The organism is Neolewinella lacunae, from assembly GCF_014349155.1.
Lineage (GTDB): Bacteria > Bacteroidota > Bacteroidia > Chitinophagales > Saprospiraceae > Neolewinella > Neolewinella lacunae.
Window position 1 is genome coordinate 1 of the sequence record NZ_JACSIT010000096.1, and the last position, 45,710, is coordinate 45,710.

36 protein-coding genes, 1 pseudogene and 1 CRISPR repeat array are annotated in these 45,710 nt (G+C 53.9%); of the genes and pseudogenes, 16 read left to right on the forward strand and 21 right to left on the reverse strand.

All coding sequences use genetic code 11. The features are described from left to right. Positions 1-88 precede the first annotated feature (88 nt). Positions 89-1,729, forward strand: coding sequence for an IS1182 family transposase (locus H9S92_RS08955; RefSeq protein ID WP_187464761.1), 1,641 nt, complete (start codon positions 89-91; stop codon positions 1,727-1,729). Positions 1,730-1,995: 266 nt separating this feature from the next. On the opposite strand, the gene H9S92_RS08960 is transcribed toward H9S92_RS08955, so the two are convergent. The 5 genes from H9S92_RS08960 to H9S92_RS08980 all read right to left on the reverse strand — a co-directional run bounded on the left by H9S92_RS08960 (position 1,996) and on the right by H9S92_RS08980 (position 7,046). After that, complete coding sequence (locus tag H9S92_RS08960; RefSeq protein ID WP_187466373.1) at positions 1,996-2,820, reverse strand: menaquinone biosynthetic enzyme MqnA/MqnD family protein; 825 nt, start codon at positions 2,818-2,820, stop codon at positions 1,996-1,998. After that, positions 2,814-3,446 (reverse strand): histidine phosphatase family protein, encoded by a 633-nt coding sequence (locus H9S92_RS08965; protein WP_187466374.1) that lies wholly within the window; start codon positions 3,444-3,446, stop codon positions 2,814-2,816. Before H9S92_RS08965 ends, H9S92_RS08960 begins: the two co-directional genes overlap by 7 nt. A gap of 50 nt (positions 3,447-3,496) precedes the next feature. Next, a complete protein-coding gene (mqnE, locus tag H9S92_RS08970) occupies positions 3,497-4,684 on the reverse strand; it encodes an aminofutalosine synthase MqnE (protein ID WP_187466375.1) in 1,188 nt (395 codons plus the stop codon). A gap of 81 nt (positions 4,685-4,765) precedes the next feature. Continuing rightward, on the reverse strand, positions 4,766-5,452 hold the full coding sequence (locus H9S92_RS08975) for an L-type lectin-domain containing protein (RefSeq protein WP_187466376.1): 687 nt from the start codon (positions 5,450-5,452) through the stop codon (positions 4,766-4,768). A gap of 388 nt (positions 5,453-5,840) precedes the next feature. Beyond that, positions 5,841-7,046, reverse strand: a complete 1,206-nt coding sequence (locus H9S92_RS08980) for a pyridoxal phosphate-dependent aminotransferase (RefSeq protein ID WP_222936037.1) — start codon at positions 7,044-7,046, stop codon at positions 5,841-5,843. Between the two features lie 207 nt (positions 7,047-7,253). Between H9S92_RS08980 and H9S92_RS08985 the strand changes: the two genes are divergently transcribed. From H9S92_RS08985 to H9S92_RS08995, 3 genes are all read left to right on the forward strand, one after another. Continuing rightward, positions 7,254-7,934 carry an Ig-like domain-containing protein gene (locus tag H9S92_RS08985; RefSeq protein ID WP_187466377.1) on the forward strand — a complete coding sequence of 227 codons (681 nt, stop codon included), beginning with the start codon at positions 7,254-7,256 and terminating at the stop codon, positions 7,932-7,934. A 198-nt stretch (positions 7,935-8,132) separates the two neighbouring features. Then, positions 8,133-8,831: a CoA transferase subunit A gene (locus H9S92_RS08990; RefSeq protein ID WP_187466378.1), complete on the forward strand. Its 699-nt coding sequence runs from the start codon at positions 8,133-8,135 to the stop codon at positions 8,829-8,831. Between the two features lie 14 nt (positions 8,832-8,845). Continuing rightward, positions 8,846-9,499 (forward strand): CoA transferase subunit B, encoded by a 654-nt coding sequence (locus H9S92_RS08995; RefSeq protein WP_187466379.1) that lies wholly within the window; start codon positions 8,846-8,848, stop codon positions 9,497-9,499. A gap of 130 nt (positions 9,500-9,629) precedes the next feature. On the opposite strand, the gene H9S92_RS09000 is transcribed toward H9S92_RS08995, so the two are convergent. Both H9S92_RS09000 and smc read right to left on the reverse strand, forming a co-directional pair. Beyond that, positions 9,630-10,001 carry an RpnC/YadD family protein gene (locus tag H9S92_RS09000; protein ID WP_187466380.1) on the reverse strand — a complete coding sequence of 124 codons (372 nt, stop codon included), beginning with the start codon at positions 9,999-10,001 and terminating at the stop codon, positions 9,630-9,632. A gap of 198 nt (positions 10,002-10,199) precedes the next feature. Further along, positions 10,200-13,751: a chromosome segregation protein SMC gene (smc, locus tag H9S92_RS09005; protein ID WP_187466381.1), complete on the reverse strand. Its 3,552-nt coding sequence runs from the start codon at positions 13,749-13,751 to the stop codon at positions 10,200-10,202. 243 nt (positions 13,752-13,994) lie between these two features. On the opposite strand from smc, the gene H9S92_RS09010 reads away from it, so the two are divergent. Next, a complete protein-coding gene (locus H9S92_RS09010; RefSeq protein ID WP_187466382.1) occupies positions 13,995-14,309 on the forward strand; it encodes a hypothetical protein in 315 nt (104 codons plus the stop codon). A 1-nt stretch (position 14,310) separates the two neighbouring features. Here H9S92_RS09010 and H9S92_RS09015 read toward each other — a convergent pair whose 3' ends face one another. After that, positions 14,311-14,880, reverse strand: a complete 570-nt coding sequence (locus tag H9S92_RS09015) for a hypothetical protein (RefSeq protein WP_187466383.1) — start codon at positions 14,878-14,880, stop codon at positions 14,311-14,313. A 95-nt stretch (positions 14,881-14,975) separates the two neighbouring features. Between H9S92_RS09015 and H9S92_RS09020 the strand changes: the two genes are divergently transcribed. Both H9S92_RS09020 and H9S92_RS09025 read left to right on the forward strand, forming a co-directional pair. Beyond that, positions 14,976-16,382 carry a NupC/NupG family nucleoside CNT transporter gene (locus H9S92_RS09020; protein WP_187466384.1) on the forward strand — a complete coding sequence of 469 codons (1,407 nt, stop codon included), beginning with the start codon at positions 14,976-14,978 and terminating at the stop codon, positions 16,380-16,382. A 212-nt stretch (positions 16,383-16,594) separates the two neighbouring features. Beyond that, a complete protein-coding gene (locus H9S92_RS09025; protein WP_187466385.1) occupies positions 16,595-17,110 on the forward strand; it encodes a hypothetical protein in 516 nt (171 codons plus the stop codon). A gap of 24 nt (positions 17,111-17,134) precedes the next feature. Here H9S92_RS09025 and H9S92_RS09030 read toward each other — a convergent pair whose 3' ends face one another. The 3 genes from H9S92_RS09030 to H9S92_RS09040 form a co-directional block, all read right to left on the reverse strand. Next, a complete protein-coding gene (locus H9S92_RS09030) occupies positions 17,135-17,635 on the reverse strand; it encodes a hypothetical protein (RefSeq protein WP_187466386.1) in 501 nt (166 codons plus the stop codon). Between the two features lie 121 nt (positions 17,636-17,756). Then, a complete protein-coding gene (locus tag H9S92_RS09035) occupies positions 17,757-19,847 on the reverse strand; it encodes a UvrD-helicase domain-containing protein (RefSeq protein WP_187466387.1) in 2,091 nt (696 codons plus the stop codon). A gap of 123 nt (positions 19,848-19,970) precedes the next feature. Then, entirely contained in the window at positions 19,971-21,713 is a 1,743-nt protein-coding gene (locus H9S92_RS09040; RefSeq protein WP_187466388.1) for a reverse transcriptase domain-containing protein, read from the reverse strand. 782 nt (positions 21,714-22,495) lie between these two features. Between H9S92_RS09040 and cas13b the strand changes: the two genes are divergently transcribed. Together cas13b and csx28 are read left to right on the forward strand one after the other, a co-directional pair. After that, complete coding sequence (gene cas13b, locus H9S92_RS09045; RefSeq protein WP_187466389.1) at positions 22,496-25,861, forward strand: type VI-B CRISPR-associated RNA-guided ribonuclease Cas13b; 3,366 nt, start codon at positions 22,496-22,498, stop codon at positions 25,859-25,861. A gap of 12 nt (positions 25,862-25,873) precedes the next feature. Next, a complete protein-coding gene (gene csx28, locus H9S92_RS09050) occupies positions 25,874-26,428 on the forward strand; it encodes a type VI-B CRISPR accessory protein Csx28 (RefSeq protein ID WP_187466390.1) in 555 nt (184 codons plus the stop codon). Between the two features lie 77 nt (positions 26,429-26,505). After that, positions 26,506-27,303: a CRISPR direct-repeat array (repeat unit 36 nt; unit sequence GTCGTAGTCACCTCTCGCAAAGGAGGCCTCTCCGAC). Positions 27,304-27,409: 106 nt separating this feature from the next. On the opposite strand, the gene H9S92_RS22230 is transcribed toward csx28, so the two are convergent. Both H9S92_RS22230 and H9S92_RS22815 read right to left on the reverse strand, forming a co-directional pair. Continuing rightward, positions 27,410-28,693: a hypothetical protein gene (locus H9S92_RS22230; RefSeq protein WP_246463759.1), complete on the reverse strand. Its 1,284-nt coding sequence runs from the start codon at positions 28,691-28,693 to the stop codon at positions 27,410-27,412. A gap of 153 nt (positions 28,694-28,846) precedes the next feature. Further along, positions 28,847-29,884: pseudogene (locus tag H9S92_RS22815) on the reverse strand (site-specific DNA-methyltransferase); the annotation flags it as partial. 21 nt (positions 29,885-29,905) lie between these two features. Here H9S92_RS22815 and H9S92_RS22235 point away from each other — a divergent pair. Continuing rightward, positions 29,906-30,349 (forward strand): hypothetical protein, encoded by a 444-nt coding sequence (locus H9S92_RS22235; protein ID WP_246463761.1) that lies wholly within the window; start codon positions 29,906-29,908, stop codon positions 30,347-30,349. 24 nt (positions 30,350-30,373) lie between these two features. On the opposite strand, the gene H9S92_RS09060 is transcribed toward H9S92_RS22235, so the two are convergent. The 4 genes from H9S92_RS09060 to H9S92_RS09075 are packed head-to-tail and all read right to left on the reverse strand — an operon-like array spanning position 30,374 to position 34,996. Beyond that, positions 30,374-31,132, reverse strand: a complete 759-nt coding sequence (locus tag H9S92_RS09060) for a DUF1828 domain-containing protein (protein ID WP_187466392.1) — start codon at positions 31,130-31,132, stop codon at positions 30,374-30,376. Between the two features lie 2 nt (positions 31,133-31,134). Further along, complete coding sequence (locus H9S92_RS09065; protein WP_187466393.1) at positions 31,135-31,614, reverse strand: DUF6978 family protein; 480 nt, start codon at positions 31,612-31,614, stop codon at positions 31,135-31,137. Between the two features lie 5 nt (positions 31,615-31,619). After that, the gene (locus H9S92_RS09070; protein ID WP_187466394.1) at positions 31,620-31,910 is read right to left on the reverse strand and encodes a hypothetical protein; all 291 of its coding nucleotides are present in this window, start codon (positions 31,908-31,910) and stop codon (positions 31,620-31,622) included. Next, positions 31,907-34,996 (reverse strand): BPTD_3080 family restriction endonuclease, encoded by a 3,090-nt coding sequence (locus tag H9S92_RS09075; protein WP_187466395.1) that lies wholly within the window; start codon positions 34,994-34,996, stop codon positions 31,907-31,909. The genes H9S92_RS09070 and H9S92_RS09075 overlap by 4 nt, the downstream gene beginning before the upstream one ends. A gap of 423 nt (positions 34,997-35,419) precedes the next feature. On the opposite strand from H9S92_RS09075, the gene H9S92_RS22005 reads away from it, so the two are divergent. Then, positions 35,420-35,563, forward strand: a complete 144-nt coding sequence (locus H9S92_RS22005) for a hypothetical protein (RefSeq protein WP_222936039.1) — start codon at positions 35,420-35,422, stop codon at positions 35,561-35,563. Between the two features lie 378 nt (positions 35,564-35,941). On the opposite strand, the gene H9S92_RS09080 is transcribed toward H9S92_RS22005, so the two are convergent. Then, positions 35,942-36,799: a hypothetical protein gene (locus H9S92_RS09080; protein ID WP_187466396.1), complete on the reverse strand. Its 858-nt coding sequence runs from the start codon at positions 36,797-36,799 to the stop codon at positions 35,942-35,944. Further along, complete coding sequence (locus tag H9S92_RS09085; protein WP_187466397.1) at positions 36,756-37,817, reverse strand: type IV toxin-antitoxin system AbiEi family antitoxin; 1,062 nt, start codon at positions 37,815-37,817, stop codon at positions 36,756-36,758. The genes H9S92_RS09080 and H9S92_RS09085 overlap by 44 nt, the downstream gene beginning before the upstream one ends. A 287-nt stretch (positions 37,818-38,104) precedes the next feature. Here H9S92_RS09085 and H9S92_RS09090 point away from each other — a divergent pair, with 287 nt between their 5' ends. Continuing rightward, entirely contained in the window at positions 38,105-39,346 is a 1,242-nt protein-coding gene (locus H9S92_RS09090) for a pyridoxal phosphate-dependent aminotransferase (protein ID WP_187466398.1), read from the forward strand. Here H9S92_RS09090 and H9S92_RS09095 read toward each other — a convergent pair. Continuing rightward, entirely contained in the window at positions 39,343-40,065 is a 723-nt protein-coding gene (locus H9S92_RS09095; RefSeq protein ID WP_187466399.1) for an SGNH/GDSL hydrolase family protein, read from the reverse strand. The two genes, H9S92_RS09090 and H9S92_RS09095, sit on opposite strands and share 4 nt — an antisense overlap. 622 nt (positions 40,066-40,687) lie before the next feature. Beyond that, positions 40,688-41,719 carry a uroporphyrinogen decarboxylase gene (hemE, locus tag H9S92_RS09100; protein WP_290283478.1) on the reverse strand — a complete coding sequence of 344 codons (1,032 nt, stop codon included), beginning with the start codon at positions 41,717-41,719 and terminating at the stop codon, positions 40,688-40,690. Between the two features lie 227 nt (positions 41,720-41,946). On the opposite strand from hemE, the gene H9S92_RS09105 reads away from it, so the two are divergent. The 4 genes from H9S92_RS09105 to H9S92_RS09120 all read left to right on the forward strand — a co-directional run bounded on the left by H9S92_RS09105 (position 41,947) and on the right by H9S92_RS09120 (position 45,571). Then, positions 41,947-42,567, forward strand: a complete 621-nt coding sequence (locus tag H9S92_RS09105; protein ID WP_187466401.1) for an outer membrane beta-barrel protein — start codon at positions 41,947-41,949, stop codon at positions 42,565-42,567. Then, a complete protein-coding gene (locus tag H9S92_RS09110) occupies positions 42,564-43,034 on the forward strand; it encodes a hypothetical protein (protein WP_187466402.1) in 471 nt (156 codons plus the stop codon). The genes H9S92_RS09105 and H9S92_RS09110 overlap by 4 nt, the downstream gene beginning before the upstream one ends. A 149-nt stretch (positions 43,035-43,183) precedes the next feature. Continuing rightward, positions 43,184-44,101, forward strand: coding sequence for a Ppx/GppA phosphatase family protein (locus tag H9S92_RS09115; protein ID WP_187466403.1), 918 nt, complete (start codon positions 43,184-43,186; stop codon positions 44,099-44,101). Positions 44,102-44,317: 216 nt separating this feature from the next. Then, positions 44,318-45,571: an IS256 family transposase gene (locus H9S92_RS09120; protein ID WP_187465088.1), complete on the forward strand. Its 1,254-nt coding sequence runs from the start codon at positions 44,318-44,320 to the stop codon at positions 45,569-45,571. Positions 45,572-45,710: the final 139 nt, after the last annotated feature.

Below are 45,710 nucleotides of genomic sequence, written 5' to 3' on the forward strand. Positions count from 1 at the left end.
GGGGCCGTCTAAAAAGTCTACTAGGGGGGCATTCTGGTACAAAATACGAAAAAGTAGTATTTTGAGGCTGTTCCCATCCCCGTAGCCGATGAGCACAAAAAGAGCAGTTTTCAAGCCTGACCTCCAGAACCAAGGCTTGCTATTCCCTCCACATCTTGCCGACATGGTACCGCCTCATCATAAGGCGCGGCTGATCAGCCAGATTATAGATGGGATGAACATTGATTCGATCCTAAGCACCTATTTAGGAGGTGGCAGTAGCGCGTACTCTCCTCGGATGCTGCTTAAGGTGTTGGTTTATGCCTATTCTGATCGGGTGTACTCATCTCGTTCGATTGAGAAGGCTTGCTATGAGAACGTGTGCTACATGTGGCTAAGTGGGATGTCCACTCCCGATCACAATACGATCAATAACTTTCGCAAGCACCGCATGGGTGGCCGGGTAAAGGAAGTGTTTGCCCACGTTTTGTTGACTTTACATGAACAAGGCTATGTCAAGCTGGATGATTACTTTTTAGATGGCACTATACTGGAGTCAGTAGCTGGCCGGTACACCTTCGTTTGGAAGTCAAACGTTGAGCGTTACAAGAAGTCGGTGCTAGACCAGATAGGGATGATCGTTTCTCAGATTGACGCTTTATGTGAAAAAGCGGATAAAGAGGATGAGCAAGCTGCCGATGGGGATGATCAAGGGGACAAACTCAGCGACAGTGCAGCAGTCCAAGAAACGATTGATCGACTCAACAAAGCCTTAGAAAGTCAGTCCCCCAGCACCAAGGAGGAAGCCAAAGAGGTCAAAAAGGCAAAGACAAAACTGAAAAACCTGGAGAGCAAGTCCTTGCCCAAACTCCAGGAATATGAGCGCCAGCAAGAATTACTGGGAGATCGGTCGTCTTACTCTAAAACGGATCATGGTGCTACGTTCATGAGGCCCAAAGACGACCACTTGGGCAACGGGGAGCTAAAACCCGGCTACAATGCTCAAGTGGGAACGGAAAACCACTTTGTTGTAAACTGGACAATGCACCAGACGCCTTCTGATGCGGCCTGCCTCATTCCTCATCTTGAAGACACCGAATCGATCTTAAGCCAAATCGGATTGAACTTGCCCAAGGCCATTACAGCCGATGCGGGGTATGGCAACGAAGAGGCCTATCGCTATTGTGAGGGCAAGGAGATAGAAGCCTACCTCAAATACCCGGGCTATTACAAGGAAGAGCAAGGAGTACTTAAAGCGCCATTTGCGCCAAGCCAGTTATACTATAACGAAGAGCAAAATGTGCTGATATGCCCCATGGGTCAGCATATGACGTATTGTGGAGAGGGAGAGGAGAAAACAGCAAGTGGGTATATCCGTGAAACAAGTAAGTACAAAGCCGTCAATTGCATAGGCTGCCCCTTGCGCGGGATGTGTCATAAACAAGACGGCAACCGAGTGGTAACCATTAGCCACAAAGGTCAAAGCTATCGCCAGCAAGCCCGAGCTCGTCTGAGCACGAAAGAGGGTAGAGCAAAGTGCCTGCGCCGTAACGCAGAAGTCGAGGGCTTCTTTGGCAACTTGAAGGCCAATCTGGGAAGACGTCGGTTTACACTAAAGGGACTTACGGGGGTTAACATTGAGATGGGCCTCCTTTCGATAGCCACAAATCTTCGTCGATTACATAAATTATCGATTGAGCAAGGGCGTAGTCTGCTTACTCCGGTCGTACAAAGGGCCCAAATGACCTAAAACGGCCCAAAAATCCGTCTAGACGGCATTTTTAACTCCCTGAAGGCCCACCCAGCATGTGGGGAGGCCCAAAAAAGGAACACATATTTTTTCTTAAATGTGTCAGAACGCAACCAGCACAGCCACCGTGGCGCACCCCACAGCTTTGGGGCTGACTTTTTAGACGGCCCCGAACCTGAATAACCCCGGATGGAGGATGCGTAGCATCCGGAATCCGGGGTACTCCCGCTAGGGTAAAGGGTGCTCGCCCGCTACTGAACTATGAACTACCGAACTACTGAATTCCCCCCTCGCACGTAGGCCAAAAACCGCTCCATCGCCACCCGCTTCGGGGCATCGAGATTGTAATCGATGTGGTGAGTGAAGTACTCCACCAGGCTGAAATCCGGGTGCGGCGAAGAGAGCAGCAATTGCAATTCCGGCAAGTGGGCCATGCCTTCTTCCAGGGCGGCGTTGAAGCGGCGGAGGAAGTCTTCCTCCAGCGGCTTAACCGTTACCCAGGCGGCGAAGACGAAGGGCAAACCCGTGTGGTCTTTCCAGGCTGCGCCGAGGTCGTAGACGTAGCGAAACCGTTGGTCCAGGCCTATGGTGCGGTCGCCAATGACCAGCCCGCCCACGGTGCCGCCGATGCGTTCGATGTAGCCGTCTTCGGCTTCCAGGAAGGTCACGTCGTGCTGCCAGTATTCTTCCAGCAGCAGGCGGGTGAGCATCACGGAGGTGCGGCTGTGGTGATCGAGGTAGATCGCCGTCATTTCGTGGAGGGGGACGTCGCCGTAAACGCAAACCGTTGCCACTGCCCCATCCGAACCAATGCAGTAATCGCTGATCACGCGGGCGTTGGGCAGCTCGGGGATGACGGCCACTGGCACGAGGGCAATGTCGGCTTCGCCCGCCACCAGCCGCCGGGCGCACTCGCTCGGGATGGCCAGGTCCATGTACAACTCCGCCTGTACCTCCGAACGCAGCAAGCCGTAGAGCAACGGCTTGGTATTGAGGTAAGAAACGGCCACCAGGCGGTGGCGGGGAGCCAGATCGGCAGCGCTTGGTGCCTGGGTAGAAACCGGAGATTTACTGGGGGGGAAGTTTACCATCGGCTGGCCATTAATTCCGCCGGGAGGTGCGAACGGTCGTTTTGTAAATCAAAGTGCCAGGTGCCATCATCCTGGAGCTGACCGCGCCACAAGCCCGTATTGCTGTGGATCCACTGATTCATCCGGTCGATGGGTTGGCCCATCATCAGGGTGACGAGCCCGCACATTGCCCGACCGTGGCTGCACACCAGGATCAGGTCTTCGGAGCGCTGGGCCAGGTGGTCCACGAAGGTCTGTAAGCGCTGCCCCATTTCCCGGGCGGATTCGCCGCCGCCAATCCGGCCATCGATTTCGCCCAGGGCCCAGGCGTCTTTGATGCGCTGGTACTCCTCGATGCTTTCCGGGGTGCCCTTTTTTCCTTCGTGATTACCCCAGGACATTTCGTTGATGTTCGCGTGCTGCTCCCAGGGCAATCCCGCGGCAATGAAGGAATCTACCGTCTCCCAGGTCCGCCGCAGTGCGCTGGTCAGCACCACCTGAAACGGCATCTCCCGGTAACGCTCAAAGAGGTGACGGGCTTGTTCGCGGCCATGGTCGTTAAGGCTGGAGTCTACCCCACTGCCCTGGACGATGCCCTGGAGGTTGAAGTCCGTCTGGCCATGACGGACCAGATATACCGTTTTCATTGGCGGAAATGCTTTGGTTGGGGAATTAGAAAAGGACAATCGTGCGGGGCTTATACGACGGGTAAAGCGGTGTAGCCGCGGTACTGCTTTTCGTCGGAAAATTCTACGTCGCGGAAATCGGTAATGACTTCGTACAGCGTCCCCCGTTCGATGGGGTGGCGACCTACGGCGCGGATCATTTTGACAAGCTGCTCAGTGGAGAGGGCCGGGTTTTGCTCGGCACCGGCCATGGAATAAATCCGGGTGGTATCGTCGATGGTGCCATCAATGTCATCTACGCCAAAGGACAAACTCAGCTGGGCCGTGGTCTTCCCAATCATGGGCCAGTAAGCCTTGACGTGATCGAAATTATCCAGGTAGATGCGGCCGATGGCGTAGTTGCGCAGGTCTTCCACGACGGAGCTTTCACTCAGGTGGCTCAGTTCGTTGTTCTGGTTGCGGAACTTCAGGGGGATGAAAGTCTGGAAGCCCCCGGTTTTGTCTTGCAGGGCCCGCAGTTGTTCCAGGTGATCAACCCGGTGCCAGAATTTTTCGATGTGCCCATAGAGCATGGTAGCGTTGGAGCGCATGCCCAGGTTGTGCCACACTTCGTGGATGCGCAGCCATTCGTCGCCCGAGCATTTGCCGCCGGCGATTTGGTCGCGGATCTCCGGATGAAAGATTTCCGCGCCGCCGCCGGGCATGGATTGGAGGCCCGCTTCTTTCATCAGGGCCATGCCTTCCTCGTAGGAAATTTTGGCCTTCTTGAAGATGTAGTGGTACTCCACCGGCGTAAGGGCCTTGACGTGCAGATCAGGACGGTGGGCGCGAATTCTGCGGAACAGTTCGGCGTAAAAAGGCACGTCGTACTGCGGCAGTACCCCGCCAACGATGTGGACCTCGGTAACCGGCTGGTCATCGTACTTTTTGACGATGTCCATGATCTCTTCCAGGCTGTATTCCCAGCCATCTTCCCGCTTCTTGATGCGGCGGCTGTAGCTGCAAAAGGTGCAGGTGTAGAGGCACACGTTGGTGGGCTCAATGTGGAAGTTGCGGTTGAAATAGGTCTTGTCTCCGTGCTTTTCCTCGCGGATGAAGTTGGCCAGGGCACCCAGGTAACCAAGGGGGGCCTCCTCGTAGAGGTGCAGGCCTTCCTCGGGGGTGATGCGCTGGCCGGCGTACACCTTTTCGGCGATGGCACGCAGGCCGGGGGCGAGGCTTCGGTCACGCAGGACAGTAGAAATGCTGGCAGGGGTCATGGGCAAAAGTTCATGGAGCTAGAACGCTCCAAATAACTTTCAGTTTTTACTGAAAGTATTTATTTTCCTGGCATTGTGGCTTTAGTCGGGCTGGGCTTCGGCGAAGACCAGCTTTTTGATGCAGATGTCCTGGGCGTTGGTTTTGCGGCCGGTGGCGGCGGTGACGCCCCAGAACACTTTGGCCTTGCCTGCGAAGACTTCTTTGACGAGGTCGAGTTGGAGCAGGGCGCGTTCCTTGCCATCGAGTTGAACGGTGAGTTGCTTGCGGAAGGGATCCCACTGGATCCAGAGCAGGTGTTTGTTGCCGTCTTCGAGGTTGGGCACTTCGTTGGGGCCCACCAGGCTGGCGTAGTGGTGGGGTTGGCCGTTGACGGTGATGGCGACGTGGTCTCCGGCGGGATCACCGAGGTGGAAGTTCTGGTAAGTGTCAAACTCGATGCCCAGCGACGGGACCAGGCCAGCAAAACCCATGCCTTCGCCCCGGTAGCCGGTGCGCATGACGGGATGAAAAACGAAGCCGATCCCATCAGCACCCAGTTCATCGCGGTTGCCCAGGACCAGGCAGACGGTCAGTTCGAAGGGTCGCGTCAGGTCGATGGCCTTTTCGTACCAGGCCGAGCCGCTGGCGTACTGCGCATCAGGGGTCAGGCGGATGCACTCGTCGTTGAGGATGCGGGCCGTGCCGCCGAGCTGAAATTCCTGCACGCTCGATTGGGCGCTGACGCAGGATGCAAGGAAAAGGGATAGAGCAAGGAAAGTCAGGCGCATAAGGACAGTTTTTGGGGAAGACGGATACCCCCAATATACGGCAATCACGCGAATTGGTTCAAGCAAACCCGGGTAAATGACCCCGGGGGTACGGAACATTGCTCGTTAGACATTGCCTGGCACCTGCGGCCGCGTCGTTTTAGTTCGTATAGCAGTAGTTCGCCAAGGAACTCTACTTACTTCATGCAACTCCATGGGCTAAAACGAGCCGTACCGGAGGTCCACAGTTGGTCGGGCTAAAGCTGCGACAATACCTTGTGCGCTGAACTCCGTGTAACTCCATGCCTAACTCCATGCAACTCCATGGGCTAAAAAACACCCGGGCGGGACGTCCGGAACCGGCGGACCATCACACATCTGACATCGAACATCGTACATCACACATCCCTTACTGCAGGTTGGCCAGTGCAGTTTTGATGCGTTCGATGGCCTTCGTCAGTTGTTCTTCAGAGGCGGCGTAGCTCAGGCGGATGCAGGCATCGGCGCCGAAGGAACTGCCGCCGACGGTAGCCACGTGGGCGTGCATGAGCAGGTATTCGGCCATCTCGTCGGAGTTATTGACAGTGATGCCCGCGTGGGATTTACCGAAAAACGAACTCACGTCGGGGAAAATGTAAAAGGCTCCCTGCGGCCGGTTGACGCGCAGTCCGGGGATTCCTTCCAGGCCTGCAATGATGAGTTCGCGGCGCTTGGCAAAGGCTTCGCGCATGGCGTGGCTGGGCTGCAAATCAGAGTTCAGCGCGTGTACGCCGGCGTACTGCGCGATGCTGTTGGTGCCCGAGGTGCTTTGGCCCTGGAGCTTGCTGCAAGCTTCGGCAATTTCCTGGGGTGCACCGATGTACCCCAGGCGCCAGCCCGTCATGGCAAAGCCCTTGGAGAAGCCGTTGACGGTGATCGTACGGTCTTTAACTTCCGGAAAAGTGCCAATGGAGGCGTGAGCCCCCGTGAAGTTAATGAGTTCGTAAATTTCGTCGGCCACCACAAAAACGTGGGGGTGGCGGGCCAGCATTTTGGCCATGGCGCCGAGTTCTTCGGCGGTGTAGACCGAGCCGGTGGGGTTGCAAGGCGAGCTGTAGAGGATAAACTTGGTGCGGTCGGTAATGGCCGCTTCCACTGCCTCGGCGCTTACTTTGTAGTCGTCTTCAATGCCCGCGCCAACGATGACGGGCTTCGCACCGCAGAGTTCGACGATCGCAGAATAGCTCACCCAGAACGGGGCCAGGATGATGACCTCATCACCAGGATTGAGCAGGGCCTGGGCGACGTTGTAAATGGACTGCTTCGCACCAGTGCTCACCACAATCTGGGCGGGGGTGTAGTCCAGACCGTTTTCCCGCTTGAACTTATCGGAAATGGCTTTGCGCAACTCGGGGATACCGGGGACGGGCGTGTACTTCGTGTGGCCCGCGTCAAGCGCCCGTTTGGCGGCTTCCTTGATGTGTTCCGGGGTGTCAAAATCGGGTTCGCCGAGGCTGAGGCTGATCACGTCGTGTCCCTGGGCTTTGACTTCCCGACCCAGCTGGGCCATCCGCAGCGTAGCGGATTCTTCCATTTTTGATACCAGGTCCGATAGCGGAGAAGTAAGCATGGCCATAATTGCAGTTTCTAAAAGTACGGGGGGATAATTTGCGCAAAAATAACCTAAGGCAGGCCTAAGAAAGTGGATATTATTCACCCGCTTTTCCGGTCGCCAACGGCCAGGCGCTTCCGTACTATCTCCAAAACGACAATATGTTACATCCACCCCCAGCAGGTACTGCCTTTTCCCTAAATTTGTGGACCAAAGCTACCGACTCTTCCCATGCGTTTCCTTTACCTCTTTTTGCTGCCCCTCCTCTTCAGCGCCTGCGTGGGCGAAGACATCCTCGATGATTACGTCGCCCCCCAAATCCGCCTGCAAAACCCCGTGGCCAGCATTGAGGAGGGTACGAGTTACCAGTTCATTGCCGAGTTTTTCAATAACGTCGGCCAGGCAGAGGCCGTTACGCCAACCTGGACCTCAGCCGATCCTGACATCCTCAGCTTCGGCACCGACGGCCTGGCCAATGCCCTGGCTCCCGGAACCACGACCATTACGGTAGCCTACCAGGACGAGTTTGGTGAGACCGCTTCGACGAGCAGCAACGTTGAAGTAGGCCCCTCCACCGTGATCGTAGACGAACCCACCAAGCGTACGGGGACGGCCCGTACTACGAGCACCTACGTTTTGCGGGGCGACTTTGAACTCACCCAACTGCCTACGGGGGAACTGAAGCTCGCTTATGGCGACGATTATACGGCTGATACCCGCCTGCCCGGCTTGTACATCTACCTCACCAACAACCCCAACAGCAACGCCGGAGCCCTCGAACTGGCCCGCGTCCGGGTGTTTTCCGGAGCCCACGAATACATCATCCCGGGCGTTGGGCTCAACGACTACAGCCACGTCCTTTACTACTGCAAACCCTTTTCGGTCAAGGTAGGCGATGGCCCGATCGAGTAAGGTGGCAGCAGGCCGCACCCACTGGTGAGCTATGTACTAACGGGGGCGCGGCCGCAGGTGCAGGGGCAGTAACCAGGGAGCAATGGACGGCCCGCTGGAGCCAAATTGTGCCGATTTCTCGCCCGTCCATTGGGCTAAACCCGGATCTTTTCCGACCTTTACCCACCCGGTCCCCTAAGCTGAGCCGGAAGGATAAACATGAATAAAGTAGTCAAAGACGCCGCTGCCGCCATCCAGGGCATCGAGTCTGGCATGACCCTGATGTTGGGAGGCTTTGGCCTCTGTGGCATCCCCGAACGAAGCATTGAAGCCCTGGTAGAGAGCGGGGTGAATGGCCTGACCTGCATCTCCAACAATGCGGGCGTGGATGATTTTGGCATTGGCCTGCTTTTGCAGCGCCGCCAGGTTAAAAAGATGGTCGCCAGCTACGTCGGTGAAAACAAGGAGTTTGAGCGGCAGATGCTGAGTGGAGAACTGGAGGTTGACCTCATCCCCCAGGGTTCTCTGGCCGAGCGATGCCGGGCCGGCGGTGCGGGCATTCCTGCCTTTTTTACCCCCGCTGGCTACGGGACGGAGGTGGCGGAAGGCAAGGAAGTCCGGGTGTTCAACGGCAAACCCCACATCCTGGAAATGGCCCTGACGGCCGACTTTGCCATCGTCAAAGCCTGGAAGGGCGACCGTCATGGCAACCTCGTCTACAAAGGCACCGCGCGGAATTTTAACCCCGCCATGGCCATGGCTGGCAAAATCACCATTGCGGAGGTCGAAGAACTTGTCGAGCCCGGCGAACTCGACCCCAACCACATCCACACCCCCGGCGTGTTCGTCCAGCGCATCTTCCAGGGCAGCCACTACGAAAAACGGATCGAGCAACGCACCGTCCGCCCCAAAGCCTGAAAAGCAGCAACAGTATGTTAGATAGAAACGGCATCGCCAAACGAATCGCCCAGGAGCTGCAAGACGGCTGGTACGTAAACCTCGGCATCGGCATCCCTACCCTCATTGCCAACTACATTCCCGAGGGGATCAGCGTCACTTTCCAGTCGGAGAACGGCATTCTGGGCATGGGCCCCTTCCCCTTCGATGGAGAAGAGGACGCCGACCTGATCAACGCCGGCAAGCAAACGATCACCGCACTGCCCGGCGCGGCCATCTTCGACTCTTCCACCAGCTTCGCCATGATCCGCGGCCAACACGTGCAGCTGACGGTGCTGGGTGCCATGGAAGTTGCCGAGAATGGAGACATTGCCAACTGGAAAATCCCCGGCAAAATGGTCAAGGGCATGGGCGGCGCAATGGACCTGGTGGCTTCGGCCGATAACATCATCGTAGCGATGATGCACACCAGCCGCGACGGCGAATCCAAGCTGCTCAAGCGCTGTACCCTACCCCTGACGGGCGTGGGTTGTGTTAAGAAAATCGTGACTGATTTGGCCGTGCTGGAAGTGACCCCGGAGGGCTTTTTGCTCCTGGAACGGGCACCCGGCGTAAGCGTGGAACAAATCCAGGCGGCGACGGAAGGCAGGCTCATCGTGCGGGGGGAAGTGCCGGAGGTGCGGGTTTAGGTTTAGGATGTTCCGTCAGTCGGTAAGTTGCCGCGACGCAACGAAGACTAAGGGATAAATCCCGTCGCTACACTGGGCTACCCTCCGGGTCTAGTCGGCCGGGTTATTCCATCGGTAGGGGTTGTACAGCCTAAAGTTCAGCAATTTCCGCCAGGCGCAGGCCCGTACTATCGGCAATTACCTCGGCAGAAATACCGTTGAGCTTCATCGTCCGGGCGATCTCTCGAGTGTGCTGCTCTATGCTCTCTTGCAGGGCGAGTTCTCTGCCGAGTTGCAGACCAAGTTCTCTACCGAGTTTCAGGCCAATTTCTCTACCGAGTTTTTTGCCTTCCTCGCGGGCGGTATCGATTACGTTTTTGAGGTCGCGGTAGTGCTTCAGGCTAGTTTCGTAGGTTTGGCGCTCCTCGCTGCTTAGCTTGGCGACCTCAGCTGCGTCCAACCATTTTCGGGAGCTGCCGAAGTCCGTCAAGGGATTTACAAACTTGCCAGCGATGCTACTCATGGTTTTGGTTATAATTACAAGCTACAAGATAGTCTGGAATCCGGACTTCAAGCTAGCTTAGCAACAAGCTGAGCAGGCATTGCGTTGCGACCACCGAAATGGAAATCAGGGGGGCTGGCCACGTCCACTGCTCTTTTATCCCCTACCTTGCACCTGCGGCCGCGCCCAGCATGAAATACTGCGAAGCAAAAAGGCAGTTTAGACCGCCGAAAACATTGTACTTCCCTCCAGTTCCGTGAACTGTACGGGAATGACGCCGCTGCCCTGCTGCTCGTTGGTGTAGACGCCGTAGATCGTATCGACGGCTTCCATGGTGAGCTTGTTGTGGGTGACGATGATGAACTGGCTTTCCTTGGAAAACTTCTTGATGATGCGGTTGAACTTGGCGATGTTGGCGTCGTCGAGGGGCGCATCGACCTCGTCGAAAATGCAGAAGGGGGCGGGCTTGAGCAGGTAGAGGGCGAAGAGCAGTGCGGTGGCCGTCAGCGTCTTTTCTCCGCCCGAAAGCTGGCTGATGGTCGTGGGGCGCTTGCCCTTGGGCTTGGCGACGATCTCGATTTTGGACTCCAGCGGATCTTCGGGGTCCAGGAGGATGAGGTCGCAGTTGTCGTCTTCGGTAAAGAGGCTGCGGAAGACGTCGATGAAGTAGGTCCGCACCCGTTCGAAAGCCTGCAAAAACTGCACCGTGGCCGTTTCCTCGATTTCCTTGATGGTTTTGACGAGGGTGTTTTTGGCCGCTACGATGTCGTCGCGCTGCTTGGCGATGGTATCGTGGCGCTCTTTCATCTCATCGTAGGCTTCGACGGCCAGGGGGTTGATCTCGCCGTAGTTGCCGATGCGGCCGCGCAGTCGTTCTACCTTGACTTCGAGGTCGCCCACGGATCCTACCCACTCGGGGATTTCCAGCTGGCTGAGTTCTTCGAGGCCGACGTTGAACTCGATCTTGAGGCGCTCGGAGATGCCGTCGATGCGGAACTTGATGTCCGTAAATTTCTCTTTGAGCTGGTTGACCAGGATTTGCCCGTCTTGTCGCCGCCGGTTTTCGCGCCGGAGTTCGTCTTCCAGGTTGTTGATGCCCGTGCGGGCGGCGAAGTAAGCCTGTTCTACGGCGTTGAGGGTCGTTTGGTACTCGCTGCGGTTGGCGTACATCTGCTCCAGGTTCCTGGCCAGGGTGATTTCCTGGTCTTCGAACTGCCTGGACTCGACGGCCAGGCGTTCCAGTTGTTCCTTGTTGCTGGCGTCTTGTTCGCCGAGTTCCTGGAGGCGGTTGCGGCGGAAGAGCACTTCCTGCTCCAGCGTCTGGATCTTGTTCTGCTGGCGGATGAACTGGATGTTCTGCTCGTTGTAGGCGGCGGAGGCGGCGCTGAGTTGCTCGCTGAGCTGGCGGTAGTTGCCGTCGGTACCCGCCAGCTGTTCGCGCAGGGCTTCTACGGTGGCCTGCGCCTTGGCGAGGTCGCGGTCAATCACGGCATTGGCCTGGTTGATGGCGTCAACTTGCTGGGCGAGTTGAACGTTTTTGGCCTCGGTATCGCCGAAGTAGTTGGCAAAGCTTTCCACCCGGGCTTTGAGGCCGGCCCGCTTTTGCTGGAGCCGGCTTAATTCCCGCTGCTTTTCCTGGATGTCTTTATCGACCCGCCGCTGCCGCAGTTCGTTGAGGCGGTTGCGCTCCTGGTACAGTTCCTTCTCTACGGCCCGCACCTGCTTCTCCGCTTCGGCGATGGCCTTTTCCAGGACTTCCAGGTTCTTCTTCCGGCCGATCTTTTTGCCTTCGAAGAGGCCCACCGAACCACCGCTGACGGAGTAGGGCCGGCGGATGTAGCGCCCGCTGCGGGAAAGGATGGTGATGCCCTCCGGGGGTTGACCGGGGAGTTCGTCGGAGTCGGTCACCAGCACGTTGTGCAGCAGGTGATCGAGTAATGGTTGGTAGGTTTTGTCGACCTGCACTACGTCCGTTGCCAGCCGCGTACCGCCGGGCAGCAGGGCCGCTCCGCCCTGGTAGGGTCCGATGGCGTCGAGCAGGAAGAAATTGGCTTTGCCCTTCTGGCTTTTGCTGAGCAGGGAGATGGCCTGCCGGGCTTCTTCGGCGTTATCGACCACGTAGTAGTTCAGGAAACCTTCCAGGTAGTTTTCGATGGCTACGCGGTAGTCTTGGTCGACGAGCACCAGGTCGGACAGCAGTTGCGGATCTTCTTTCCACTGCTTGCTCTGGCTGAGGAAGCGGATGGATTCGGGGAAACCTTCCAGGCTATCGATCATGCTCTTGGTGAGCTTGAATTCGTTGCGGCGCGCGTCAAGGCCCCGGTTGATCTTGCTCTGGTCGTTCTGGAGTTGCTCCACCTTTTCGGTGGCGGCATCGAGGGCTTCGCGACGCTCGGTTTCGGCCAGTTCCAATTTTTCGAGGGCGGTCAGGGCGACGGCCTCTTCGGCTTCGAGCTCCTTCAGGCTCGCCTCCAGGCTTTCTTTTTCGCCGCGGCGGTCTTCCATCTCGCCGACGTTGCGCTCGATCTGGAACCTGAAGTTTTCGACCTGGTTGCCGTTGATGGCCTTGCGCTTTTCGAGTTCGAAGATGTTGCGCTCTTCCTGCTGCTGGGCTTTGAGCCCTTCTTCGAGGCGACCTTTGATGGTTTCGTGGCCGCTGCGGATTTCGGCCAGGGCCTGTTCGGCGGCGTTAACGGCTTCCTGGCGCTCGGTTTCTACGGTGCGTTCGTTGGCGATCTGGGCTTCCATCCGCTCGATCTGCCCGAGGTATTCGGCGAGCTGCCCGCCGGCGGTGGTGATGTCTTGCTGGAGCTTTTCCGTTTGGCGGCGGACGAAGGTCTTGCGCTGGGCCAGCATCTGCTTTTCGTTCTCCAGGCCCCGGAGTTCGTTGACCAGCTCGTTGAGCAGTTTCTGGCGCTCGCCGAGGGCTTTTTCCTTATCGATGTGCTGGGCCTTTTCCGCTTCCAGGGTGGCTTCGAGTTGGCGGATGTTGACGTCAACGCTGCGGTACTGGTCTTCGGCGGCGGTGATTTCGCCCTTCAGTTTGCCGTAGTCGTTGCGCAGGTCGGCGACCTTCACCTGGGTGAGTTGCAGGCTCTGTTCGCGGTACTGGGCTTTGAGCTCCAGGTAGCGGCGGGCGCGTTGGGCCTGTTTTTCGAGGCTGGCCAGGTTGTTGTTGATCTCGTGGAGGAGGTCTTCGATGCGGTCGAGGTCGTCTTCGGTGGCCTTCAGCTTTTGCAAAGACTCGCGCTTGCGGGCCTTGTACTTGCTCACGCCCGCGGCCTGCTCGAACATCCGCCGCCGGCTGTTGTCCTTGTCGGCCAGGATGTCATCAACCATCCCCAGGGCGATGATGGCGTAGGAATTGGAGCCGATGCCGGTATCGAGCAACAGGCTGGTGATGTCTTTAAGGCGGCACTGCACGCCGTTGAGGCGGTATTCGGAGTCGCCCGAGCGGTAGAGCAGGCGGGTGATCGTCACCGTGTTGTATTCGGTGGGCAGCAGGCCCTTGTCGTTGTCGAAGGTGAGGCTGACCGAGGCCATGTTGCCAGCCTTCTTCTTCTTGGTGCCGTTGAAGATGATGGAACTCATCTTATCCAGGCGCAACTCACTGCCTTTCTGCTCGCCGAGCACCCAGCGGATGGCGTCGACGATGTTGGATTTGCCGGAGCCGTTGGGCCCGACGATGCCAATGACGTCTTCGTCGAAGTTGACGACCGTCGTGTTCGCAAAAGACTTGAATCCCTTGATTTCTAGTTGGCGTAGGCGCATAGCGGCGCGAAGGTAGGCTGGTTGGGCGGTATCTTGTGAAAGAATTATCCAAAACGTAGGGTTGAAAACGAATACGTAGGGCTACACCCTACGCTACTCAAGCGTCCCCTCCAGGGACGGGTGGGCAGGGAGGGGCTTACCCCGCTCCTTGTCCTGACTCCCCCCTTCGGGGGGCCGGGGGGGAGCACCTGCGTCCGCGCCCGAAAGGCCCGATTATTCCCACCGGCAAGCTACCTTCGCGGCATGTTACCGATGACCAAACCAAACCTGAAAAAGCTGGAGGTGCTGGCCAAAGAACTGGGCTACACCGTGCGCTACGAAAAGGGCAATTTTCAGTCGGGCTACTGCCTGGTCGAAAGCCGCCGCGTGGCCATCATCAACCGTTTTTTCGACACCGAGGGCCGCATCAACGTACTTTTCGACATCCTGAGCCAGTTCCGGCCCGACGAAACCACGCTGGAACTTTCCGAGCCGTCGGCCAAACTCTGGAAAAAGCTCAAACCCTTCCTCGGCATCGAAGCGGCCGAACCCAACGAGGCGGCGGCCGAAGAAGAGTAAGTTAGTAGCGCCGCAGCGTGGCAGCCTGGTAGCCCCCGACGCGAAAGGCCTCCACCACGGGGATGTCTTCGCCGTCCACCGGCGCGCCGCCGGTGCTGCGTACAGGCGTGGTGCTGCCGCTCTGGATCGAGTATTCCAGGGCATCGCCGCGGTGTTCGAGGTTGGCCAGCAGGTACGATCCCTGCACGGTAAAGACGCTGCGGTAGCTGCCGCCCAGGTAGTAGCCATCGAGCAAAAGGCTGTTCTTTTCGTCGCAAATCCAGTGGTGTGGCCCGTCTGCACCGCGCACGAGGTAGTAGTCGCGCTTGCCCGCTTCGCGGTCGGTGCCGTAAATAATGGTGTAGGTGTAGGTGCTGTCGTTGACCGGCTGGATGAGCAGTTCCATCGGCACGGCCTGGACCTGGCCGCTGGCGTTGAAAATGCGGAGTTCGCCGCGCCAGTTGCCCACGAAGTCGGTCGGGAACGCGGGCAAGTCGGCCGTTTGAGCGGGCGCGGACGCAGGTGCCAGGACCAGAACAAAGAGCAAGGGAAGGACCCGGCAAAGGTGGTGGGCGGCGCAAAATCGGTTCATTCGCAGTTTTTTTTGCCAAGGTAAGGCTGCCGTGGATTCCCTTCCTGACCTGCACACCCAAAAAGTACTAACTTGCCGCCCACCCAAGATTGACCATGACTTTTGCTTACGATCTTTTCCGCTGTTTGCTTGGCCTTTCTGCCATGATCGGGGTCTGCTACTTCTTCAGCAGCAACCGCAAGGCCATCAACTGGCGCCTCGTCGGCATCGGGATGGCGATGCAGTTTGTGCTGGCCCTGCTGATCCTGAAAGTGAAGTGGGTATCGATGCTTTTCGACTACGTGGCCACGGGTTTCCGCAAGACGCTGGAATTTACCAGTGCCGGCTCGCAGTTCCTCTTCGGCAGCATCGTCAATGATATGGACAGCTTCGGCTACATCTTCGCCTTTCAGGTGTTGCCTACGATCATCTTCTTCTCGGCCCTTTCGGCCATCCTTTATTATCTGGGGATTTTGCAGAAAGTCGTGTACGGCATGGCCTGGATGCTGAGCAAAGCCATGGGCCTGAGCGGACCGGAAAGCCTGGCCGCTGCGGCCAACGTATTCATTGGCCAAACCGAAGCGCCGCTGGTGATCAAGCCCTACCTGGAGCAAATGACGCGCTCGGAGCTCCTCTGCGTCATGGTGGGCGGTATGGCGACGATTGCGGGCAGTGTTTTTGTGTCCTACATCGGCTTTCTGGGGGGCAACGACCCGGAAAGCCAGCAATTTTTTGCCAAGCACCTGCTTACGGCCAGCATCATCTCAGCGCCCGCCGCCATCGTGTGTGCCAAGATGCTCCTGCCCGAAACACCTGAGGCGCTGGCGGCCGTCGTCACCAAAGACGGCACGCCGGAAGACGCAACGGCCCCCGCGCCCACCAAAGACAAGCGCCTGGAGATGGCCGCTGACGACAGCAACAACCTCCTCGATGCGATCAGCCGCGGCACCACCGACGGACTGAAGCTGGCCGTGAACGTCGGCGCTATGCTGCTCGTCTTTACCGCCCTGATCTACATGCTCAACGTCTTCTTCGTGGGCGGGACGGACATCCTCAACGACCTGGCCATCTGGGCCGGCCTGGCGGATGCCGACCCCGCCGCCAGCTGGAACAACACCATCCGCGCCGCGACGGGCAACCGCTTTGAAGGCTTCAGCTTTTCTTACCTGCTGGCGCTCTGCTTCGCGCCCGTGGCCTGGATCATCGGCGTGCCCATGCAAGACATTACGCTGATCGGGCAGCTGCTCGGCCTCAAAACCGTGATCAACGAATTTGTGGCCTACGACGTTTTCCGCGTCATCCAGAACGACCCCACGGTGACCTTGAGCCCGAAGAGCACGCTCATTGCGGCATATGCCCTGTGCGGCTTTGCCAACTTTGCCAGCATTGGCATCCAGGTGGGCGGCATTGGGGCCATTGCGCCGGGCCAGCGCAAAAACCTGACGGATTTGGGGATGATTGCTTTGCTGGGGGGTACGGTGGCTTGTTTGATGACTGGGGCGGTGGCTGGGATGTTTTATTAGTGAGGGGGCTAGCCTCGTTGAAAAGTGAATATTTTAGCAACTTCTTGAGCATTTACAGAACTAACTATATGGCTGAAGTAATTAATTGCGTGAAAGCCAATAAAAAATAATATTCAGGCTATTGCATCGATCCTCCATTTGTCCATTAACGGGCAAAATCTGATTCATTTTCCATGAATTTTAAATTATTACAATAAAATTCGAATTAAGTTATGCTATTTCGACTCTTTCTTGCTATAACTCTTTCAACCTTCTTTGGATTTTCGCATTCCTACTCTCCCCCCGGTCCGTGTGGGCCAGTACAGCGTCTTACAACGCAACTTGTCGATTTCTACATGCCAACTGGATGGCGTTTTGAAGAAACGGACTCATATCATACGGTTTTCCCAAATATTCCGGCAAACGGCTTTAAGTGCAATATCATTATCAGTTCGAGGTCTTTAGCGGGATTGCAAATATCTAATGAGCAAATGGCATCGTTCATTATTTCTGAATATTCGGAAATTAACGGATTTCGCATGCTAAATAAATCTGTTTACAGTAAAGATGGCGCAGGCATTATCGATATTTCTTTCAAAGTAGATGATGATTTCAATGGTTACTATCGAGCTTACTATTTTCTTAAGAACGGAGAGCTCTTACTCCTCAATTTTACAGGCACACAAACTCAGTATGAAGTCCTAGAGGTGTGCATTGACGATTTAATGGCGTCTGCACGTATAAGTTGATCCAACCTACCATAAAGCGACATTTCACCATTCACCAACTTTCTCATTTAACAACATGGCCTCCACATTTCCATGGCCAACCAGAGCAAATTCGACCCATTCCCCAAACTTTTCAAAACAGGGGGAACAGCAGTTGTTATCAAAGTCAACCTCGTATGTGCCTCGATTTATCGTTATTTTTTCTACTAAAATAACACATTCACCTTCTCCGGGATCTCGATCGTAGTACAAATAGGCATCACCGATTAATTCTTGATTATTCGGCATTTTTATGCGAATTTTATAGACTAAATCTACGGCGTAACTTGGAGCAAAAGGGTGCCCAATTTTTTCAACTGGGTATATGCTACTTACTGCCCACACCGTAACCATTCCTGCAATAATTCCTGGGACTAATGCTTGCCCAAAATAAGTACCTATATTGCTGATAGATAGATCTTTATAACTCCTGCCTCCCTTTAAAAGATTTGAAGCAATCTGAATAAAAGTAATTATTAATATGGCAATAGCAATGACTATGAGCATGCGGGAATTAATTTTTAGTTGGATTGATGCATTCCTTTACTCTACGATCAAGGGATACTTAGGTTATTGAAGCGAGCTTGAGCCAGGCAATATAAAATACCCCCCCCCACACTCCCCCACTCTACCCATTCAAATCCCCCAGAAATTCGCTGGCACCGCCGGCACAACTGATCCAGAGGAAATCGCGGGCGCGGGTGCAGGCTACGTACAGGAGGTGGCGCTCTGTTTCGTACACTTCCTCAATCTGGGCCATGTCGAGGACGTTTTCGATGCGTTCGGGGCTCGGGATGACGTCTTCATCGCAGGCCATTACCGCCACGGCTTTGAATTCGAGCCCTTTGGCGAGGTGCATGGTGCTGATGGTTACGCAGTTGATTTTGGTGTTGAGTTTTTCATCCAGTTCACAGGCCGTTTGGTCGGCGGCTTCAACGGCGAGGTGGGCACGGTTGAGTTCAGCGGCGGAGCGCACAAATACGGCAATTTCTTCCGGTGAAACACCAGCGGCGATCCGTGTAGAAATCCAGTCGGCCACTGCGTTCCACTCTTCTTCTGGTGTTCCAAATACTTTGATGGTGGGTACCGGACCGTTAAAGACAGACTGGGTATTATTACGGGTTTCGGTATTGCCATCCAGGTCAGCGACTTCGGGGGACAGAAGCAAGTCGGCCTGGGAGCGAATCTGGTGGCTGGTGCGGTAGTTGATGCGTAAGGTGGCAGCACGACCACGGACACTGACGCCGAGGGCAGACCAAGAAAAAGGCGCTTGGAAGATGCGCTGTCCCAGATCGCCGGAGAAAAACAAACCGTTGGGTTTGGAACCGACCAGGCTGGCAAGGAAGCGGAGCTGCGGAACACTGATGTCTTGCGCCTCATCGACAACTACGTAATCGTAAGGGGACAACTCTTTGGGGTGAGCATAGCGATCTGATAGCGCCTGGAAAATACTCGCTTGGGTATACCATCCTTGCTTTTCCAATTCGGCGAAGACAGTTGCAAATATGGGCCAGGCTTTTTCGCGGCGGGACTGGGGTAAGGCGGTTCTCCGCCCGATTCTTTTTACGTCCAAGTAATCCTTTAGCGTCTTGAGCTGCCAGGGATTAACCACATTATGCCATTCATTTTTGAGAAAAGCGATGGTGAAATCGTGGTCCGTCTGCTCGGCAGCAGCGAGGAGCAGCTCATTCTGGCTTTGCTCATCAACCATCTTTGCATCCTGCGTCCGCGCCCGAAAAATTCGATTGGCTACGGCGTCCAACGCCTGGATGGTAATGCGCTCGCCGAGCACGGGCTCGTGCTGCAAAAGCCGATTGAGGCTCTTACGAAGGGCATTGGCCAGCGCATCAGAAAAGGTGGTTAATAAGACGATGGCTTCCGGATTGGCGCGGACCAGGTGGACCGCACGGTGCAGGGCCACCACTGTTTTTCCCGTACCGGCCGATCCAGATACCCGGGCCGGACCAGAGTAATCCTTGGCCACCAATTCCCGCTGGGAAGGATGAAGAAAAATCGTCCATTTGTCCCACGGAGCATCGAGGGCCGCTTCCAGCTCCTCCCTGGATTCGATGAGGCGGAAGCGTCGCAGTGCATCGGGATGTTCGAAGGGGTCGGCTGGCGCATTTTCTTTCTGTACCGGTTCGGGAGGGATGGTGCCAATGGCCAGATCAAGAAGGGCTTCGACGGCTTCGCCGGGAAGGTGCTCGATGAGGTTCAGCAACTGGTCTTCAGTAGCCTCCTTCAATTGTTGTAGCCAGGTTTCGGGAACCCCATAGCGCAGCAGAAATTCATCAGCGTAGATGGCTAATGGTTTACGCGGTTGTCGGTGCCCTTCGGTTATTTCCCGTTCTACCCGTTTGTTGATATAAATAGGGACAATCACCTCACGGCTGACTTCGGATATCTCTACCAATTGAGCAGCCCCGGTGCTAGGATGCACCTCAAGCTTGCGGTTATTGGCCCAAGCGTAGGCATCATCATGGTGATCTACGTAACAAACCAGCGTACTGTTACCGTCGCGGTGGATGATGATACGAAGATCCATATTCGCACTGACAGACCAGAAGTGTTTGTCGCGTGCGTTAAGTTTGTGGAGCCGCAAGCCGTTACCCGTAGGATCGAGCTGAAGGTCCATCAGGGTTATCTTGATAGACTTCTGCTCCTTGTTGGAGAGTTTAGCGAGGGCGTCGGTGAAGGTGTCGGCTATTCGGAAGTCCATGGGAGCGGTAGGCGTTAAATCAATTGGTTCATCAGACGCCGTAACTTACGATGAATCTTTCTAAAAGTGTATTATTTTTACGGGCGAGGAGGTCTGCGTATTCCTAAATGAAGCCGATTACAGCTAATTTCGATCCTCAAATTCATAGCGAACCAACGCCACAATATCCCCCAAAAATGCCCGCACCGAATCATAGTCTCCGCCGTCAATCCATTTAAATACAAGGTATTCCTCTTGAGCTTTTACCTCGTCTTTCGGCATAACTCTATCCTTCTGATGCTTCTTTTTATAAGCAGCGTTCTTTGCGGGAATACCCTCCAAAGTTTGTTTTAAACTCGCCTCATCACGTTTAGTAAATTCCGAGCCATGAACATAAAAATTCCTTAATTGCCGTAGCAACCTAGGCAACTTGGGAGGGTTCCGCCCTTTAGCATAGTAGCAGTCATTAAGAAACTGACTCTCTAACATATAAGTTTTGTAGTCAGCAAAAGACGTTTTGTTTTCAGCTTCTTTTCTGGCACGCTCAACATCTTCAGGCGAATGGTCTTCTTTTTTCTTTCCTAATAGCATTCTTTTGAAAGCATCATTATTGTCAAAAAAATGCCTCCCTATCTTAGAATAGTCCTCTTGAAATTTTATTAAAAAATATACCTTATACAGCTCCTCAAGTTGAACGAAAGTGTAGGTGCAGTAACGGATAAATCGATCACGACTAGAAAATTGATTGTTCTTGATCATTGCCACATTCTCAGCCAGGCGGTTAAAGCGTACCAGCCGTTGAAATATTTTTTGATTTTGGATAAATGAATAGTTCTGGCCATTCATCAACTCCCAGTATTCGGCAAGTAACTTCATGTATCTAGTGTCAGAAAGCAGTTGATTTTTCCGCTGACGCAGCGGCAGTTTATGGTTATCTACCATTCCAATAAACTCTATACGTCCAAGTAAGACATTCGAAAGATTATACAGAGGCCCTTTAGGGTAATTTGCCTTGAATAAGGCTTCTGCCTCCTCATATCCAAGCTTCTTCCAATTGTGCAACATCGCCCGGGTAATACGGCAATACTTTTTCTTGACACTTACTTTACTATTTACCACGAGGCCGGTTACACTTTGACGGCCAGAACTCCGCTGAATCCTGGTTTTTTCTTTATTTACCTTAAACCCCAGTTTTTCGCAGCGCTGATAGATGATATTGATGAAAACTTCCTCAGCAACTTTAGGGTAGTTGCTACTAAATGTCAAATCATCAGCATACCGGGTATATGTAAAACGATGCTTTTGGGCAAGCGCTCTCAGATTCAGATCCAAGGAGTGACAAACCAAATTTGCCATAGCAGGAGAAGAAGGTGCTCCTTGAGGAAGCCGGTCTTCCCGACACATCAAATTAGTCATCACTTGATTAAGCTGAGACACTAATGGTATGGACGCAGGAGGCTTGGCTAGCGCTTCGGCAACCATGCTTGAGTTTATGGTTGGAAAAAAGTTTAAAAGATCAAGATTAATCACCACATTTTTGCCGGTATGTCGAGCGGCATTGTCTACGATATTCCTTCCAGGAACAAATCCATAGGCACTAGGCGATTTAAGTTCTTTTTGATACTCATTCAGCAAAGTACATAGCCCCTTCTGTACCGCTTTTAGATGAGGATTAGGCCCATGAATGATTCGCAGGCTTCCATTTTTCTTAGGTAGATGTAATTCCTTGTAACAAGAACTTGCTACCTCCGATAGTGCCTGTAGCGACAGCGGAGTATAAGCTTGTTTTAGCAAGGGCTCAGAAACAGGGATGCTATTTAAGTACTGGCAAAGATCCTGTACCGAGAGAAGACCAAAAGATGAACTTAGTAAAGCAGGACGAGGCATATCACATGTTCAAAATAGCCCACCCGGAGAACTGAATTCAGCCGCCCGGGGGAAAAGAGAAAACTCGGAGGCGCCCGAATCGAAAATTAGCGGGGGTCTTGCGGAAAGGCCTTCATGCACTAACTCCATGGCTACATCAGAATTTACATGGCGAAACACCATACAGGGGCAACAAGCTAATGCCTCGTCCCGGCGCTAATGTACAACTACTGATCATAGTAGACAACTTACTTCTACTTTAGACTAACCTCAAAAGCAACAGGCTCAAAATGGACCAGGTTGATCTCTGTAGCTCCAAGTCCCTTGGAACTATCCTTAGATTGTGCATTGACGCCTTCATGGTCCAGTGATTCTAACTTTCGGCTAACCCACCTTTACTGGATACCACCTGTTTATGAATCGCTCTAGAATGTTGCCCTGTATCACAACTGCGCTCGTAACTCTTGCATTGAGAAACGGTCCGAAACAAGTTGCTATAGCCAGACGGCCAGCTTAAGCAAAGCGCTCTATAGCCACGAACTTTACGATGACTACCCTACCCCCTTATTCTGGCAATGGCCAAACCAACCATCAAAACTAAGTTACATTTGACTACTTTTAAAATTTGGATTTGAGAAGACTTTTGTACTTTTGGGGGCGTCCGGTACCGGCTGGTCCTTACACTCCCCAACAAAGTTACGTTAGGGTAGCCAAAGTTACGAATCTTAAAACTGTTGGATCGTGTCGGAACCACCCTATCACCCAAGAACTTTATCCTCTTACCGCTTTAAACAACACCCTTCATGATTCCTGCTCGGCCAGCCACCCCAGTAAACAGAAAGAACCTGCATGAACATCCACATTACTTTGGCGCTTTCTTAAGTATTGCTCGTCATAATGCGTTCATGGTAATAAAGCACCTGTCGGCTAAATATAATACTTCGGACAAGGACAAATTAAAAGAAGAAACTCTTAGCACTGCCCAACTCTTTAACTGCTTAGGCAAAAAGTTCAACAAGCCAGATATTACTAAGTCGGTTATCAGTGATTTAAAGAATTATTTCCCTCTGCTGAATTATCCGCTATTCTTAGCGTTGGAAGCGGACGGAGGAGAAAACAAAAACATCGCTTTTGAGTCAGATCTGGAAGCCATTCAGGAAACCTTCAAGTCAATATTGACCCTGCTAAACAGTTTGCGCAATCACTTTTCGCATTATATCTCTTCAGTCGATTATTCTCGCTTCAATTTTAGCCCAATCGAAGACATTTATAAGGCGGCGATGTTCAGGTTGATTGACCGCAGCAAGTATACCAAACGCTTCGACGTATTCGAAAAGGAGCATATTAAACACCTTGAGAACAAGGGGAAGAACAAAAGTGAGTTCTTCCCCCATGACCTTTCGGAAACCCCTAATCACGAGAACACGGTAGCTTTCATCACCTGCCTTTTCCTTGAAAGAAAATATGCCTTCCCTTTTCTTAGCAGGCTGGCTTCTTTCCAAACAACCTACATCAATGAAGACCCTAAGACGGCCAAAGCGACCAGGGAATGCTACACTATGTTCTGTACTCGTTTACCACAACCGAAACTGGAGAGTGCGGACATCATGCTGGATATGATAAACGAGTTGGGCCGTAGCCCGGCCGCATTGTATAACATGCTATCCGAGAAAGACCAGCAAGCTTTCCACATTGCTCAGGAGCTTTTGCCTGACAATTTGGAAGAATATGACGAAGAAGATGGTGTTTGGGAAACAGAAGTAGTCTTAAAGCGGCATGGCGATCGTTTCCCGTATTTTGCCCTTCGATACTTCGATGATACCGAAGCCTTTCCAACCTTACGTTTCAATATCTCTCTGGGTAAGTGGCGCACCAAACCTGCGTACGATAAAATTATCTATGGCGAGAAAAGAGAGCGAATTCTCACCAAACCCTTGCACACTTTTGCGCGCCTGAACGACTTTTTACCAGTCTACGAGTCTGCCGTAGTTGTGGACAACCGAGTCAAAATAGACAACCGTTTCGTTGGCTTGTTGCGGGAAGATTGGTTATCTAAACAGGAAAACCAAGAAACGTATATTAACGAAGGAATTGAACAATTTTCCATAAAGTACAATTTTGGTGACAACGTCATTGCATTTCAGTTCATAAAGGATATACGTACTGTAAAAGAATTGCTTCCAAAACTTCCTGCGCCAAAAATCAAGATGGCACATGCCATCATCAGCACGTATGACTTACGAGGGCTGTTTCTATACGACTACCTTAGTAAATATAGCACTGGAGACCCCGTCTCCAGCCCCTACATCCCAACTGATACCGAAACATTCATCAAGGATTACATTGAGCGACTAAAACGCTTTTTCAGCGATGTAAAGACCGGCAGTTTTCATGCCCTGGTGGCTAAGCCTGATCAAGTTAAGAATGAAAAATTACCGTTTGTCAAGGGAGATCGTGAAGCTACCAAAGCTAAACGGGCGTTGTTCAACGACAAGCAAGAAGTAATTAAGGAAAGAAAACGAAAACTTGACCGCATTTTGTCAGAAAAATACGGGCTTTCCATCCATAACATACCCACCAAACTAAAGGATTACCTCTTAGCCTACAAGACCCCACCCTACCGCACCCGCGCAATGGCCAAATTGAAGCAGCAGCACACAATCGTTAAGGATCTTCTTAAGGCCGTCGACAAAGGAAGGTCACCAAGGGTTGGTGAGCAGGCGACCTGGCTGGCCGAGGACATTGTTTTCATGACTCCTCCTAAAATTCATACGGTCGATGGCGTCGAACACCCGCAGAAATTGAATAACGCTCAATTCCGGATACTCCAGGAGTCACTAGCATATTTCTCTACCAACAAGCTGAAAATACTAAATTTCCTACGCGAAGAAACTTCCATTCTCTCTCCAAACCAGCAAGAGTCGCATCCCTTTTTGAAGTCCGTGAACTTCGAGGACCAACCAGGTATTCTTTCGTTTTACGAGGACTATTTAAAGGCCAAATTGAAATGGCTGGACAATGCGCTGCGTAAATTAAGGAACCTTGACGACAAAGCGGCTAAAAGGGAGTTTGGCCATTTTCTTCCTACTTCCATCAATGTAAAACCAGCCACTGACCTAGACTATACCGCTCTTCCTATCTATTTGCCCAGAGGACTATTTGACCGGGCTGTAGTTTCCACCCTAATTGAGGGTAATCACTTCGGCGTTCAGTCGGGAGACAATATCAACCAGTGCCTGGAAAAGATGTTGGCGAGCGATTCTCAGCCTTTCTATGAACTTGATAGACTCCACCAGTCTATTTTCACTGATCGAAAAGCCCCAGAGGAATACGTAGAAGAATCCCTTTACATCGGCAAGTTGTTAGAAAAACGCCGCACCGTTTTGAATCAAAAAGCAAACAGTGGAAAGCTGGGAAAAAACAAGCAGCAGGAGATTAAAAACCAGTACAACGACGTCACCAAGGAAAGAAAACGGGTGTTGGAAAGACGTCAATACATCAAGTCAATTCAATCTGACGACCGCGCCCTCTGGCTCATGGCTCAAAATCGACAAAAGCAAAAATCCGAACATCTTGAAGTCGGTTTTGATCAACTGGGTTTACGAAATATAAAAGAAATACTGACAAAACCGGTGCAAGTTAGTTTGCTCATTCCCGACACTTCCTTTCGGATAAATGATGAGTTACCTTTGATCAGGTACGGTGATCTGCGGCGGGTGGCCAAAGACCGGCGGCTGGAGAACTTGAGCTATTTCTATAAAGCCGCCAGCCAAGACGAAATCCCACACGAAACGATAAAACTGGAACTTGAACGATACGACCGGCGACGGGAAGGCTTTTTTGAGACTATTTACCGGTTCGAGGAATTGGTGTATAATAAGTTCAAAGCCCAGTTCCCCGAAGCCCCGGAAAGCACCAAGCAACACTATTACGACCATCACGCCTACGCAGACGTAGCCATCCAACATTCTTCAGATACACCTTTCAATGTTTTTTTCAAGGAAAAGGCGACCCAATTAAGAAATAAGTTCTACCACAACGAATTCCCCTGGTTTGAATGGTTGCTGCCAGAAGTCAGCCGGCGGAAAGAAGAACTTTACTCCGACCGGGTTTTCGACATTGCCGAGGGCTACTACCAACGCATGGCAGACCTTATCTCTTCAAAATAACACAAGCCACCTATGTTTGCTAACATCTTCACCATCCTTGCCGACGATAAACCGCTCTGGGTTGAAATGATCGGAATGTTGATTCCCATTGGCCTCGCGGCCTGGGGCTTCGTTCGGGCTTTCCGAGCGTGGGAGCGACAAAAGAAACGCGAGATTGACTTGAATCTGGAGCAACAACGGTACGAGAGCAAGCTGGCAGCCTGCCGTGGGATCTGGCCACTCCTTGCTTATTTATCCATGTGGGAAAACGATAAAACCGTTTTCGTAAAACGAAAAAACAGCTGGTACTTCCGGAAAGCACAAGCAAGGGATTTTTTGATAAAATTTCCAGATGCTTACTTTCAACAAGGTCATGGAATTTTTATCCCCGCAGAATCGCGAGATGGTCTTTATCATTTTCGCAACATAGTCTATAGCATTTTACTTAAGTCTTCGGATGAAAGTGTGAGCGAAGTACTTCTCACCGACCAAGGAATCGCGGACGTAAGGGTTCCTGAATTAAGAGAAAAAGTAACCACCAGCCTTAAAAATATGCTGATAGACTCTAGGATAGACTTTAAAGAATAAGTCAGTAGCTAACTTCTTAAAAGGGGCTGGTTCGTGGTAATACACGGACCAGCCCCTTTTCTTTGGGTAAAACTTTAGTCGTAGTCACCTCTCGCAACGGAGGCCTCGTCGACTTTCACATTTCGCCCCCCTTGAGTGGAGAGTTTCAGGTCGTAGTCACCTCTCGCAAAGGAGGCCTCTCCGACAGCGATGTCTTACGACATCGCCTGGTTCAACGGAGTCGTATTTACCTCTCGCAAAGGAGGCCTTTCCGACCATATAACAACTTAACCCCAAAGCAATGTCGCTGTCGTAGTCACCTCTGGCAAAGGAGGCCTCTCCGACGCCGTGACGGGCTGAACTTCGCCTCGTTCGATGGTCGTAGTCACCTCTCGCAAAGGAGGCCTCTCCGACGGGAGTGAGCACAACAGACCCAATATGAAAAGGGTCGTAGTCACCTCTCGCAAGGAAGGCCTCTCCGACCCCTACGGGGCAAAACATGTAAACATGTCTATGTCGTAGTCACCTCTCGCAAAGGAGGCCTCTCCGACCCTCCTATGGGGGGATCCATAGCTACATGAAATCAGTCGTAGTCACCTCTCGCAAAGGAGGCCTCTCCGACTGAAGACTTAGTCTGATTCACGGTGAGATGAAGAGTCGTAGTCACCTCTCGCAAAGGAGGCCTCTCCGACTCCGTCAGCTCGCGCTGCTGACGTTAATCGCCGTCGTAGTCACCTCTCGCAAAGGAGGCCTCTCCGACCTGGTATAATGACCGCAGCATTAACGGCTTTGTGTCGTAGTCACCTCTCGCAAAGGAGGCCTCTCCGACGGCATCACAGTGTCCCAATACGAGATAACAGGTCGTAGTCACCTCTCGCAAAGGAGGCCTCTCCGACCCTTAACGGTCAAATTTCGCCCGTAACGGGCTGATAATGAAGAAAATAACATAAGTCTACTTGTTGAAAACTCACCAAATATAGTCTTAAATTTGCATCCCCCCCCCTACCCCACCCTCACCACCTTCATCACCTCATCCCCCAAATGGTTAATGATCTTGATCGCTATCCGCCCCGTCTCCGGCTTGGGGAAGGGGCGGCTGGTATCCGAGTTGAGCGTTTCCCAGGCTTCGCGGTCCACTTCGGCTTTGAGGGTGGTTTTGAGGGATTGGTAGGGGTCGTTGGCACCGAGGAAGTAGGCGTGGCGGACGAAAAAAGCCTCCCCATTATAGTTCGTATCGATGAACCAACAGGCGATGCCGTCTACGTCGTCAGACCGGACCTTGCCCGTACGGGGATCGAAAATGTCTACGCCGAGGACGCGGACCTGGATGTCGGTTCCGGACGTCCCGTCCGGTGATTTGCCGGACGAGACGTCCGGAACCGCCGGAAAGACCTCGATGTCCGGCTCGCCGAAGATGACGAACAGGTTGCCCGCGCCCGTAGCGGCCAGGTCCTGCGCCATGTGCAGGTCGGCGTTCATGCGGGCTTTGAGGACGGGGATGCGGCCGAGCCGGGAAAATTCCGTCGACTGCGCATCGTAGTTAAAACCGCAGGCAATCACCACATCCATGCCCAGGTCGGCCGCTTCGCGGGCGGCCTCCACGAGGTCGGGGCGGCCGATGCTGCCGAACTCGGGGCCGATGTGGATCGCGGCGCGGCGGCGTGTACCGTCTTCCTCGCGGTAAATGCCCTCGGCCACGATGTAGCGGCCGGGGAAAACCTCCAGGCTGTCAAAACTGATCTTATCGGCCTTCTTGTCTTGCTGCACCCCGCTCTTCCGCAGGTTGTTCAAAATCAACTCTACGAAGTCGTGCGCCTCCGCGTGGGTGGCGGGGTCTTCGGCCTCCAGCTGGTCAAAAGGGTTGCCTTGTTCGTCCACGCCCAGCATCCGGTGGGGGCTGATGCTCTCCACGGTGAAGGGGCCGGCCACGCGCACCTTGCTCTTGTCTTCGTAGGGCTTGTCGTAGAGGTACTCCACGTCGGCCTTCGCGGCAATGCTGGCGTCAATCTCTTTCTGCCGGGCAATGCGGTATTTCCACCACTGGGCCAGCAGTTTTTCCGCGCGCACTTCTTCCCCTTTGGGGATCGTGGGGCTGGGCGCGGACGCAGGTGCAGTGGAAGCGTCTAAGGAGCGGGGGATCTCCCACTCCTCCCACTGCGTCCCCAGCAGCTGGTTGAGCTCGCTGCGGAGGGGCTCCAGTTTTTCCTGGAAGGAGTCGTAAATGGTGTCGATTTCGGTGTTGTTGGCGATGGACTTGAGGGTGATGTGAGGGACCCTTTCATACACAAATCCAGAATTGATATTATCATTAGTAGTAGTATCAGAGGGTAAGGTTCGAGTAATCTCTGCAAGTTTTAACTGCCCCTCATTAGAGTCAGTCAATAAAAAGTAAGGATACCGAGCTCCCATTAGCCTTACTCTTGCTAATGTCAATGCTACTCTTGAAGTATCAATAGTAATCCAACGCCTTCCAAATTCTTCAGCTACAGTAGCTGTCGAACCACTTCCACAAGTAGGATCTAAAACAAGATCTCCTGGATCAGTTGTCATTAATAAGCACCTTTGAATAGCTTTGAGTGCAGTTTGAACAACATAAGTTTTAGAACCACCAAATTGGTTTTGCCCCAGTGTGTCGGTCCATACGTTACTCATTCCGACAGCAGGAAAATCCATCAAATACCTTACATAGGATAGCCTTCCACCGGATGTACTATTTATTCGACCTGATTTGATTAGCCGGGGAAAACCCACAAGTCCTGTTTTCCAGTATCCTCTGACAGGCCTATAAGTTTGACCTTCAAATTTCACTGGGAAATCACCAGGAGGCCTTTGACTTGTCATATCTCCTGTGGCAAATATTTTTGCACCATCCGGTATATTCTTAGGGTTTAATAGTTCAGACTTTGTCATCCTCCTTGTCTCGCCGTTTGATAGGAGAAGTTTGGTATACGCAGTAGCTCCTTCCTCTCCAGGTTCTTTTATTATAAGAGGAGGTCTATATTTTACTATATTTTTATCCTTTGCATACCATACTATATAATCGTTAACACTTGAAAGCAAGTCGCTTGTAGAAGCATTAGTTTTTACAAAAACAATGTTCGCACAATGATTGTCTTGCCCAAAAACCTCGGACATTAATGAACTAATAAGATGGAGATTTTCTTCGCCAATTTGAAAAAACACAGAACCACTATCATTCAATAATTCATGAAACATCAAGAGTCTATCTCTCAAATAATTAAGATACGAGTGAATGCCATCTCTCCAAGTATCGCGAAAAGCCTTCACTTGTTCTGCTTCTCTAGTAATATCCAAAGAATTACCATCTCGAACCGTTCGGCTATTCGTACTCCACTGAAAGTTACTATTAAACTTAATCCCATACGGCGGGTCAAAATAGATGCACTGCACCTTCCCCCGCAGCCCTTCCCGTTCGGCGAGGCTGGCCATCACCTGTAGGGAGTCGCCGAGGATCATGCGGTTAGACCAGTTGGCCTCGTGCTGGTAGAATTCGGTTTTGGCGTCGCCTTCGGGTACGCCGTCGAAGTCGCCAAAGAGGTCGAGTTGGGCGGGTTCTTCCTGCTTGGTTTGCCGGGCTTTGGTGCGGGCTACGAGGTCATCGATGAGGACTTTGGGGTTTACCCGCTCCTGGATGTAGAGGGGTGGTGCGTTGACGGTGAGGTCTTGCTCCAGGTCCATATCCTCCAGTCCCGTTTCCTGGTTTTTGGGGTATTTGCCCCGCCAGATGAGTTGGGGGTCGAGGTCGCGGTTGCGGCGTTCGTAGGCTACCTTGATGGGGCGGCGGGTATCCTCATCCACGATGGGTTGCATCTCTGCGGAAGGGATGTTGGTGCGTTTGGCCTCCTCGTGGGTGTGGGCGGCGATTTCTTTGTGGGTGGTGGGGGTTTTCTTTTTGGCCATGGATGGGCTGGTCTTCAGTAAATAAGTAAAAAGTAGAGGCCGGCATTATGCCGCAGGCTTCAGGTGGCGGACAAGTGTTTCGCGCTCACTCATCTTTTGATAAGGCACCTGGTAAGACACCAGTGCCTGTTCGAGGTCGGCATTCAGGCCTTCCAGGTCATTCAGGACTACCAACCCCTGGCTATTAGGGCGTAGTGCCAGCGTGTCATTGATGACCATAATGGCATTGAGCACACGGTCTTGGCGTGGTTGACCGATTGCTTTGATCAGGGTTTCTGGTCGTTTTTTTGTTTGAGGAAGGGCAAAGTCCAGTGTTTGGGCCAAACCGCTTTTTCCGTAGAAGGTAGGGTTCCGTAGAAACGGGATATCCCGGGCCAGCAGTAGGTCTTGAAAATCATCGAGAAAGAACGACTTCACTTTTTCCTGAGCGAGTACGCGCAGGTCCAGCAATTCCCGCATGGCTCCCAGCAGGCGATGTAGTGCGGCTTCTTTCTTTCCTATTGGGGCCTGTACGAGTAGTTCTTCGTCTTGCATGCGTATACCGTAGGCTGCCAAAATACTCGTTACTTCCTCCTTTCGCTTTCCCCGGGAGACTGAAACTCCGGCCATATCCAGTTCCCGCAGGGTTTGTTTTCCATCGGAATAAAGCACGGTTCCGTCTGGCTGCTGCTTCAGGTAAACTTCGAGATTGTCGTTATTGAAGTTGACGTCGGGCAGTACGAGTTGCATCCACCCGTCGTCGGCGGGATAGATTTCCGTTTCATCCCGCAGCCAGTCTGTATACTCTTTGATTGTGGCGTTCATCGTTAAAAGATTGGTTGTGAGAATTCAACGCCTTGGACGTTGCAGTAGGTCAGAAATTTACGAAGTTTTTCCGGCAGGGTGTCGGAGTCCTGGATGTCCAGTTCCTTGAAGTCAGCCAGGGGGATCGCCCAGCGTGCATTAAAAAGTTCATCGTGAATGTGTAGGTGATCTTCCTGTTTGAACCGGTGTCCAACGTAGGGGGCAAATATCGGGTCAGGCGGTGGAACATCCGGATTGGTGTGGTTAGCGTGAAAATCCAGCCTGCGAATAGAATAAATTTCCCGGTAGCGCAAGTTAAAGGTTACTTGTTTACGCTGTACTTGAGAACGAATAATGTTCAGGTGAAAGCGCATCCGTTTGTCCTCACTTTCCAGCTCAATTTGCACCTTATCGCCTTCCTCAGGGAACTGAATGGAAGCAGTTTGGGCAGCGAATTTCTCGATCCGAAAGACCAGGTCAGCGATGTCGTTTGGCAGTGCCATGTACTTCAGAATTCTTCTAGTGGTTCGATTTCAGCCATAAATTCGTCTATCTCCGCCTGCGTCATCACTCTATGCGCCCAAGTATAGTGGGTGTACAGAAAAGGGGTTCCTGCAGTTCTGGTAATCTTCATATATAGTTTGAAGACCGTACCAAGTGGGTGTTCTTCTCTTACGTCCCTGCGGCACTCCACTCTTAATATCTGGCTGAGGCCTTGCCCAGCAAGTGGACGCCCCCGTACTTTACCCCTTTCATAAACGGTTTCAATTAGCACATACCGGTAAATACCTTCTTTCATAGCTTTGCTCCTTTAACCTCCCCCGCACCTGCGGCCGCGCCCACCTGCTCCTCCAAGATCCGTTCCATCTCCGCCGTGATCTTTTCCTCAAAGTCGGCCTCCATGAGGTAAACCTCCCGGAATTCAACGAAGGCCCAGCGGCCGTAGGCTTTGAGCTTGTTGACGCCCGGCACCCAGTAAGTTTGCATGGTGTTGGATTTGTCTTTGACGTCTTCCCGCCGGTAGCCCTTCACCTCGACGATCAGCTGCAACGGATCTTCCGGGCCGTGGCCGTCGTCGATCAGGACGATGAAGTCGGGAATATAGCTTTTCTGCTGGCCAGCGCTGAGGTACGGCACTTCCAGGCCAAGGCCTTGGTTCTTGACGTAGCGCAGCACGCGGGGATGATTTTCGACGATCCGGCAGAATTCCCCTTCCCAGCCACTATCCAACACGGCGTAGTTGACCGGGCTTTTGTCCTCACGCGTAGCCCACGCACCTTTGGTGGTGTGAAAGTTGACAAAGTGAGAGGTGCCGCGCGGATTGTAAGGATCGAGAATGGCGCGAATGTAGCTGTCCCCGCCAGCGGAACGGTTGATGGCGTCGTTGATGCGGTCGCAAGCCCTATCGGCCAGCTCCTGGTACATCAATTGGGCGGGGTAAGTGCCGCCCACGCAGTCCAGGTGGGTATCCAGCCAGCGTTTTACAATGGGCTTCAGGCGGCCAAAGAGGTGCAGGTGCGGATCACCGTTGGCGTCCCGAAATTTGGTCATCATCAGGCGGGTGGTGAGGTGCATGATGATGGTAGACTGGCGCATATCTTTGGTATGCTCCAGCGTCAGGTTTTGTTCTTCTCCCACGATGCCGGATAGCAGCGTCATGGTGGCTCCGATGTCGTCAGGGGTGAGACGCATGGTATGGTCATCGTCAAAATCGGCTTCCAGTTTTTCCTGCATGGATTCCGTGCGGTAGCTCTGGACGCGGGGGAAAACGATTTCCAATTTGTCGCGGTCGGGCCGGACGGCCTTTACGTGTAGCCTTTCGACGGGGGGCTTGGGGATTACCTGTACGGCTTCGCTGGCGAAGTTGAAGGGAATACCAAGGATGTCGGCGTATTCTACGTCGAAGAGGCCATCTTCATTGAGTTCGTAATTGCGGCGGCGCAGAGCCCGGCCCACCACCTGCTCGCAGAGGAGCTGGGTCCCGAAGGCGCGCACGCCTAGGATGTGGGTTACGGTATTACAATCCCAGCCTTCCGAAAGCATCGAGACCGAAACTACGCAACGAATAGATTCGCCGAGTTTCCCAGGTTCACCTACTGTATTCATCACCTCGCGGAGGATGTCGGCTTCGCTAAGTTTATCCGCATCCGGGGCGGTTTTGCTGCTGGAATTACGCTGGCGGATTTCGTATTTGAAGCGTTCGATTTCGTCGCTGGCGGCTTCCAGGAATCCAGCGTCGAGGGCATCGCCGGATTCGAGTTGCTTACTGTCGATTAGCAGCGTATTCGGCTTGCTGTAGGGCTCGCCGTAGGAATCGTAATTGCGGAACAGTTCAAAATGACCCGGTACAAAGTCACCGTTGCTTTTCCGGCGGAAGCCGGAGATGTAGTCATAGATCAGCTTAGAAGTGGAGGTATTGTTGCAAACGATGATGAAGCAGGGCGGAACGCTGATGGCGGCTTTTTCCCAGAGGCGATACGTTTCTGCGTAATGCCCGTAAAGCGCCTCCATGGCTGTTTTCAGGGTAGTGGGTAAATCTTGCGGGTCAATTGCTTCTTCGCCACGCGCCTTTTTGGGCATCTTCTTCCGGATATTTTCCCAGAGGTCCCGATAGACGGGTACTTCCCTGCCCGGAATATTATCGGCCACGGGAACGCGGGGGAGCTTAACAATGCCACACTCGATGGCATCCATTAGTGAGAAGTCGGAGCAAGTCCAACCAAAGATAGACCCTTCAACGTAACCGCTTCCGCGTAGGAAAAACGGAGTGGCCGAAAGATCGATTACGTTGGTAATGCCAAGTTTGCGCTGGACGGTTTCCAGGCCGGTGATCCACATCCGGGCGGCTTCGGCTTCTTCTTTTGCTTCTTGTTTTTCCTCGCCTTTCAGGTCATCAATGGTGGTGGCGTCCTCGTCGGCTTCGTCGGCTGGTTTTTCCCGGTAGCAGTGGTGGGCTTCGTCGTTGATGACGAGAATGTTTTTGAGGCCCATCAACTCGGGCATCACACGCTGGATCATCTGCCCTTCGGTTTCGAGGGTCTCGATGTCGTCTCCCCTGCCGCGCAGGAACTCGCGGGTACCTTTCGCCAGTCCGAGGCGTTCTCGGAGCTTAAAGGCATGGTAGTTGGTAATAACGATGCGCGCTTTTTGCATATCCTCCATCAGATCATGCGGAACCATCTGGAAAGAGCGGTAATAGTTATCCGGATCATTGGGCATGAGGACGCGAAGTCGGTCGCGGATGGTAATGCCCGGCGCTACGATGAGGAAGCCGCGGGTAAAGCGTTTGCTGGTGGGCGAACGGACGGCGTTGAGGGTGTGCCAAGCGATCAGCATGGCCATAACGGTCGTCTTACCCGCGCCAGTGGCCAGTTTTATGCAGAGCCGGAAAAGATCGGGGTTGGCTGCTCGGCTGCGGCCTTCGAGTTCTTCCAGCAGGCGTTTGCCGGTGGCCGTATTGGGGGCAACTTCCGTCAGCCAAATCATAACCTCTACGGCTTCTACCTGACAAAAGAAGGGCCTACGGCCGGGCCAATCTTCCTTCCGCCACCATTTGAGTAACCGCTGGGTAGTAGGCGTTACATTCCACCGGCTTTCCGGTAGCGCGCGCCACTCCCCCACCAGACTTCTGATGGCCATAATGGTATCATTGGTCTGGTAGGCCTGTTGATCGGTGCTAAGACCAAGGCTATCCTGAAACTCCAGAGTGGTTTGTGCGGCGCTTTTTCGCTTCCTACTTTTGGGGATAGGCGTAAAGAATTCAGCCTTTCTCCGCTTGCCGATGGGCTTGCCCGTAGGTTGACCCTCCGGGGTAAATTCCCAATGCTTAGTCGGCTCCACATAAGGTGAATTCAAAATGGGCTGGGCAAAAAAGGCGTTTGACATCAGGTCAGGGTGTAAAACAGTAAGTGAAAGCAGATGAACGCCCCCAAACGGAGGTGGGCCAAGGTAAGAATTACCCCCCACTAAATAATGCCCCATTCCCGGAAAATATCCAGGGCTGGCAAACGCAAAATGCAAGTTAAAACACCTTCATTCGCCTACCGTGCTGCGAAGCAGCAGGATCGGGCCACACTCCTTTCATCATTTACTCCTTCTTTCCCTCCTTGTCTGGCCTATCCCAGCCTCGGGTATCAAATGACGCAACACGAGGTCAAGGCCCTCTGGCAACGCACCCTGAGTCAGGCGATCTTCCGGAACTATGGACCTGAAAGGTAGGCAAGGTGAGGCATCTGCTACCTGTCACCAGACCGATTTTTGCTAGCCTGGAAGCATGACCTGATTGCCCACGACCCAAAACATGGCCGCTTGGTTTTCTACCTCAAGATCAAGTGTTACCTTTTGGCGGAGACGCTGGAGGAGAATACTACTTCTTCTCCCAACGATGACTTGACCTCCGACCGCGATTTGATGCTAAAGAACAACCCGGCAACGGCCGCAAAACCGTCCTAAACCATTTCATCACCCTGCCCAAGAAATAGGGGGCCAGACCAATTTGTCTAGCTTGAACCTCTCCCAGCCGATGATCTATTGGGCGAAAACCCGCTACGGCTTTGGCCTGGCTAATAGACAGACTACCACTAGTGGCTGCATCAACAGGTCACTCAGGTGGCGAAGATGGTAATGAAACGTTCTGTAGGCTTGGTCGATTTGATACTGATGGCTGGTATAATCAGTCAAGCTACTTTGGGCACCGGTGCGCAGGTGCAAAGCACGTTACGAGGCCAGGTAGGTCGCTCCCGCACGCAAGGCGGCATAATGATGCCGGTCAGAGGACGATGCGGTGGTCGTCTTCGTGGAAGAGCTTTTGGAGGCGCTGGTGGATTTGGCTCATCGGTTCAATATGGTTTCGAAAAAGTACCTCATGGTTTGGCGGGCGGTGCTTTTATTCGTCATCAGGGCTGTTGCGAAGGGAGTTAAGAACAGCTCCCGTTCGTCGGTTTGTATTTTATCGTAGATGGACTGCAAGGTAGTAAGTGTTTCGGGATAGTCGTGGCACAGATCCTTAACCTGCCTTCCGAGGACGACAGCGGTATGATAAATCGGAAGTGGATCAGACAGCGTATCGAAAACATCGGAAAAAACCGGGGTAGTTTCGATTTGGTCGATCGTCCCGTCAAAAAATGCTTCCATCAACAATCCGATATCACGGACGTGTTTGGTGGCTTTTTTCCAGGGGTACAATTCATTCCAGGCGCTTAGCTTAAGCAAGACCATACCGGCCGGGCTTGGGGTACAAAAAGTTGTTCCGTCTTCCAGTTCGAATTCAATTCGTTGTGGGAAAGCCTCCATAAAGCCGGTCATATTCATGGCAATATGATCGGAATCCGAAAAGCTTATGCTCCGGCTTTTCTCCAGTGGACCGAAAGGCAAGAGATCGGTTCGCAGACCGACGGGCCCAAAATAAACATGCGCCGACTGCCCCCTTTGGTAGCCCTGTTCGAGTAAACTTTTTACAACCCCACGATAGCTGGCCCAATCAACCAGCTGGATACCAATGTCGACGTCTTCCGTCTGTAAACCGGGACAGGCACCAAGTACGTGCGTCAGCAGTAAGTCACGCGCAAACGCACCAACTACCAAAAAGTCGGTATTCAGCCGCCGAGCTACCGTATTCAGCAACTGGAAGTATGCAACGACACCCTCACCACTGAAGGCCAAATTTTGTGAATCGATCCTGTATTTCATGGACTAATAGTTCATCCGCCGCTTCCAACTGCCGGCTTTCGTGGGTAGTGAGTAGTTCCGCCAAAATGATGAGGTCACCAACGATGGGAGCGGGCATCCGCTGTTGATCAGCATACTGCCTTGGGCTGGCATAAAAAACGCTGTAAAGATCAATAACCGTTGCGCCCTGCGGCTTACGGTTGAAAGGGGTTAAATGGTATTTTTTTACCAGTTCCCCCAACCGCTCGTTAGAATGCAAAGAGAAATTAGGCGAGCGGAGGGAGCCACTGCGGGCCATAGCTGCCCGTTCACCGCCAAGCAGCACGCCTCCCTCCGGGGACATTGCGTCGATACGCTCCAGATAATCCTCCTTCATGGCCCGAAGCTGCTGACGAAAAAGCACGGGGCGCACCTCATCGAGGTACGCATAAGCCCAGCGTTGAAACAACTCACGCCCGTGGTTAAACGCGTGGCTGCCGTCCGGCTGGGTCACCAGAAAATCGTCTTTCCGCAGATCCTCGATGATGCCACTGATGGTCCCTAAGCTAAGTTCCATCTTTTCCGCCATCTGCCGGTAGCTGGCACTTAATAATTCGGGTTCCTCGTAGCAGGCGTAGATGAATTTCAGGCCGTTGTACTTAAAACCCCGTCCTGAAGTTAGTGGACGTTGTGGCTGCGCAGACTGTGAATCAATGACCCAGCGGGTACTCCCGTGAACGATGCGGCAGTTCCCCGCACTGTCCAGATAGTTTATTCCCTCCTCCAGGCAACGTGCGCGAAGCTCTGGGTTGACGAAAGGAACGACAAAAACCGTTTCCGAAGGAAGAGCGGATTGTTTGGCGACGTTGATCAGGCGCTTACCCGACAGGTTCGGCTGGCTGCTGAACGGAAGTCGAAGATCCCCTGAACGAAGCCAGCCAGACCGCCCACTGTTATCGTCATCCGTTAGGGACTCTACCGTCCAATTGGCGTCACCAAAATACTCGTTGAGGGCGATTACGGCCTGGTCCGCTACGTCAAACTCTGCAAGTGTGTTCATCGATTTTAGCTTGTTTTGCTGCAATGAACAAGCTTTTGGCGTAAAAAGTTGTGCGATTTACCGACCAGCCGTCATCATCGCTCCCCATCCAAATTAAACCATGGCTGCAATACTCCAATTAGCAGGTCCGCCTAGTAGAAGTGGCGTTTGAAGGGGCCTTTGCGATCTATCTCACCTACCCCCTGCGGTAGCCCCTTTACTCCTTTCCCCCCTTCCCCCTTTACCCCTCCCCCCTTTACTCCCTTTCTCTCCGTACCTTTGCCCCCGCAAATGAAAACCCCGGTGCCATGCCGAAAGTATCCCACCGTTCCGATACGGTTCCTCTGTCCCCTTTCCGGAAGCTGATTCCCCTGGCCGATGCCGCCAAGGCCAAAGGCCGCCACGTCTACCACCTCAACATCGGGCAGCCCGACATCATGACCCACCCCCGGGCCGTCGAACGCTTCCGCAAACTGGAGTGGGACATCCTCGAGTACAGCCCCAGCAACGGCATCCCCAGCTACCGCGAAGCGCTGACCACCTACTACGCCCGCTTCGGCGTCGACGTCACAGCCGACCAAATCCTGGTCACCACCGGCGGCTCCGAGGCCATCCTGTTTTTCATGCTGGCTTGCCTGGATCCTGGCGACGAAATCATCGTCCCCGAACCCTTCTACGCCAACTACAACGGCTACGCCCACATCGCCGACATCCGCGTGGTGGCCATCACCAGCCACATCGAAGACGGCTTCAGCCTGCCCAGTCCCGAGGCCTTCGCCCGCAAGATCACGCCCCGCACCAAGGCCATCATGATCACCAGCCCCAACAACCCGACCGGCGCCTGCTACAGCCCGGAAGAGTTCAACACGCTGGCCGAGATCGTCAAGAAGCACGACTTATTCCTCTGCGCCGACGAAGTCTACCGCGAATTCGCCTACGCCGAAGGGGAGCCCTTGCAGTCCATCCTCCAGCTGCCCGGTCTGGAAGAACACGCCATCGTCATCGACTCCGTCTCCAAGCGCTACAGCGCCACGGGAGCCCGCGTGGGAGCCCTGGTGTGCCGCAACGAAGCCATCCTGGCCGGCGTCGATCGCTTCGCCAAGCTGCGCCTGAGCCCGCCTGGCCTCGGACAGATGCTCTCCGAATGTATGTTGGAAAACGACGAAGCCTACCTCGCCGGCGTCAAGGACGACTACCGCAACCGCCGCGATACCGTCTACCGCCGCCTCCAGCAAATGCCCGGCGTATTCAGCTACGAACCCGGCGGCGCTTTCTACTGCTTCGCCCGCTTCCCGATTGACAACAGCGAAGACTTTTGCCGCTGGCTGCTGGCCGACTTCGAATACCAGGGCGCAACCGTAATGCTGGCTCCTGGTCCGGGCTTCTACGCCACCCCCGGCCTGGGCCTGGACGAATGCCGCATCGCCTACGTGCTCAACGTGGATGACCTGGAAAAAGCGATGGACTGCCTGGAAAAAGCCCTGGAAGTCTACCCGGGCCGGACGACTGCCGCGCAGCAAATTGCGAGTAGCGGCTCTGCGCGGTCTTAGTCCAAAATCCCCGCCGCAACGGGCGCCAACAGCACCTCTTCTACCCAGCGCGTGTACTGCTCGCCGCTGGGGTGGAGGTTGTCGGTAGCCACCAGTGAGGGGTTGGCCAGGCCTTCCTGGCTGATGGGCGTGATGTTGTAGAAGGGGATACCGTAGCTTTCGGTAATCGCCTTGGCGGCGGCGTTGAAATTGGCTACGCCGTTGGAGATGTCTTCGCGGCCATTCCCGAAGGGCGTAAAGGCGTAGTCGGGGATGGAAACGACGAACACGCCCGAGGTATCCCCGCCCGCGCGCTGGATGGCGATGTCGAGCAACTCGGTAAATTCCGTCCGGTATTCGCTCAAAGACCGCCCCTGGAACTGGTTGTTGACGCCGATGAGGAGGGAAACGAGGTCGTACGTCGGGGCCAGATCAGCGCTGGCAATGCCGTTGAGCAGGTTGCGGGTGGTCCAGCCGTTGGTGGCCACAATCCGTTGATCGGTGACCCGGATGCCGCGCTGGGCCAGGGCGGCGGAGAGTTGTACGGGCCAGCGGTCTTCGGCCGCGACGCTGGTGCCGATCGTGTAGCTGTCGCCCAGGGCCAGGTAGGTGATTTCCGCCACGACGCTGTCGGTGGGCATGGGGTCAGGATTGGCGGGCGTCATCAGCATGGCATCATCGTCTTGGCAGGCGAAGATAAAGAACAGGAATACACTCAGCAGGGTGGGCATGATTTTCATGGGGATGTGGGGTTTACGAAGGTACTTACGGCGATTTACACCTACGAGGAACTTTTGCCGCCCAAAATTTTCCTCTCCGAAGGAATTTTTCTCATTGCAGGCGGCAAAAGATGCCTCGGAGGAGAAATCGCTTAGGAGGATGGTTGGTTCGGTAAGAGAATTTACAATTTACAATCTAACATGTAGCATTTAAAATTGCTCGGCACACATCTGCCGAAATAATTTACAATTTACAAATCAAGATGTACCATTTAAAATTGCTTTTCACACATGCCTGGCAGGAGAAATCGCTTTAGAGGGGTTATGCGCGAAAAAATCAATCGCTTTCCAAAAATACCACCTTCGTCAGTTTTCATCCAACCTCCCGGCGGATGCCCAATTTTAAATTGTAAATCGTAAATTGTAAATTTAATACCATCGCTCCTCGAAAGCATCGACGGACCTCACCTTCGTCAGTTTTCATCCAACCTCCCGGCGGATGCCCAATTTTAAATGTTAAATTGTAAATTGTAAATTTAGTACCATCGCTCCTCGAAAGCATCGACGGACCTCACCTTCGTCAGTTTTCATCCAACCTCCCGGCGGATGCCCAATTTTAAATGTTAAATTGTAAATTGTAAATTCAATACCGATACCCCTTAACCGTATCCACAAAAGCCTTCACTCCCTCCAGCGGCGTATCCGGATAAACGCCATGGCCGAGATTGACAATGTGCTTGCCTCCGTATTGCTCGATCATGCGCAGGGTGGCGGCGACGATGTCGTCCGTCGGGGCGTAGAGCTGGACGGGGTCGAGGTTGCCTTGCAGGACCTTCCCCTGCACCTGCGTGCGCGCCAAAACGAGATCGGCAATCCAGTCGAGCTGCACCACCTGGCAGTCGAGCGCCCCGATCTGCGGCAGGGCGTGGCGGGCGTCTTTGGCAAAAATGGTGATGGGCACTGCGCCGCCCAGTTCGTCGATAATCAGCTTGATGTAACGCAGGCTAAATTCCTGGTAATGAAGGGGATGGAGCACGCCAGCCCAACTGTCGAAGATTTGGATCAGGTCAGCGCCGTGCTGGATTTTGCCCTTCAGGTAGGCGGCCGTCGCCAGGGCAATTTTTTCCAACAGGGCGTGGCTCAGGGCGGGGTCGCGGTAGAGCATGGCGCGGGCCTTGCTGAAGGTTTTGCTGCCGCCGCCTTCGACCATGTAGGCGAAAATCGTCCAGGGCGCACCGGCAAAACCGATGAGGGGCACGCGGTTGGCCAGGTGTTTTTTGGTGGTGTCAAGGGCGTCGTAGACGTAGCCCAGGTGCTCGGGGGCGGCTTCGGCCGGGCGCAGTTTTTCTACGTCGGCCAGCGAGCGGATGACCTCGGGAAAGCGCGGGCCCACCTTCTCCACCATGGTGTATTTCAGGCCCAGCGCCTCGGGAATCACGAGGATATCGCTGAAAATGATGGCGGCGTCGACGCCGAGTTCGTCCACGGGCTGGATGGTCACCTCCGCCGCCAGTTCGGGCGTGGTGACCAGCTCGATGAAGCCGCTCAATCGCGCGCGCAGGGCCCGGTACTGCGGCAGGATGCGGCCAGCCTGGCGCATGAGCCACACCGGTGGCCGTTCGGTGGCTTCCCCGCGGGCGGCGCGGAGAAAGAGATCGTTTTGGTACTTTTTCACGCCGCGAAGGTAGCAAGTTGGCAGCATTGCTAGCACCGTCCGATCCAGGGCGCGGCCGCAGGTGCCAGGGAATGGACCAGAAGCGGGGGCCGACGGGCCAAGTTGTGGCGCAAATTTTACCGAATTCCCTCCATTCCAAGGCCTCCCTGACGCAGTTGGCATTCGCCCGACAAAGATCACGGCCCCTTTTAAGAGATTGTCCATCCTCCGTGTCCTACCTTCGTATTATGGTACAGAAGACCCTCATTTTGCTCCTCCTTGCGCTGCCGTCTCTGGTGGCCGGGCAGACCTTTCAGGCCTCCGTTATCGGCGGCTTCAATTTCAGCCAGATCGATGGCGATGACCTCTTCGGTTTTCACAAGCCGGGGGTCAACGCCGGCATTCGCGTGGTTGCGGTCCTGGGCGACCGCTGGCGCGTCGGCCCCGAAATCCTCTACAGCCAACAGGGGGCCAAGCGCCAGGATAACTCCCTCAACATCAGCCCCTACGACGCTTTTCGCCTCAACACCCTGGAAGTGCCGCTGATGGCCTACTACAAAGACTGGCGGTTGGTCGCCGAAGCCGGCTTCAGCTACCAGCGGCTTTTCTCCTACGAAGTGGACGATTCCTTCGGACAAGACATCACCCCGGTAACCGAGTTGCAGGACAACCTGGTGGCCTTCAAAGCGGGCGTTACCTACCTGCTCAATCCCAACTGGGGCATCAACATGCAGTGGTCCAAACACCTCCTGGACATCGACGTAGAAGACCAAATCAATACTTCCTTTAAGGGCCGCAGTGTCAGCTTGCGATTAGTGTATACCTTTGGGCAGGGAGAAGCACTCCCCAAACGAACCAAAGAAGAATGATTCCCCACTACCTGCTTTTGGCCGCGCTGGCTATTACCCTCTGTGCCTGTAATGCTAAATCCGCTCCGGAAACGGCGGCGGAACCAGCCCCAACAGCCCAGGCAACCCAGGCGAGCTACCCATCCATCCCCGCCGAAAAGATCGCCTACCTGGGCGAAAATGCGACTTACCTGGACGGCATTTTCTACCACCTGCCCATCTCCATGAACCAGGATAACCTCGACCAGATCCGGGCCACCCTATCCACCATTGCGGCGGAGCCCGCCACCATCCCTGCCGGTGCTAAGCCCATCGCTCACCTCTGGTTCCAAGTAAACGGCAAAAACGTGGAGGAAGCCGACCTGTATTTTCAGGACGACATCGCCGCCTACGTCTGGTACGAAAACGGCAAGCCCGCCTACTCCAACCTCATGACGGTGGCGGGTATCGACTTTTACAACAGCATCATCAACTCGGTACCGAAGTAGCCCGGGGAGCAGACAATTTCCTGAACCATTCCGGGTAGTTGCCGGTCGAGCGGGCGGGTGTCGCCCGGCCACTCCCCAGGTGCCCCCACTTCTTAGCCCGGATAAACCAGCTCCGGGCCCCACGAACAAAAGACATCGAAAACTGCGGTATGAACCAACAATCGCTGCGGGCGGTCATCGACCTGGGAACCAACACCTTTCATCTGCTCATTGCCAGGGTATCCCCCGCCGGAGGTATTGAGGCGGTATACCGGGAGCGACGCTTCGTCAAACTGGCTGCCGAGGGCATTGCTACCATGGGTGCAGCACCTTTTGCGCGAGGCATGGCTGCTCTTCATCATTTTAGGGAAATCCTGACTGAGTACGGCGTAACAAATGTTCTGGCCTTTGGTACGGCGGCCCTGCGGACGGCAAGCAACGGTCCGGAATTCGTCGCAACGGCCTTGCGGGAAACGGAGATTGCCATCCAGCTGATTCCCGGCGACGAAGAGGCACGCTACATTACCCGCGGTGTGTTGGGCGCCCTCCCCCCCTTGGAGGAACGGATTTTGATTATGGACATCGGCGGAGGTTCTACCGAGTTCATCATTGCCGACGCGGCGGGCGTCTACTGGCGGCAATCCTTTCCCCTTGGCGTTTCGGTGTTGTATAATGCCTTCCACGGCAGCGACCCCCTCAGCGCAGCAGACATCGCCCGGCTGGAAGATTTCCTGGCCGAGCAGACCCGGCCCCTGGCCAATGCCCTGGCCCGGCACCCGGCCCACCACCTGGCGGGTGCTGCGGGCACCTTCGATGTCTTGGCCAACTTGCTCAATGATCCGGCCGCCCCACCCCACCCCACCAGCCACCGCTTATCGCTGACGGGATTGGTAGACCTACAAAACCAGATCATCAACAGCACCCTCGCCGAGCGCCTGGCCACCCCCGGCATTCCACCCGAGCGGGCCGATATGATCGTGATGGCGATGCTGCTCATCCGCTTCGTCGTCCGCCTGGCTGGCATCGAACGCATCACCGTCAGCGATTGGGCGATGAAGGAGGGGATTTTACTCTTGGCTAATGCGTGAATGATTGAATGCGTGAAGGAGTGACCGCCGGAGGCAGCAGCGTAGCTAATGGCTAGCGCATGGGATAAGCGTGATAGCGTGTCCCGTGAGGCAACGTGCCCAGTGCGGCAGCGTATCCCGTGCGGCAGTGTATCCCGTGCGGTAGCCTATCCCTGCGGCAGCTTGAGACTGTTCATCTAAGTGTGTCTACATTCACACAACTTAGATTCGTGATTTATGGCAAAGAAAAGTAAAAATCCCACGCTGGAAGAGTTGTTCAGCGATCCTGAGCAGTTCCGGCAGATGCACGAGCAGCTTTACTCGCGTAAACCCCTACTAGAGCAAGGTAGCCCGTTTGCTCATCTGCTCCAGACGATGGTTAATGCCGCCCTGGACGGCGAGGTCCTAGGCCATGTTGCTGAGACGAGAGCCCAAGGGGAGGAGAACAAGCGTAACGGCTACACCGACAAGACGATTCTTTCCGAAGCTGGCCCCTTGTCGATCCGTACGCCGCGGGACCGGCAGGGGACCTTTGAGCCCCAGCTAGTACCCAAGCGAGAGCGAGAGCTATCGAGTGGTTTGGACACGCAGATACTAGCTCTGTATGCGCAGGGTAATTCGGTTGAGGACATTAAGCGGTTGCTCCAGACGATGTTTGGGGTGGACATTTCGGCGGGCAAGATATCGGCCATTACGGACCAGGTACTTCCAGTCATTCAAGAGTGGCGTAACCGCCGACTTTTAGAGTTCTATGCCGTAATTTACATGGATGCGATCCATTTCAAAGTCCGCCACGAGGGCAAGTACTCCAGCCGTGCGTTCTACACTGTTTACTCTGTTGACGGTCACGGTAATCGGGACCTATTGGGCATGTATATGTCTGAAAATGAGGGTGCTAACCAATGGGGACTGGTACTTGAGGACTTAAAGTTTCGTGGCGTCGAGGACGTTTTAGTCTTCTGCACGGATGACTTGACGGGCTTTAGTGAGGCGATGAATGATGTCTTCCCGGCCACGGTGGTCCAGAAGTGCCTGGTGCATAAGATGCGCAACACCACGCGCTTCGTAGATGACAAGGACATGAAGGCGGTGGTAAGAGGTTTGAAGGCGGTTTACAAGGCGGACACTCAGGAGGCAGCAGCAACAGCCCTAGAGGCTTTTGAGGTAGAGTGGGGTCACAAGTACAGCAGTATCGTCGTCAGTTGGCGTCGTGATTGGGATGAGCTGATGGCCTTCCTAGACTTCCCGATAGCCCTACGTCGAATGATCTATACGACCAACCCCGTGGAAGCCGTCCACCGAATCATCCGTAAACTCATCAAGGGCAAGGCTGCCTGGGCATCAGATACGGCCTTGATGAAGCAGGTGTACCTGAGCCTAATGCATAACGAGAAGTCGTGGCGCAAACAGGCGTATGGCTGGAAGGCCATCCAGCGCGATCTGGTTAAGCTGTATGGGGATCGGGTAACCAAGCACATGGGGCCAAGCTAAAAATGGCAGCGCGCGATCCGCGCCGCGCAGTCTCCGGCCTTCGGCCTCCGACTGTGCGGCGCGGATCGCGCGCTCGTCGCAAGGCTACGCCTTGCGATAGAGTAATAACTAACCCAGACACACTTAATTGAACTATCCC

Excerpts from the sequence above, each read along its gene's own strand:
- H9S92_RS08955 (WP_187464761.1), top strand. The coding sequence starts at position 89 with ATGAGCACAAAAAGAGCAGTTTTCAAGCCTGACCTCCAGAACCAAGGC.
- H9S92_RS08960 (WP_187466373.1), bottom strand. The coding sequence starts at position 2,820 with ATGGTAAACTTCCCCCCCAGTAAATCTCCGGTTTCTACCCAGGCACCA.
- H9S92_RS08965 (WP_187466374.1), bottom strand. The coding sequence starts at position 3,446 with ATGAAAACGGTATATCTGGTCCGTCATGGCCAGACGGACTTCAACCTC.
- mqnE (WP_187466375.1), bottom strand. The coding sequence starts at position 4,684 with ATGACCCCTGCCAGCATTTCTACTGTCCTGCGTGACCGAAGCCTCGCC.
- H9S92_RS08975 (WP_187466376.1), bottom strand. The coding sequence starts at position 5,452 with ATGCGCCTGACTTTCCTTGCTCTATCCCTTTTCCTTGCATCCTGCGTC.
- H9S92_RS08980 (WP_222936037.1), bottom strand. The coding sequence starts at position 7,046 with ATGGCCATGCTTACTTCTCCGCTATCGGACCTGGTATCAAAAATGGAA.
- H9S92_RS08985 (WP_187466377.1), top strand. The coding sequence starts at position 7,254 with ATGCGTTTCCTTTACCTCTTTTTGCTGCCCCTCCTCTTCAGCGCCTGC.
- H9S92_RS08990 (WP_187466378.1), top strand. The coding sequence starts at position 8,133 with ATGAATAAAGTAGTCAAAGACGCCGCTGCCGCCATCCAGGGCATCGAG.
- H9S92_RS08995 (WP_187466379.1), top strand. The coding sequence starts at position 8,846 with ATGTTAGATAGAAACGGCATCGCCAAACGAATCGCCCAGGAGCTGCAA.
- H9S92_RS09000 (WP_187466380.1), bottom strand. The coding sequence starts at position 10,001 with ATGAGTAGCATCGCTGGCAAGTTTGTAAATCCCTTGACGGACTTCGGC.
- smc (WP_187466381.1), bottom strand. The coding sequence starts at position 13,751 with ATGCGCCTACGCCAACTAGAAATCAAGGGATTCAAGTCTTTTGCGAAC.
- H9S92_RS09010 (WP_187466382.1), top strand. The coding sequence starts at position 13,995 with ATGTTACCGATGACCAAACCAAACCTGAAAAAGCTGGAGGTGCTGGCC.
- H9S92_RS09015 (WP_187466383.1), bottom strand. The coding sequence starts at position 14,880 with ATGAACCGATTTTGCGCCGCCCACCACCTTTGCCGGGTCCTTCCCTTG.
- H9S92_RS09020 (WP_187466384.1), top strand. The coding sequence starts at position 14,976 with ATGACTTTTGCTTACGATCTTTTCCGCTGTTTGCTTGGCCTTTCTGCC.
- H9S92_RS09025 (WP_187466385.1), top strand. The coding sequence starts at position 16,595 with ATGCTATTTCGACTCTTTCTTGCTATAACTCTTTCAACCTTCTTTGGA.
- H9S92_RS09030 (WP_187466386.1), bottom strand. The coding sequence starts at position 17,635 with ATGCTCATAGTCATTGCTATTGCCATATTAATAATTACTTTTATTCAG.
- H9S92_RS09035 (WP_187466387.1), bottom strand. The coding sequence starts at position 19,847 with ATGGACTTCCGAATAGCCGACACCTTCACCGACGCCCTCGCTAAACTC.
- H9S92_RS09040 (WP_187466388.1), bottom strand. The coding sequence starts at position 21,713 with ATGCCTCGTCCTGCTTTACTAAGTTCATCTTTTGGTCTTCTCTCGGTA.
- cas13b (WP_187466389.1), top strand. The coding sequence starts at position 22,496 with ATGATTCCTGCTCGGCCAGCCACCCCAGTAAACAGAAAGAACCTGCAT.
- csx28 (WP_187466390.1), top strand. The coding sequence starts at position 25,874 with ATGTTTGCTAACATCTTCACCATCCTTGCCGACGATAAACCGCTCTGG.
- H9S92_RS09060 (WP_187466392.1), bottom strand. The coding sequence starts at position 31,132 with ATGAACGCCACAATCAAAGAGTATACAGACTGGCTGCGGGATGAAACG.
- H9S92_RS09065 (WP_187466393.1), bottom strand. The coding sequence starts at position 31,614 with ATGGCACTGCCAAACGACATCGCTGACCTGGTCTTTCGGATCGAGAAA.
- H9S92_RS09070 (WP_187466394.1), bottom strand. The coding sequence starts at position 31,910 with ATGAAAGAAGGTATTTACCGGTATGTGCTAATTGAAACCGTTTATGAA.
- H9S92_RS09075 (WP_187466395.1), bottom strand. The coding sequence starts at position 34,996 with ATGTCAAACGCCTTTTTTGCCCAGCCCATTTTGAATTCACCTTATGTG.
- H9S92_RS09080 (WP_187466396.1), bottom strand. The coding sequence starts at position 36,799 with ATGAAATACAGGATCGATTCACAAAATTTGGCCTTCAGTGGTGAGGGT.
- H9S92_RS09085 (WP_187466397.1), bottom strand. The coding sequence starts at position 37,817 with ATGAACACACTTGCAGAGTTTGACGTAGCGGACCAGGCCGTAATCGCC.
- H9S92_RS09090 (WP_187466398.1), top strand. The coding sequence starts at position 38,105 with ATGCCGAAAGTATCCCACCGTTCCGATACGGTTCCTCTGTCCCCTTTC.
- H9S92_RS09095 (WP_187466399.1), bottom strand. The coding sequence starts at position 40,065 with ATGAAAATCATGCCCACCCTGCTGAGTGTATTCCTGTTCTTTATCTTC.
- H9S92_RS09105 (WP_187466401.1), top strand. The coding sequence starts at position 41,947 with ATGGTACAGAAGACCCTCATTTTGCTCCTCCTTGCGCTGCCGTCTCTG.
- H9S92_RS09110 (WP_187466402.1), top strand. The coding sequence starts at position 42,564 with ATGATTCCCCACTACCTGCTTTTGGCCGCGCTGGCTATTACCCTCTGT.
- H9S92_RS09115 (WP_187466403.1), top strand. The coding sequence starts at position 43,184 with ATGAACCAACAATCGCTGCGGGCGGTCATCGACCTGGGAACCAACACC.
- H9S92_RS09120 (WP_187465088.1), top strand. The coding sequence starts at position 44,318 with ATGGCAAAGAAAAGTAAAAATCCCACGCTGGAAGAGTTGTTCAGCGAT.